This is a genomic window from Streptococcus mitis subsp. hohhotensis (assembly GCF_020089495.2).
GTDB lineage: Bacteria > Bacillota > Bacilli > Lactobacillales > Streptococcaceae > Streptococcus > Streptococcus hohhotensis.
On record NZ_JAIRCA020000006.1, the window covers coordinates 57672 to 110992 of the forward strand.

General features: G+C 41.3%; 48 protein-coding genes (1 of these 48 only partly in view). 34 read left to right on the plus strand and 14 right to left on the minus strand.

Going from position 1 to position 53321, the window contains the following annotated elements:
• Positions 1 to 1089: the final stretch of an SEC10/PgrA surface exclusion domain-containing protein gene (locus K4Z77_RS03805; protein ID WP_224218496.1), read on the plus strand. The gene continues 1629 nt to the left of window position 1, outside the view; the window shows 1089 of its 2718 coding nt (coding positions 1630–2718); its start codon lies off the left edge, out of view; the stop codon is at positions 1087 to 1089.
• Positions 1090 to 1448: 359 nt separating this feature from the next.
• Here K4Z77_RS03805 and rpmG read toward each other — a convergent pair whose 3' ends face one another.
• Both rpmG and rpmF read right to left on the minus strand, forming a co-directional pair.
• Positions 1449 to 1598 (minus strand): 50S ribosomal protein L33, encoded by a 150-nt coding sequence (gene rpmG / locus K4Z77_RS03810; protein ID WP_001265622.1) that lies wholly within the window; start codon positions 1596 to 1598, stop codon positions 1449 to 1451.
• Positions 1599 to 1613: 15 nt separating this feature from the next.
• Positions 1614 to 1796, minus strand: a complete 183-nt coding sequence (gene rpmF, locus K4Z77_RS03815; protein ID WP_000290417.1) for a 50S ribosomal protein L32 — start codon at positions 1794 to 1796, stop codon at positions 1614 to 1616.
• A 230-nt stretch (positions 1797 to 2026) separates the two neighbouring features.
• Between rpmF and ilvD the strand changes: the two genes are divergently transcribed.
• Positions 2027 to 3730: a dihydroxy-acid dehydratase gene (ilvD, locus tag K4Z77_RS03820; RefSeq protein ID WP_224218497.1), complete on the plus strand. Its 1704-nt coding sequence runs from the start codon at positions 2027 to 2029 to the stop codon at positions 3728 to 3730.
• Between the two features lie 212 nt (positions 3731 to 3942).
• On the opposite strand, the gene K4Z77_RS03825 is transcribed toward ilvD, so the two are convergent.
• The gene (locus K4Z77_RS03825; protein ID WP_001206380.1) at positions 3943 to 4284 is read right to left on the minus strand and encodes a metal-sulfur cluster assembly factor; all 342 of its coding nucleotides are present in this window, start codon (positions 4282 to 4284) and stop codon (positions 3943 to 3945) included.
• A 124-nt stretch (positions 4285 to 4408) separates the two neighbouring features.
• Here K4Z77_RS03825 and rgg point away from each other — a divergent pair, with 124 nt between their 5' ends.
• The 13 genes from rgg to K4Z77_RS03890 all read left to right on the plus strand — a co-directional run bounded on the left by rgg (position 4409) and on the right by K4Z77_RS03890 (position 15166).
• Positions 4409 to 5260 (plus strand): quorum-sensing system transcriptional regulator Rgg, encoded by an 852-nt coding sequence (rgg, locus tag K4Z77_RS03830; protein ID WP_224218498.1) that lies wholly within the window; start codon positions 4409 to 4411, stop codon positions 5258 to 5260.
• Between the two features lie 314 nt (positions 5261 to 5574).
• Positions 5575 to 6822 carry an MFS transporter gene (locus K4Z77_RS03835; RefSeq protein ID WP_224218499.1) on the plus strand — a complete coding sequence of 416 codons (1248 nt, stop codon included), beginning with the start codon at positions 5575 to 5577 and terminating at the stop codon, positions 6820 to 6822.
• A 181-nt stretch (positions 6823 to 7003) separates the two neighbouring features.
• A complete protein-coding gene (gene hisS, locus K4Z77_RS03840) occupies positions 7004 to 8284 on the plus strand; it encodes a histidine--tRNA ligase (protein WP_224218500.1) in 1281 nt (426 codons plus the stop codon).
• Complete coding sequence (locus tag K4Z77_RS03845) at positions 8284 to 8748, plus strand: hypothetical protein (RefSeq protein WP_224218501.1); 465 nt, start codon at positions 8284 to 8286, stop codon at positions 8746 to 8748. The genes hisS and K4Z77_RS03845 overlap by 1 nt, the downstream gene beginning before the upstream one ends.
• A gap of 9 nt (positions 8749 to 8757) precedes the next feature.
• Positions 8758 to 8964 (plus strand): helix-turn-helix transcriptional regulator, encoded by a 207-nt coding sequence (locus K4Z77_RS03850; protein WP_001176227.1) that lies wholly within the window; start codon positions 8758 to 8760, stop codon positions 8962 to 8964.
• The gene (locus K4Z77_RS03855; RefSeq protein ID WP_200832400.1) at positions 8964 to 9161 is read left to right on the plus strand and encodes a hypothetical protein; all 198 of its coding nucleotides are present in this window, start codon (positions 8964 to 8966) and stop codon (positions 9159 to 9161) included. Before K4Z77_RS03850 ends, K4Z77_RS03855 begins: the two co-directional genes overlap by 1 nt.
• A 2-nt stretch (positions 9162 to 9163) precedes the next feature.
• A complete protein-coding gene (locus tag K4Z77_RS03860) occupies positions 9164 to 9904 on the plus strand; it encodes a DUF3169 family protein (protein ID WP_224218502.1) in 741 nt (246 codons plus the stop codon).
• A 10-nt stretch (positions 9905 to 9914) separates the two neighbouring features.
• Positions 9915 to 10739 (plus strand): ABC transporter ATP-binding protein, encoded by an 825-nt coding sequence (locus K4Z77_RS03865; RefSeq protein ID WP_224218503.1) that lies wholly within the window; start codon positions 9915 to 9917, stop codon positions 10737 to 10739.
• Positions 10732 to 11430: an ABC transporter permease gene (locus K4Z77_RS03870; protein ID WP_224218504.1), complete on the plus strand. Its 699-nt coding sequence runs from the start codon at positions 10732 to 10734 to the stop codon at positions 11428 to 11430. Before K4Z77_RS03865 ends, K4Z77_RS03870 begins: the two co-directional genes overlap by 8 nt.
• A 9-nt stretch (positions 11431 to 11439) precedes the next feature.
• The gene (locus tag K4Z77_RS03875) at positions 11440 to 12081 is read left to right on the plus strand and encodes a CPBP family intramembrane glutamic endopeptidase (protein ID WP_224218505.1); all 642 of its coding nucleotides are present in this window, start codon (positions 11440 to 11442) and stop codon (positions 12079 to 12081) included.
• Between the two features lie 17 nt (positions 12082 to 12098).
• Complete coding sequence (locus tag K4Z77_RS03880) at positions 12099 to 12329, plus strand: hypothetical protein (protein WP_224218506.1); 231 nt, start codon at positions 12099 to 12101, stop codon at positions 12327 to 12329.
• Positions 12330 to 12483: 154 nt separating this feature from the next.
• Complete coding sequence (gene aspS, locus K4Z77_RS03885) at positions 12484 to 14247, plus strand: aspartate--tRNA ligase (protein ID WP_224218507.1); 1764 nt, start codon at positions 12484 to 12486, stop codon at positions 14245 to 14247.
• Positions 14225 to 15166 carry a YitT family protein gene (locus K4Z77_RS03890; RefSeq protein ID WP_101782283.1) on the plus strand — a complete coding sequence of 314 codons (942 nt, stop codon included), beginning with the start codon at positions 14225 to 14227 and terminating at the stop codon, positions 15164 to 15166. Before aspS ends, K4Z77_RS03890 begins: the two co-directional genes overlap by 23 nt.
• A 29-nt stretch (positions 15167 to 15195) precedes the next feature.
• Here K4Z77_RS03890 and K4Z77_RS03895 read toward each other — a convergent pair whose 3' ends face one another.
• The 5 genes from K4Z77_RS03895 to K4Z77_RS03915 all read right to left on the minus strand — a co-directional run bounded on the left by K4Z77_RS03895 (position 15196) and on the right by K4Z77_RS03915 (position 20771).
• A complete protein-coding gene (locus K4Z77_RS03895) occupies positions 15196 to 16182 on the minus strand; it encodes a LacI family DNA-binding transcriptional regulator (protein WP_224218508.1) in 987 nt (328 codons plus the stop codon).
• A 9-nt stretch (positions 16183 to 16191) separates the two neighbouring features.
• Positions 16192 to 16992 (minus strand): DUF1189 domain-containing protein, encoded by an 801-nt coding sequence (locus tag K4Z77_RS03900; RefSeq protein ID WP_166736740.1) that lies wholly within the window; start codon positions 16990 to 16992, stop codon positions 16192 to 16194.
• Positions 16993 to 17253: 261 nt separating this feature from the next.
• The gene (locus K4Z77_RS03905) at positions 17254 to 18096 is read right to left on the minus strand and encodes a sugar ABC transporter permease (protein ID WP_084891159.1); all 843 of its coding nucleotides are present in this window, start codon (positions 18094 to 18096) and stop codon (positions 17254 to 17256) included.
• 1 nt (position 18097) lies between these two features.
• Entirely contained in the window at positions 18098 to 19390 is a 1293-nt protein-coding gene (locus K4Z77_RS03910) for a carbohydrate ABC transporter permease (protein ID WP_224218509.1), read from the minus strand.
• A gap of 109 nt (positions 19391 to 19499) precedes the next feature.
• On the minus strand, positions 19500 to 20771 hold the full coding sequence (locus tag K4Z77_RS03915) for an extracellular solute-binding protein (RefSeq protein WP_224218510.1): 1272 nt from the start codon (positions 20769 to 20771) through the stop codon (positions 19500 to 19502).
• 485 nt (positions 20772 to 21256) lie between these two features.
• On the opposite strand from K4Z77_RS03915, the gene malQ reads away from it, so the two are divergent.
• From malQ to K4Z77_RS09735, 3 genes are all read left to right on the plus strand, one after another.
• Positions 21257 to 22774: a 4-alpha-glucanotransferase gene (gene malQ / locus K4Z77_RS03920; protein WP_101785808.1), complete on the plus strand. Its 1518-nt coding sequence runs from the start codon at positions 21257 to 21259 to the stop codon at positions 22772 to 22774.
• A gap of 25 nt (positions 22775 to 22799) precedes the next feature.
• Positions 22800 to 25058, plus strand: coding sequence for a glycogen/starch/alpha-glucan family phosphorylase (gene glgP / locus K4Z77_RS03925; protein WP_000950168.1), 2259 nt, complete (start codon positions 22800 to 22802; stop codon positions 25056 to 25058).
• A gap of 242 nt (positions 25059 to 25300) precedes the next feature.
• Positions 25301 to 25507, plus strand: a complete 207-nt coding sequence (locus K4Z77_RS09735) for a hypothetical protein (protein WP_049521349.1) — start codon at positions 25301 to 25303, stop codon at positions 25505 to 25507.
• A 341-nt stretch (positions 25508 to 25848) separates the two neighbouring features.
• Here the strand turns inward: K4Z77_RS09735 and K4Z77_RS03930 are convergent, their stop codons facing one another.
• Positions 25849 to 26697, minus strand: coding sequence for a putative RNA methyltransferase (locus K4Z77_RS03930; protein ID WP_224218511.1), 849 nt, complete (start codon positions 26695 to 26697; stop codon positions 25849 to 25851).
• A 151-nt stretch (positions 26698 to 26848) separates the two neighbouring features.
• Here K4Z77_RS03930 and K4Z77_RS03935 point away from each other — a divergent pair, with 151 nt between their 5' ends.
• Together K4Z77_RS03935 and K4Z77_RS03940 are read left to right on the plus strand one after the other, a co-directional pair.
• The gene (locus K4Z77_RS03935) at positions 26849 to 27127 is read left to right on the plus strand and encodes a DUF6110 family protein (RefSeq protein WP_000910903.1); all 279 of its coding nucleotides are present in this window, start codon (positions 26849 to 26851) and stop codon (positions 27125 to 27127) included.
• A 1-nt stretch (position 27128) separates the two neighbouring features.
• Positions 27129 to 29189, plus strand: a complete 2061-nt coding sequence (locus tag K4Z77_RS03940) for a heavy metal translocating P-type ATPase (protein ID WP_224218512.1) — start codon at positions 27129 to 27131, stop codon at positions 29187 to 29189.
• 76 nt (positions 29190 to 29265) lie between these two features.
• On the opposite strand, the gene tyrS is transcribed toward K4Z77_RS03940, so the two are convergent.
• A complete protein-coding gene (gene tyrS / locus K4Z77_RS03945) occupies positions 29266 to 30522 on the minus strand; it encodes a tyrosine--tRNA ligase (RefSeq protein WP_224218513.1) in 1257 nt (418 codons plus the stop codon).
• 140 nt (positions 30523 to 30662) lie between these two features.
• Here tyrS and pbp1b point away from each other — a divergent pair, with 140 nt between their 5' ends.
• The 6 genes from pbp1b (at position 30663) to K4Z77_RS03975 (ending at position 37455) form a co-directional block, all read left to right on the plus strand.
• Entirely contained in the window at positions 30663 to 33128 is a 2466-nt protein-coding gene (gene pbp1b, locus K4Z77_RS03950) for a penicillin-binding protein PBP1B (protein WP_224218514.1), read from the plus strand.
• A gap of 81 nt (positions 33129 to 33209) precedes the next feature.
• A complete protein-coding gene (locus K4Z77_RS03955) occupies positions 33210 to 34121 on the plus strand; it encodes a DMT family transporter (RefSeq protein ID WP_224218515.1) in 912 nt (303 codons plus the stop codon).
• A 228-nt stretch (positions 34122 to 34349) separates the two neighbouring features.
• Complete coding sequence (gene dapD, locus K4Z77_RS03960; RefSeq protein ID WP_224218516.1) at positions 34350 to 35048, plus strand: 2,3,4,5-tetrahydropyridine-2,6-dicarboxylate N-acetyltransferase; 699 nt, start codon at positions 34350 to 34352, stop codon at positions 35046 to 35048.
• A 67-nt stretch (positions 35049 to 35115) separates the two neighbouring features.
• Complete coding sequence (locus K4Z77_RS03965) at positions 35116 to 36246, plus strand: N-acetyldiaminopimelate deacetylase (protein ID WP_224218517.1); 1131 nt, start codon at positions 35116 to 35118, stop codon at positions 36244 to 36246.
• Positions 36247 to 36257: 11 nt separating this feature from the next.
• A complete protein-coding gene (locus tag K4Z77_RS03970) occupies positions 36258 to 36797 on the plus strand; it encodes a 5-formyltetrahydrofolate cyclo-ligase (protein WP_224218518.1) in 540 nt (179 codons plus the stop codon).
• Entirely contained in the window at positions 36781 to 37455 is a 675-nt protein-coding gene (locus K4Z77_RS03975; RefSeq protein ID WP_224218519.1) for a rhomboid family intramembrane serine protease, read from the plus strand. The genes K4Z77_RS03970 and K4Z77_RS03975 overlap by 17 nt, the downstream gene beginning before the upstream one ends.
• Positions 37456 to 37508: 53 nt before the next feature.
• On the opposite strand, the gene galU is transcribed toward K4Z77_RS03975, so the two are convergent.
• The 4 genes from galU to argS all read right to left on the minus strand — a co-directional run bounded on the left by galU (position 37509) and on the right by argS (position 41815).
• Positions 37509 to 38408 (minus strand): UTP--glucose-1-phosphate uridylyltransferase GalU, encoded by a 900-nt coding sequence (galU, locus tag K4Z77_RS03980; RefSeq protein ID WP_224218520.1) that lies wholly within the window; start codon positions 38406 to 38408, stop codon positions 37509 to 37511.
• Positions 38409 to 38429: 21 nt separating this feature from the next.
• Complete coding sequence (locus tag K4Z77_RS03985; RefSeq protein ID WP_224218521.1) at positions 38430 to 39446, minus strand: NAD(P)H-dependent glycerol-3-phosphate dehydrogenase; 1017 nt, start codon at positions 39444 to 39446, stop codon at positions 38430 to 38432.
• A gap of 168 nt (positions 39447 to 39614) precedes the next feature.
• On the minus strand, positions 39615 to 39860 hold the full coding sequence (locus K4Z77_RS03990; RefSeq protein ID WP_049532292.1) for a hypothetical protein: 246 nt from the start codon (positions 39858 to 39860) through the stop codon (positions 39615 to 39617).
• A gap of 263 nt (positions 39861 to 40123) precedes the next feature.
• Positions 40124 to 41815, minus strand: coding sequence for an arginine--tRNA ligase (argS, locus tag K4Z77_RS03995; RefSeq protein ID WP_224218522.1), 1692 nt, complete (start codon positions 41813 to 41815; stop codon positions 40124 to 40126).
• A 135-nt stretch (positions 41816 to 41950) separates the two neighbouring features.
• On the opposite strand from argS, the gene argR reads away from it, so the two are divergent.
• From argR to K4Z77_RS04035, 8 genes are all read left to right on the plus strand, one after another.
• Complete coding sequence (gene argR, locus K4Z77_RS04000) at positions 41951 to 42397, plus strand: arginine repressor (protein WP_001231476.1); 447 nt, start codon at positions 41951 to 41953, stop codon at positions 42395 to 42397.
• A gap of 50 nt (positions 42398 to 42447) precedes the next feature.
• On the plus strand, positions 42448 to 44982 hold the full coding sequence (gene mutS / locus K4Z77_RS04005; RefSeq protein WP_224218523.1) for a DNA mismatch repair protein MutS: 2535 nt from the start codon (positions 42448 to 42450) through the stop codon (positions 44980 to 44982).
• Positions 44983 to 45128: 146 nt separating this feature from the next.
• Positions 45129 to 46835: a multidrug efflux ABC transporter subunit PatA gene (gene patA / locus K4Z77_RS04010; protein ID WP_224218524.1), complete on the plus strand. Its 1707-nt coding sequence runs from the start codon at positions 45129 to 45131 to the stop codon at positions 46833 to 46835.
• Position 46836: 1 nt separating this feature from the next.
• Positions 46837 to 48603 (plus strand): multidrug efflux ABC transporter subunit PatB, encoded by a 1767-nt coding sequence (gene patB, locus K4Z77_RS04015; protein ID WP_224218525.1) that lies wholly within the window; start codon positions 46837 to 46839, stop codon positions 48601 to 48603.
• Positions 48604 to 48890: 287 nt separating this feature from the next.
• On the plus strand, positions 48891 to 49580 hold the full coding sequence (locus K4Z77_RS04020; RefSeq protein WP_224218526.1) for a gamma-glutamyl-gamma-aminobutyrate hydrolase family protein: 690 nt from the start codon (positions 48891 to 48893) through the stop codon (positions 49578 to 49580).
• Positions 49581 to 49749: 169 nt separating this feature from the next.
• The gene (locus K4Z77_RS04025) at positions 49750 to 51099 is read left to right on the plus strand and encodes a glucose-6-phosphate isomerase (RefSeq protein ID WP_000018268.1); all 1350 of its coding nucleotides are present in this window, start codon (positions 49750 to 49752) and stop codon (positions 51097 to 51099) included.
• Between the two features lie 127 nt (positions 51100 to 51226).
• Positions 51227 to 52687 carry a glutamate--tRNA ligase gene (gene gltX / locus K4Z77_RS04030; RefSeq protein ID WP_224218527.1) on the plus strand — a complete coding sequence of 487 codons (1461 nt, stop codon included), beginning with the start codon at positions 51227 to 51229 and terminating at the stop codon, positions 52685 to 52687.
• A 13-nt stretch (positions 52688 to 52700) separates the two neighbouring features.
• Complete coding sequence (locus K4Z77_RS04035) at positions 52701 to 53135, plus strand: cytidine deaminase family protein (protein ID WP_023943950.1); 435 nt, start codon at positions 52701 to 52703, stop codon at positions 53133 to 53135.
• The last annotated feature ends 186 nt before the right edge of the window (positions 53136 to 53321 follow it).

Below are 53321 nucleotides of genomic sequence, written 5' to 3' on the forward strand. Positions count from 1 at the left end.
CAAGCTTTAACAAAAGCTTCAAATGATTACGCAAGCGCACTCAGCTTGAAAACTGAAGCTGAAAAAGTCTTGGCTGACGCAATGGCTACACCACTTCAAGCCCAAGTTGCTGAAAACAACCTACGTTTGGCAGAAATTGCTCTTGAAAATGCTAAAGCTCGTGAAGCTAAAGCTACTGAAGCTGTTAACAACTTCTCAGCAAATCTAGCTGACAAGAAAGCTACTCTTGTAAAAGCTCAAGCAGAACTTGAAGGAGCTAAAGCTGTTCAAACAACTGCGTCACAAGCTCTTGCAGATGCTTCAGCTAAACTAAAAGCTCAAGAAGATAAAGTGAACACTTTGAACAAACAAAGTGCTAAACTTCTTAAAGAAAAAGACGAACTCGTCAAAGAAGCTACAAAATTGGCTGAACAATTGCAAGCATACTTGGACGCACCTGCTAAACTAGCAACTGCTCAAGATATGAAAGCAAAAGCTGAAGCTAAACTTGAAACAGCAAAAGCTGAACTCAAGACTGCACAGTCTACTCTTGAAAACTTGTTGTCTGCATACCGTACAGAACACGCTAAGTTGGTAGACTTGCAAACAGAATATGACGCACTCGTTGACCTTGCAGAAAAAGCTCAAGAAAACGTTGTTGCCAAATTGCCTGATGGAACAGTCATCGCTGTCCCTAAAGTTGCTCCAACTACTGAAGCACTTCCTGAGCTAAATCCTGAAGAACTTGCTAAAGAAGATGCAAAAGATAGCAACGTTAAAACACTTCCTGATGGAACAATCGTCGCTGTTCCTAAAGATGCACCAGTTGCTGAAGAACTTCCTGCTGTCAATATTGACGAATTGAAGAAAGCTCTTGCGACAGGAAAAGAAGTTACTGTCGATGCTCAAGGGAATGTTGTTGTGAAGGAAAAACGTGAAACATACTCAGCGCCTGCTGTTAAATCAGTAGAAAACGAAAAAATGAGTTACTCACGAGTAGAAAAAGCAAAAACTTTACCAAATACAGGAGAAACTTCAAGTGTTGCGATGTTGGTAATGGGTGCCATTCTTGGAACATTTGGACTTGTAACAGTACGTAGAAAAAATTAGAATAATAAAAAATCTTCTTATTATAAATAGGAAGATTTTTTGGATTCACAAAACTAGTTGAAAAGACTGCGCTATTTAAACTAGTTTTGTGAATGAATATATTTTAGATTGTATCGATGTCTTGGTATATCTGATACAAATAGTGTAGAGGTATTATTTGAAATATATACAGAAAAGGAACCCCATCTTATAATGGAGTTCCTTTTGCTTTTAATTGTCCGAATCAGTATTCTTATTTCAAAAAAGGTAGTGAAAAAGGTAGTGATTCGGTTGATTTTTATTGCAATGTAGTGAAATTTAAACTTTCAAGAATCGCTTAAAATCAAGGGCTCTCACATCTATTGACGTGTAGTGAATCCCTATTTCACCTCTGTAAACACAACGTGTTTGCGAAGTTTTGGTGAGTATTTCTTCAATTGAAGACGGTCTGGAGTGTTACGTTTGTTTTTAGAAGTAAGGTACAAGCGTTCACCAGATTCTTTGTGTTCAAGTGTAATATTTACGCGCATGGTATCTCCCTTCTATTATTCAGCTGATGCAGCCTTAGCGATTTTACGTCCTTTGTAGTATCCTTTAAGTGATACACGGTGAGAACGTGAGTAATCTCCAGTAGTTTCGTCAAAGTTTACAGATGGAGCTGTTACTTTGTAGTGTGTACGACGTTTGTTTTTCTTCGCTTTTGAAGTGCGACGTGCAGGTACTGCCATTTTGATTTCTCCTTTAGGTATTTATATTCGATTCAATCTACTGATTTTCATCAACCATACTAGGATAACACATTTTTTTTGTAAAGTAAAGTTACTTGACAAAAAAAGATGAAAAAATTAGAAGCTCATCAACCAAATTAATCGAAATTTTCTGAAAATTCAAGAATTTTCTTCTGTTCATTGCCTTTAAAATGTGCTATAATAGTAAAAACTGAAATGGGAGGGAACAAATGATTGAATTAGATAAACGTCACCGCAGTAGCATTTATGACAGCATGGTTAAATCACCAAACCGTGCCATGCTTCGTGCGACTGGTATGACAGATAAAGACTTTGAAACACCGATTGTAGGAGTGATTTCGACTTGGGCGGAAAATACACCATGTAACATCCACTTGCATGATTTTGGGAAATTAGCGAAAGAAGGTGTCAAATCTGCAGGTGCTTGGCCTGTACAGTTTGGAACCATTACCGTAGCGGACGGGATTGCCATGGGAACGCCTGGTATGCGTTTCTCTTTGACATCTCGTGATATCATTGCGGACTCTATCGAAGCTGCTATGGGGGGTCACAACGTCGATGCCTTTGTCGCTATCGGTGGCTGTGATAAGAACATGCCGGGTTCTATGATTGCCATTGCAAATATGGATATTCCAGCCATTTTCGCCTATGGTGGTACTATTGCACCGGGAAATCTTGATGGTAAAGACATCGACTTGGTTTCTGTCTTTGAAGGTATCGGAAAATGGAACCACGGTGATATGACGGCTGAGGACGTGAAACGTCTTGAATGTAATGCCTGCCCTGGCCCTGGTGGCTGTGGTGGTATGTACACAGCTAATACCATGGCGACTGCTATCGAAGTTCTAGGGATGAGTTTGCCAGGATCTTCATCTCACCCAGCTGAATCAGCTGACAAGAAAGAAGATATCGAAGCAGCAGGACGTGCTGTTGTCAAGATGCTGGAGCTTGGTCTTAAACCATCTGATATCTTGACTCGTGAAGCCTTTGAAGATGCCATCACTGTAACCATGGCTCTCGGTGGTTCTACCAATGCCACTCTTCACTTGCTTGCCATTGCCCATGCGGCCAATGTTGACTTGTCACTTGAGGACTTCAATACAATCCAAGAACGCGTTCCTCACTTGGCCGACTTGAAACCTTCTGGTCAGTATGTCTTCCAAGACCTCTACGAAGTTGGTGGTGTACCTGCGGTTATGAAATATCTCTTGGCAAATGGCTTCCTTCATGGCGACCGCATCACATGTACTGGTAAGACAGTTGCTGAGAACTTGGCTGACTTTGCAGACCTCACTCCAGGTCAAAAAGTCATCATGCCACTTGAAAATCCTAAACGTGCAGACGGTCCGCTTATCATCTTGAACGGGAACCTTGCCCCTGATGGTGCGGTTGCCAAAGTATCAGGTGTTAAAGTGCGTCGTCACGTTGGACCAGCTAAGGTCTTTGACTCAGAAGAAGATGCGATTCAGGCCGTTCTGACAGATGAAATCGTTGATGGTGATGTTGTCGTTGTTCGTTTCGTTGGGCCTAAGGGTGGTCCTGGTATGCCTGAGATGCTGTCACTTTCATCAATGATCGTTGGTAAAGGTCAAGGAGACAAGGTTGCCCTCTTGACAGATGGTCGTTTCTCTGGTGGTACTTATGGTCTGGTTGTCGGACATATTGCTCCTGAAGCTCAGGATGGTGGACCTATTGCCTACCTCCGTACAGGTGATATCGTTACGGTTGACCAAGATACTAAAGAAATTTCTATGGCCGTATCGGAAGAAGAACTTGAAAAACGTAAGGCAGAAACAACCTTGCCACCACTTTACAGCCGTGGTGTCCTCGGTAAATATGCCCATATCGTATCATCTGCTTCACGCGGAGCCGTGACAGACTTCTGGAATATGGACAAGTCAGGTAAAAAATAAACTCATACTCTTCGAAAATCTCTTCAAACCACGTCAACGTCGCCTTGCCGTAGGTATGGTTACTGACTTCGTCAGTTCTATCTACAACCTCAAAACATTGTTTTGAGCAACCTGCGGCTAGTTTCCTAGTTTGCTCTTTAATTTTCATTGAGTATCAAAAAGCAAGCCAACTTCGGCTTGCTTTTTTTCATCTTCAAAAGTGATTTGCCTGCTTAACGAGGTGGCAGTCCAAGGGCAATGCGGCCGTAGCGACTGATTCGTGTAATCTTCCAGGCAGGCGACCAGGTAACTTCAACCTTGACATCTTCGATACCCTCGATTTGTTTGAGACCTGCCACGATTTCGATAGGCAGGCTTTCGGCGCAATCGCAGGCAGTATCGGTGAAGGTCATGACAATCTTGCAGAGACCTGTCTCATCCAGATTGATTTCATAAATCAGTCCTAGATTGTAAACATCCAATTCCACATCTGTATCAAAAACCTTCTCTAGTTTTTCGATAATTTGGTCTTGTAAGGCCAAAGCACGGTCATTGATTTTGATATCCTCTCTCATTACAGTCCCTCCACGTGATAAATATCCTCTATTTTCTCATAATTCTGACAATTTGGCAAGTTTTTGATGAATTTTCTGAAAAAATATGATAATATAAAGAAAACTCTGAATCAAGGAGAAGCCTATGGAGCAGATTGGAAAAGTCTTTAGACAATTACGAGAGTCAAGAAATATCTCGCTGAGACAAGCAACTGGGGGACAATTTTCGCCGTCTATGTTATCTCGCTTTGAAACAGGTCAGAGTGAGCTTTCGGTGGAAAAGTTTCTATTTGCCCTAGAAAATATATCTGCCAGTGTGGAGGAAATCCTCTTTCTGGCGAGAGGGTTTCAGTATGATACAGATTCTGAGTTGAGAAAAGAAATCATAGATGTCTTGGATCCAAAGAATATAGCTCCACTTGAGGACTTGTATCGCAGGGAGTATCAAAAGCATGCCCATTCTCACAACAAACAGAAACATATTCTAAATGCCATTATTATCAAGTCTTATATGAAGGGCATGGATGATACGGTAGAGTTAACGGCAGAGGAAGGGAAAGTCCTTCATGATTATTTGTTTTCTACCGAGATCTGGGGAATCTATGAACTCAATTTATTTTCAGTCAGTTCTCCCTTTTTATCTGTTTCTCTTTTTACTAGATATGTACGAGAAATGGTACGTAAATCTGATTTCCTAATGGAAATGTCTGGCAATCGAAACCTTTTTCACACTATACTATTGAATGGCTTTTTAGCCAGCATTGAGTGTGAAGAATTTACTAATGCCTATTATTTTAAACGTGTTATCGAAGAGCATTTCTACAATGAAAATGAAACCTATTTCCGAATTGTCTATTTGTGGGCGGAAGGTCTCCTTGATAGCAAGCAAGGCAGAGTCAAGGAAGGCCAGAAAAAAATGGAAAATGCTGTCCGTATTTTTGAGATGCTTGGCTGTAATAAATCTGCCGAATACTATAGAAAAACGACCGATTGTTGAATATCTGCAAACCAAGAAAATAATTTGAAATTTGAAGTGATAGAATTGTTGAGCTTTCTCGTGTCACTGGAGAAATTTTATCGTTTCTTTTTGCTCATTTCATTTGTTGCATATATTCAAAAATTTTTCCTCTAAAATTTCTAAGTGCTATACTATAGTCATACTTCACATAAAACTTATACTCTTCGAAAATCTCTTCAAACCACGTCAGCTTTATCCCCAACCTCAAAGCTGTGCTTTGAGCAACCTGCGGCTAGCTTCCTAGTTTGCTCTTTGATTTTCATTGAGTATTCGAACAAGAAGGGAGATTATCTATGAAACTATTGTTTAGAAATCAAGCTTATCGTCTCTTGACTTTGTCACGCTTCTTCAATGCTTTTGGTGCTTCGATTTTTAATCTGGTCTTTATCGTCTATGCATCGACCTTGCCACAAGCATCTTTTGCTGTTGCTATGGCGAATATTGTCATGATTCTTCCGACTCTCTTTACAGTTTTTGTAGGGATTCGGGCAGATTACACGAGGGCCAAGGTCAAATGGATGGTCTATAGCGGTTTGTTTCAGGCAGTTTTATTTTTTCTAGCAGCCCTAGTTGTCCAGCAAGCTAGTCTCTTTGCCTTTTCTAGCCTGTGTTTGATCAATGTCATTAGTGATGTCATCAGTGATTTTGCAGGTGGCCTGCGTATGCCTCTTATTAAGGAAAAAGTAGCTGAAGATGATTTGATGGAGGCTTATTCTTTTTCCCAATTCATCACCTATATTTCAGCTATTGGTGGTCAAGCTTTTGGAGTCTGGCTCTTAGGTCTATCGGTCAACAATTTTTCCCTCGTTGCGGGAATCAATGCCTGTTTCTTTCTAGTATCAGCCGTCATCCTCTTTTTAGGAAAAAGCAAATTGAGCCTGTCAATGTCATCTGCTGATGGTGAAATTCTAAAAAATGAGAAGCTTCCGATCAAAGAGCAGTTCCTAACGATTTATCGAAATTTACGTCTCGTTTTTCTTAAAGGTGGACAGAAAAACTTTGGATTTATGATCTTTGCTGTCTTGCTTATCAATGCCTTGGGTGGCGCTTTAGGAAGCATCTATAACATCTTCTTTTTGAGCCATTCTCTTTTGGACTTTTCTTACACAGAGGCATTATTTATCAGTCAAGTCTGTGCTTTGTTAGCAATCATCATCAGTAGCCTTACGGGCAATGATTATTTTGGGAAGCAGTCCTTGCCTAGATTGATGATGTGGGTGACCGTAGGACTCAGTCTAGTTGGTCTAGCTAATTTATTCAATCAAGTCGTACTTGGTTTACTATTTCTCTGTTCAACTCTGTATGTGTCTGGTAAAGTTCAACCAAAGATTAGTGCCATGCTCCTGAAAAATCTAGCTCCAGAGGTTCTAGCTCGTACTAGTAATTTTTTAGGTTTATTGTTCACCTTATCCATACCTGTGGGAACAGCCTGTTTTTCACTTGTAGCTGTATGGAATATACAGTTGACTTGGATGCTATTTGTTGGTTTTTCCTTGCTGGCTATTCTTTTGACAGTTCTTAATCTCAAAAATGATATCTAATACTCTTCGAAAATCTCTTCAAACCACGTCAGCGTCGCCTTACCGTACTCAAGTACAGCTTGCGGCTAACTTCCTAGTTTGTTTTTTGATTTTCATTGAGTATAAATCCTAATTTTTTCTCACTGTTTTAATCCTTCTATTTATGGTAAAATAAGACTATTAAGTTTAAAGAGGACACCCTATGAAATTACAAAAACCAAAAGGAACGCAGGATATTTTACCTGCTGAATCTGCCAAATGGCAGTACGTTGAGGGCTTTGCCCGTGAGATTTTCAAGCGCTATAACTATGCAGAAGTGCGCACGCCTATTTTTGAACACTACGAGGTTATCAGTCGTTCTGTCGGAGATACAACGGATATCGTAACCAAGGAAATGTACGACTTTTACGATAAGGGAGACCGTCATATTACCCTCCGTCCAGAAGGAACAGCGCCCGTTGTCCGTTCCTATGTGGAAAATAAACTCTTCGCCCCAGAAGTGCAAAAGCCAAGTAAGTTCTACTACATGGGCCCTATGTTCCGCTATGAGCGTCCACAGGCAGGGCGTTTGCGCCAGTTCCACCAGATTGGTGTTGAGTGTTTTGGCTCTAGTAATCCAGCTACCGATGTGGAAACAATCGCGATGGCAGCCCATTTCTTGAAAGAAATCGGCATCCAAGGTGTCAAATTGCACCTTAACACTCTTGGCAATCCTGAGAGTCGTGCGGCCTACCGTCAAGCCTTAATTGACTATTTGACACCGCTCAAGGAGACCTTGTCTAAGGATAGCCAACGTCGTTTGGAGGAAAATCCTCTTCGTGTCTTGGACTCTAAGGAAAAAGAAGACAAGGTAGCAGTAGAGAATGCACCGTCTATCTTGGACTTCCTTGATGAAGAAAGCCAAGCTCATTTTGATGCTGTACGTCAGATGTTGGAAAATCTTGGAGTAGACTATATCATCGATACCAATATGGTGCGTGGTCTGGACTACTACAACCACACCATTTTCGAGTTCATCACAGAGATTGAGGGCAATGACTTGACAGTCTGTGCGGGTGGTCGTTACGATGGTTTGGTTTCTTATTTTGGAGGTCCTGAAACTGCTGGATTTGGTTTTGGACTTGGTGTAGAGCGCCTGCTTCTCATTCTTGAAAAGCAAGGTGTGTCCCTCCCTATCGAAAACGCCCTAGATGTCTATATCGCAGTCTTGGGCGAAGGGGCAAATGTCAAGGCCTTGGAGTTGGTACAAGCCCTTCGCCAACAAGGTTTCAAAGCAGAGCGTGATTACCTCAACCGTAAACTCAAAGCTCAGTTCAAGTCAGCCGATGTCTTTGCGGCTAAGACCCTCATCACTCTAGGAGAGAGTGAAGTCGAAAGCAGACAAGTGACGGTCAAGAATAACCAAACCCGAGAAGAAGTGCAAGTGTCGCTTGAGACAATCAGCCAAAATTTCTCAGAAATCTTTGAAAAACTAGGGTTTTAATGATAGATAAACTGGTCAGGATTTTATTCCTGACCTTTTTCTTTTGCAAAATGACAAAAATCATAAACTTTTTGACAAATATACTTGTCAAAAAGAAAAAGATGTGTTACAATATAATCAAGTTAAGAGAAAAGGAGAAAGGAACAATTATGTGGGCATTAGGATTTGTACCTCTTGTGATTATGTATTTTATCTACCATTCCCAAAAGGTCAAGAAACTAGAGAGTAAAATCAAAAGAATTGAGAAAAAACAGAAAGGAAATAAAGAAATGTCAAGAATTTTAAAAGAATTGATTGGGAAAACACCGACAATCGTTGGACAAGTTTTTGGAACAGATAACTGGGAAGTTGTAGATGTAGATGAGGAATGGGTCAAACTACGACGTGTTGATAAAAAGGGGAAAGAAAAATTTAAGTTGCAACGTATCGAGGATATCCTAACCGTTGAATTTGACGGAAAGTAGGTGTGTGACATGCAACTAAAAAATCGTCTAAAAGAGCTTCGGGCTCGCGATGGTCTCAATCAAACCGACCTAGCCAAGCTGGCAGGGGTTTCCAGACAGACTATTAGTCTATTAGAACGGGACGAATACACCCCGTCCATTATCATTGCCCTGAAAATATCTCAAATTTTCAACGAAACAGTCGAATCGGTATTTCGCTTGGAGGAGGACGAGTGATGAACAAGTATAAAGTGATTTATTATGTAGTTGCCATAGCTTTATTAGTCAGCGTGTGTCTACTAATTGGAACAAATCTAGGATGGTTTGATCTCTATTATAGCGACCAATTTATTTGGGCCTACTTTGCTCTCATCCCAGTAATTGAATGGATTGAAAAGAAATCCAAAAATCTAGCAAGTGAAAAAGGAGAATGAATATGAAAAAGAAAAATAAAGGTGGATTGTTATTTTTAATGTCTGTTGTCTTTGGAGGTTTCTTGGGCGGTTTTGTAGGGATGTTTAAGGCTGCTACCGAATCCCACGGAATCATTTTAGATGTGAAAGTCTTGATACCATGGATATCAGCTATTTGTTTACTGATAGGTTTCATTAGTATGCTTTTGACTTTCAATTTCTTAAAGAAAAGCAGAAAATTTCACTCCTTGTATCAAGAGGAAATGGATGATGATCTGAATGAAACCTATTATGTGCAAATGTATCGGAATCTCGAATTTGGAACCATTGCCTTTAATATTACAACTGTAGCGATTTTATTGGCTCTTTCCATCTCATTAAATGAAGTGATTGTACTCAATGGAAGCCATATAACCTTATCTCTTTCTTTTTTGGTATTTGCGTGGATTTTCAATGCTCAAAAATCTCTTTCTAAAACAATTGCAATCGTTCGTCAGTTTGATTTGCTTCCTTTCTCTACACCAAAGGATGTCTTGTGCTATATCAATTCTTATGATGAAGGGGAGCGTCAAGCTAATTTGGAACAGAGTTTTCAGATTTTATTCCAATTAAACCAATATGTCTTGCCAGCCTTGTACTTTCTAATTGTTCTCTTTTCCTTACTGACAGGAGAGATTCAGTTACTCGCCTTCTTGCTTGTCGGAGCAATCCATATTTATATCAATATAATGTTTATACCTATGGTAAAATGCTATTTCAAATAAAGGAGTTTCTATGATTCGTGTTGAAAATGTAAGCAAAAGTTTTGGGAGCAAAAAAGCTCTTCATCAGATTTCTTTTGAGATTAAGGAAGGTGAAATCTTTGGTTTTCTTGGCCCTTCTGGCTCAGGTAAAACAACCATGATCAACGTCTTGACGGGTCAGTTGGCTGCAGATCAAGGTAAGACAATTTTGTTAGGCAAGAATTCTCAAGATTTAACCTCAAATGATTTAGAACAAATCGGTATAGTTAGTGATGGCAGTGGTTTTTATGAAAAGATGAGTCTTTACAAAAATCTTCTCATCTATGCTAAGTTATATGGCCTCAAAGCAGAAAGAGTAAATCAGGTGCTCCAACAGGTTGGCTTGGCAGATGCTAAAGATATTATCGCAGAAAAACTATCTACTGGAATGAAACAACGAATGTTCTTGGCTCGTGCCCTTCTGAATGCTCCTAAGATTCTCTTTCTAGATGAGCCAACCAGTGGCTTAGACCCTACAACATCTAAGATGATTCATACCCTACTTCAAGAATTAAAGCAGGCGGGGACAACTATCTTTCTGACCACGCATGATATGCATGAAGCAACTCTGCTTTGTGATCGCTTATCTCTTTTAAATAAGGGTAATTTAATAGAGTATGGAAGTCCACAAGACATTATCCAGAAGTACCATGTGGATAAGAAAGTACGTGTGGTTTATAATGATGGACGAGAACAGATAGTCCCATTTGAAGAATTACCACATTTAGACACGACAGATTTGATGGTGGTTCACTCTTGTGAGCCAACTTTAGAAGAAATCTTTATCAGATTGACAGGAGAAAAGTTAGATGTTTAGAAAATTAAATGCCCTACTATGGTTAAGAGTGCAAGTTCTTATTAGCAATTCAACTTTGTTAGCGACTTTATTGATGCCTTTTGGTATTGCTGTTTTATATAATGAATTTTTAAATAAGAATGGACAATTAAGCCTATTTTTACTATCTGCTAGCTTGACGATGGTCTTGAGCATGGGAAGTGGTTATATGGTATCGATTATGATGGCAGAAGATAAGGAAAAACGAAATCTTAAATCACTCATTCTAAGTGGTGTGACAGCAACAGAATATACTTTTAGTATGCTTGTTCTCCCTATTCTGATAATGTTACTTGCTATGATTGTACTTCCCATCTATCTTAAAGTAGATCTATCAGGTTACTTATTTGCCTATGTTATCTATTTGCTCCTAGCAACTATTAGTATTATTTTTCTCAACCTTCTAATCGGTGCGGTTTCAGATACTCAATCTAAAGCGCAAGTTTATAGTATCTTCCCTATGTTAATTGTCTCTTTTTTACCTATAATTGCTCTTCAAAATGATACGGTTCAGAAAGTGTTGGATTACTCTTTTATTGGTCCAATTGTAAATCTTTTAAATAAAAAAGGTGGGGAAATATCTTTTTCTAATATTGGTATGTTACTTGCATGGGTACTTGTGTTAGGAATAGCAAACCTTTTTGTATTGAAAAACAGCTATAAAGCAAGATAGGAGATTTATATGAAACTACTTAAAAACCTTGGCTGGTTTCTTCTAGCCCTTCTATCCTTTTTATTCATCTATGGCTTCATTCAGGGGCTCGCGACTACTTCGCTTGCCTTAGGCGCTTCACCCTATGCTGTGACCTTGCTCTATGTGGCCTTGGCTGGAGTTTATGTGTACGGCATTTACAAATGGTATCAGAAAGGTCCTGTTCGTATTGAGAAGAGTGGCTTCAACCGATTTATTTGGCTTCCTGCCTTGGTTTGGTTCTTATCTCTGGTTGTCCAGTTTTTCTTGCCAAATGATCCTTCAGTAAATCAGCAAATGGCGATAGACTTGACCTTGTCTCAACCACTTTTCTCATTCTTTGCGGTCGTTATTTTTGCTCCTTTGACGGAAGAACTCATCTTTAGAGGAATGTTGGCACGTTACCTCTTTCCTAAACAGGACAACAGCAAACAAACTCTGCTTTTCCTTCTGGTATCGAGTGTTCTGTTTGCCTTGATTCATTCTCCAGGAACTTTGCAACAATTTTTTGTCTATTTTAGCCTTGGTTTTAGTTTGGGCTTGGCTTATATTAGCAGAAAAGGTCTGGTCTACAGTATTTCTCTCCACGCTTTGAATAATTTAGTCGGCTTTTTGATGATTCTCATGCTATAATAGAGTCAGGAGGTCACATGAAACGAGTAATTTTATTAGCAGTGATTCAAGCAGTTGTTCTATTTTTCATCATTGGGGGATTAGCTTATGCCTTCAAAGGTGATTTCTTCTATAGCCATCTCGCAGTGGTCTTTGCCCCTATTGCCGGTATCTGGCGTTTTGGGACAGCCTACACAACGGAAATCGTCCTGCCTCGAAAGGCAGCCGAAATCGCTGAAAAGCGTAAAGGAGGTAACAATTCAAAATAAAAGAGTCCGGTGAAGTTCATCGGATTTTTGTATTGGCATTAATTTTTAGAGCCTTCACTTGATTTTTAAAGTCAGGCAAACTTTTCTGATGATTTTCATGAAGAGCCTGCGCTTTTATGGTAAAATAGTAACAGAATAAAAGAGGAGAGAAAACATGAAACGTAGTATGTATGCTGGTCGTGTTCGTGAGGAACACATCGGACAAGAAATGACCTTGAAAGGATGGGTAGGCCGTCGTCGTGACCTTGGTGGTTTGATCTTTATCGATCTTCGTGACCGTGAAGGGATCATGCAGTTGGTTATCAACCCTGAAAAAGTCTCTGCAGAGGTTATGGAAACAGCTGAAAGCCTTCGTAGCGAATTTGTTATCGAGGTGACTGGACAGGTCGCTGCGCGTGAGCAAGCCAATGATAAGTTACCAACTGGTGCAGTTGAGTTAAACGTGACGGCTTTGACAGTGCTTAATACAGCTAAGACAACACCCTTTGAGATTAAGGATGGTATTGAGGCCAATGACGATACGCGTTTGCGTTACCGTTACCTTGACCTTCGTCGTCCAGAAATGTTGGAAAATCTCAAACTTCGTGCCAAGGTGACCCACTCTATCCGCAACTACTTGGATGAGTTGGAGTTTATCGACGTGGAAACACCATTCCTTTCTAAGTCAACACCAGAAGGGGCGCGTGACTATTTGGTACCATCTCGTGTTAATAGAGGGCATTTTTACGCGCTTCCTCAAAGTCCACAAATCACGAAACAGCTCTTGATGAATGCTGGTTTTGACCGCTACTACCAAATCGTTAAATGTTTCCGTGACGAGGACTTACGTGGAGACCGCCAGCCTGAGTTTACTCAGGTCGACTTGGAAACATCTTTCCTTACTGAGCAAGAAATCCAAGATATTACAGAAGGCTTGATTGCGCGCGTCATGAAGGAAACAAAAGGCATCGAAGTGACGCTTCCATTCCCACGTATGAAGTATGATGACGCTATGGCTCTTTACGGTTCTGACAAGCCTGATACTCGTTTTGACATGTTGCTTCAGGACCTGACAGCAGTAGTCAAAGGTGTAGACTTTAAAGTCTTTTCAGAAGCACCTGCTGTAAAAGCAATTGTGGTCAAAGGCGCTGCGGACAACTATTCACGTAAAGACATTGACAAGATGACGGAAGTAGCCAAACAATATGGTGCCAAAGGTCTTGCTTGGGTCAAGGTGGTTGATGGAGAATTAAACGGACCAGTTGCTAAGTTCTTGACTAGCATCCAAGCAGAATTGACAGCAGCACTTGCGCTTGAAGATAAGGATTTGGTTCTCTTTGTGGCAGATGCGCTTGAAGTGGCCAATGCAACGCTCGGTGCCCTTCGTGGACGTATTGCCAAAGAGCTTGGTTTGATTGATGGCGATAAATTCAACTTCCTTTGGGTGGTTGACTGGCCAATGTTTGAATGGTCTGAAGAAGAAGGCCGCTACATGAGCGCTCACCATCCATTCACACTTCCACAGGAAGAGACTGCTCACGAATTAGAAGGTGATTTGGCTAAGGTTCGTGCCATTGCTTACGATATCGTCTTGAACGGTTATGAGCTTGGTGGTGGTAGCCTTCGTATCAACCAAAAAGACCTTCAAGAACGCATGTTCAAGGCTCTTGGTTTCTCAGCTGAAGAAGCAAATGACCAGTTTGGCTTCCTTCTTGAAGCCATGGACTATGGTTTCCCACCACACGGTGGTTTGGCTATCGGGCTTGACCGTTTTGTTATGTTGCTTGCTGGAGAAGAAAATATCCGTGAAGTCATTGCCTTTCCTAAGAACAATAAGGCAAGTGACCCAATGACACAAGCTCCTTCAACAGTAGCTCTCAAACAACTAGAGGAACTCAGCTTACAAGTAGAAGAAGATGAAACAAGCAAAACGAATTAAGCGGTGGCGCTATTATCTGCGCCGCTTTGCTCATCAGATAAAAATTTTACGTGTCTTACAAAGCATCTCTCGTGAAAAATACGATGAGAAGATTTCGGCTTCTCTGGTCTATGGTTTTTTATCAGCAGTAGCGGTCAATTTCTTTTTCCAACCAGGGCATGTGTATTCGAGTGGTGCAACAGGTCTGGCACAGATTATCTCTGCCTTGAGTAATCACTGGTTTGGTTTTCACATTCCGATTTCACTGACCTTTTACGCCATTAATTTTCCTTTGATGGTCTTGGCTTGGTATCAGATTGGCCATAAGTTCACCGTCTTTACCTTTATCACGGTATCTATGAGTTCCTTCTTTATCCAGTTTGTCCCTGTGGCGACCTTGACAGAGGATCCTATTATCAATGCCCTTTTTGGGGGTGTTGTCATGGGCTTGGGGATTGGTTTTGCTCTTCGAAACAATATCTCCAGTGGTGGGACGGATATCGTCAGCCTGACTATTCGCAAGAAAACAGGTAAGAATGTCGGTAGTATTTCTTTCTTGGTCAATGGGACCATCATGCTGATAGCAGGTTTGACCTTTGGATGGAAATACGCTCTCTATTCTATGATTACCATCTTTGTCTCTAGCCGTGTGACAGATGCGGTCTTTACCAAGCAAAAACGCATGCAGGCCATGATTGTGACCAATCATCCAGATAAAGTAATTGAGAAAATCCATAAAAAATTGCACCGCGGAGCAACCATGATCCACGATGCAGAAGGAACCTATAATCACGAGAGAAAGGCAGTTTTAATCACTGTCATTACACGTGCAGAGTTTAATGAATTTAAACTCATTATGAAACAGGTGGATCCAGGTGCCTTTGTCTCTGTATCTGAGAATGTCCATATTCTGGGACGATTCGTTGAAACAGAAAATTAGTGACTAAAAAAACCAGCGCGAGCTGGTTTTTATTTTTCGATAATTTTGTGGGCGATTAATTGACGGTAACAAATTTGTTTATTGCTCTTAGCATCGTTGATAATCTGAAGAATCGTTTCAAATGATGTTTGACCAAGTTCTAGGCTATTGATATCGACATAGGCCGCCAAGTTGAGCTTGGGATTGACTGAGTCGAAGCTGAGAACAGGGACATCCAGTTGGTGCTTAGCGATGTAGTCACAGACCCCTTCAGCTAGGAGGCTATCAGTTGTGATGATAGCGTCAATCATAGGATCCTGTTTAAACAAACGCTTACTAAATTGATATCCTTTTTCCTCTAGAAATTCATTTGCAAAGTAGGTCAGATTGTCATCAAGAGGCAGTTTGTATTGCTTGAGCGCGGATTCGTAACCAGTTAGACGGTCTTGTGTAACGAAGAGTTTCTTAGAACCTCCGATAAAGGCAATTCGTTTGCATCCTTTTTTAATGAAATATTCGGTTGCATCAAAACCAGCTTGGGCATTGTCATTATCGACAAGAGGGATAAAGGGGGAAATGGATTTTCCTAGAATGAGGAAGGGGAACTGCTCTTCAGCCACCAATTTGACCAAGGGATCTTCCTCTTCAGCATAAAGGAAAATCAAACCATCCACACGTTTACCGTAAACCATCTGTGAAATAGCTTTAAGGCGTTCTTTTTCATCTTTACCTGTTGCTATCTGAATGGCATAGTGGTTTTCAGATGCGACTTGAGAGATGCCACGTAGGACTGATGGGAAGAAAGGATTTTGATAGAAGGCATCTGAGTCGTCAGGAAGCACCAAGCCGATAACTTGGGTATAACTGCTTACCAAACTACGAGCATTAAGGTTAGGGTGGTAATTGAGCTCCTTCATAGCCTTACGAACGCGTTTTTTTGTTTCGTCGCTAATGGTTGATTTATTTTGAATAACACGGGTTACGGTTGAAGGTGAAACACCAGCAGCCTTGGCCACATCTTTAATCGTAACGGGCATAAAAATCTCCTATTTATGGTAATCTGGATCACGGAAATGCGTTTTATAAAAGATAGTGACCAGATAAAGGACAAAAAGAATGTTTTGTACAGTGATGAGGTTTGACATATTTTGGCCAAATAATCCCAAAATAAGCGTAATCAGAGTTGGCAATCCTAAACAGTTCAAGATAAAATGGTAGCACTCTTTAAAGGTTCTAAATGAAAAGAGGCGGGATTTCTTAGTGATATAAAGGAGAAGACTAGCCCCTAGAGAGACGATAAAGAAATTCAAACCAAAGAGGAAGCTTGCACCGAGAACTAGGAAGAGACTGATATAGACACGATTTTGTTGGTACCAGTCTTTAGAAATGGCTTGGGTCAAGCTGTCTTTGTTTTTGAAACTCTCAGTCTGAATCGCTCGGTAAGAGACACGGGTCAGTTCCTTACTTTCCTTGCTGATGACGAGCTCATTCGTATCGAAATGCAGTTGCAAGTCCTTAGGTAATTCCTTGCTTTGACTTGGACCGATTAAAAGAGAAGGGGCTTGACTAGCTGTTCCTGTATAAGTAAATTTACCATCAACAATTGTAGCATGTTCAGAGAGATCCTGGACAACCTCATCTGTCAATGGTTCATAGACATTATCGATAAAGGTTTCTAGCGGATAAGTATCCTGTGAGCTGTTTTGGATGGCAATGGGTACCATAGACAAGCTAATAAGGAAGACACTGGTAAAGAGAAGTTGGAACCAGTTGAGTCCGAAACGTTTGGACAGGGGCTTACGAAATCCCCAAATACTTGAAAAATAAGAAAATGGATATGGAAGCATAGGTATCTTTCTAAAAGGTGTTTTCTATATGAGTATTATTATATAGAGAAATGCGCTTTATTTCAAGTCTAGGAGAAAAATTGCTTGTTGCAAGAATATTATTTACAGTAGCAATCGCTAATACTCAATGAAAATCAAAGAGCAAACTAGGAAACTAGCCGCAGGCTGCTCAAAACACTGTTTTGAGGTTGCAGATGGAAGCAGACGTGGTTTGAAGAGATTTTCGAAGAGTATAAAATGAAAAAGGGTGGCGGGGATATATTATCCCTTGTCGCCACCACTTGTAAGTCCTGAAACAAAGTTCTTTTGTAGGAAGAAGAAGAGAATACAGATTGGAAGGGCGATGAGGATAGCACCTGCTGAGAAGTAGGCAATCTTCATGTTTTTCGCATTGTTAACGAAGGTTTGGAGACCAACGGCAACAGTAAAGTATTCTTTCTCACGAAGCAAGAAACTAGAGAGGATGTAGTCCCCGAAAGGTCCCATGAAGGCCCAGAGAGCTTGTACAGCAACCATTGGGCGAACAAGTGGAAGAACAATTTGCCAGAAGCGGCGGAAGTGTCCTGCACCGTCTAGTTTTGCAGATTCGTCTAGAGACATTGGCACTGTATCGAAGTAGCCTTTCATGAGCCAAGCATTCATCGGGATACCACCACCAACGTAGAGGAAGATGAGGAACCAGCTGTGGTTAAGGGCGTTCAACATAAGCGCCATAACGAAGAAGGCTGTCAAAGCGGCCATAGTTGGCACCATTTGGATGATCAAGAAGAAGACCAAACTTTGTTTACGAGCCAAGAAGTTGTAACGGCTGTAAGCATAACCAGCAAGTACGATAATACTTGTTTGAACAGCCATGGTAATTAAGGCGATAATCAAAGTGTTGAGGTACCAAGTACCGTACAAGGTTTCAGAGAAGAGCCCTTGGAAGTTAGCAAAACTAAAGTCGACGTTGCTGTCTAGTTTAAAGGCTACTACGTTACCTGTCTTGAAGGCTGACATAATGGTAATCAACAGTGGATAGATAATCACGATTGAGAGACCAATCAAGTAAAGATAAGTAAGGGTTTGAGTCAGTCTACGTTTGAGTTTAATTGAGTTATTCATCTTAGACGTCCTCCATATCAAATGCGTGTAGTTTCTTGAATGCGATCATAGAGATTGAGATGACAATGATAGAGATAATCAAGGTAACAGCTGCCGCCATAGAGTATTGAGGAGATGTACCTGTTGTCAAACGGTAGATCCATGAGATCAAGATATCGGTTGAACCAGCTCCACCACCGACACTACCAGGTCCTCCAGCATTAAAGAGGTACATGATAGAGAAGTTGTTAAAGTTGAAGGTGTATTGGCTAATCAAAGTAGGTGCCGCAACAGCCAAGATCATTGGGAAAGTGATGTTGCGGAATTTTTGCCAAGCATTGGCACCGTCAATATAAGCTGCTTCGTAAAGGTCGTTAGGAATAGATTGCAAGATACCCAAAGTCAAAACATAGATGTATGGGAATCCAAGCCAACCCTGCATCATAATCAAGGCAATCTTAGTCCAAGTTGGGTCTGTTTTCCAAGGAATAAGAGCCCCGTCAAGGAAAGGAAGGAATTTAGCCAAGATTGGCAATACTTGAGTGTTGATAGCTCCGACACTATCGTTAAACATGTTTGAGAATGTCAAGATAGTGATGAAGGCTGGGACAGCCCAAGGAAGAAGGAAAATAACACCAAAGATACGTTTTCCTTTGATAAATGGTTGGTTAGCAATGATAGCTGTGAAGATACCAATTACGATTTGTAAAGTAGAAGCTGCCAAAGCCCAGATGATAGTCCAAGAAAGAACGGCACCGAAGGCAGAACGGAAGGTACTCAAACTCCAGATGTTCGTAAAGTTCGTCAAACCAACCCAGTCCAACAATTTGTTTGGTGGTAAGTGTTGGAAGTCATAGTTAGTAAAGGCGATCATCAAGGTTACGATAACTGGGAAGATAATCGCGAAGGTCATGGCAACATAAGATGGAATGATCAAGAGGTAAGGGAAGCCATTTTCATAAATCCCTTTGATCATGTCTTTGAGGGTACGTGGAACTGGAATTCCATTGTTAATGCGTTTTGCAATTGTATGTGCATCTTTGATATTTGAGAAATAAAAGAGTACATAAACGACTACAAAGATTAAATGGAAGGCACCACGAATCAGCATAAAGAGGGAATTGTCACGACCTGGTTTGTCACCAAGAGTGATGAGATTGCTCAATTCAGGGGCTGCAAGTGCTAGGAAGTAAAGGACAAATACAAGGGTTACACCAAGGAAGATAAAACCTTTTGCTTTTTGTTTATTGTAAATCTGTCCTAACCCAGGAATGATAGACAGCAGAGCTGCTTTACTAGGTTGTTGCTTTTCCATAATAACTCCTTTCATAGAATACTGGTTTTTAGATAAAACCTAAACTATTTATGTTTCTATTGATAAATTCAAAGGGGGATTTGATTTCCACCCCCCTTGAACAAATTTTTTATTCACCGAATTTTTGTTTGATTGTTTCTTTGATCAATGTTACAGCATCGTTAGCAGCTGTTTTAGCATCTTTCTTACCGCTTACAGAGTCAAAGAGCATGTTAGCAGCTGGTTCCCAAACTGCAGACATTTGAGAGATGTTTGGCATTGGTTGAGCGTTCTTGAACTGTTTGATAACAGCTGTTGTCAACTCATCGTTTTTACCTTCTGCATAAGTACGAGCTTCAGTGTTAGCTGGGATTTCGTTAGTTGCATCGTAGAAGGCTTTTTGTTGTTCAGTTGAAACAAGGAAGTCTACAAATTTTTGTGCGCCTTCAAGGTTCTTAGTGCTTGATGGGATAATCCAAGCTTTACCACCACCGAATGCTGCGTAATCTTTTCCGTTTGGAAGAGTTGGGATAGTTGCAACACCGTAGTTTACTTTAGCGTCTTTGAAGGCTTTAGCTTTCCAAGGTCCATCGATGATAGCAGCTGTTTTACCTTCTTGGAATTGAGTTTGGATTAAGTTTCCAGCAGCTGTACCATCTTGCATACCTTTAGGCCATTTTTCATACCAAGATTTAGCGTAGTTGATACCTGCGATAGAACCGTCGTTTGCAAGACCGATATCTTTAGCATCTTTACCGTTTTGTCCGAATACGTAAGCACCGTTACCAGCAAGAAGTCCGTATGCGTAGTAGAAGTTTGTCCAGTCAGCTAGGAAAGCAGAAGTTTTTCCATCTTCTCCAGCGAAGGCATATTTGCTATCTTTAGCAAGGTTTTCTAAGTCAGCAAAAGTTTTTGGAGCTTCTTTTACCAAGTCTTTGTTGTAGTACATAACAAGTGACTCGATAACGGCAGGAGCACCGTAAACTTTACCGTCAGCAGCTGTTACAAGAGATTTAGTTTTATCATCTGTTTTAGCGCCGTCGCTCAATTTAACTTCTGAAAGTTGTCCGTCAGTACCAAGGCTACCTACACGGTCGTATGGAGCCATCATAACGTCAGCAGCTTGACCTGATTGGTTGTCAAGAGAAAGTTTGTCAAGACCACCAAGTTGGTCACCAGATTTGATGTTAACTTTTGTTCCTGATTCTTTTTCATAAGCTTTAGCAACTGTTTCAGCATAAGCTTTGTATTGGTCTTCGACGTAAAGAGTGATTTCTTTCGCTTCAGATGAACCAGAATCAGCAGGTTTATCAGCAGTTTTGCTTCCGCAAGCTACCAAAAGCAAGCTAGCAAGTGTAGCAGTTCCAAGCACAGCAGCGCTCTTCATGAATTTAGATGACATAGTGTATTCCTCCTAAAGAATAACAAATTTTATAATGAGGAAACGCAAACGTTTTCCTTTATGGGACTAGTATAGCACAAATAGAAAACGGTTGCAAGTGTTTTTTGTAAAAATTTTAAAAAAATTTCACGAAAAAGGTAAGCGTTTTATTTGTTTATAATAGAAGAAAAGTCAGAAAATATATTTTCATGCTTTTACTGAAATTATTTAGGGAAACGATTGCCTAAATTTTGAACAAAAAATAAATTGCTCTAGACCAAAAGTAGGCTAAGTTGAGCCTTCTATTTATAGTTGAAGAAGATTTTGTAAATAGAAAAGAAAAATGTATATGTATACATAAAGAAGGACAAGTTTTTTTAAAAAAATAATCAAAAAGTTTTTTAAAAACGCTTGCAATTATTCCAAAAATAAAGTATACTTATCTTAACGCAAACGTTTGCGCCCAAAAATGAAAATTTAAACTACAAATACACGAGGTGTTGTTTATGAAAAAACGTCAAAGTGGTGTGTTGATGCACATCTCTTCTCTCCCAGGAGCCTACGGAATCGGATCGTTTGGTCAAAGTGCTTACGACTTCGTTGATTTCTTGGTTCGCACAAAACAACGTTACTGGCAAATCCTTCCATTAGGAACAACTAGTTACGGGGATTCTCCTTACCAGTCTTTCTCAGCCTTCGCAGGGAACACTCATTTTATCGATTTGGATATCTTGGTGGAGCAAGGTTTGTTGGAAGCAAGTGACCTTGAAGGAGTTGACTTTGGTAGCGATCCGTCTGAAGTTGACTATGCTAAGATTTACTATGCACGTCGTCCTCTTTTAGAAAAAGCGGTGAAACGTTTCTTTGAAGTTGGAGATGTTAAAGATTTTGAGAAATTTGCTCAAGACAACCAATCATGGCTTGAGCTCTTTGCTGAGTATATGGCTATCAAAGAGCATTTTGAAAATCTTGCTTGGACTGAATGGCCAGATGCAGATGCTCGCGTTCGTAAAGCTTCAGCACTTGAAAGCTACCGTGAGCAATTGGCAGACAAGTTGGTTTACCACCGTGTGACTCAGTACTTCTTCTTCCAACAATGGTTGAAATTGAAAGCTTACGCTAACGACAACCACATCGAAATCGTTGGAGACATGCCAATTTACGTAGCGGAAGATTCAAGCGATATGTGGGCAAATTCACATCTCTTCAAGACAGATGTCAACGGTAAGGCGACTTGCATCGCAGGATGCCCACCAGATGAGTTTTCTGCAACTGGTCAGCTTTGGGGTAACCCAATCTATGATTGGGAAGCAATGGACAAAGACGGCTACAAATGGTGGATTGAACGCTTGCGTGAAAGCTTCAAAATCTACGATATCGTTCGTATCGACCACTTCCGTGGTTTCGAATCTTACTGGGAAATCCCTGCTGGTTCCGATACAGCAGCACCTGGTGAGTGGGTGAAAGGTCCGGGCTACAAGCTTTTTGCAGCCGTTAAGGAAGAACTTGGTGAGCTAAACATCATCGCAGAAGACCTTGGCTTCATGACTGATGAAGTTATTGAGTTGCGTGAACGTACTGGCTTCCCAGGAATGAAGATTCTTCAATTTGCTTTCAACCCAGAAGATGAAAGTATCGATAGCCCACACTTGGCACCTGCTAACTCAGTTATGTACACAGGAACACACGATAACAACACGGTCCTTGGTTGGTACCGTAACGAGATCGATGATGCGACTCGTGAGTACATGGCTCGCTATACTAACCGTAAAGAATACGAAACAGTGCCACACGCTATGCTTCGTACAGTCTTTTCATCAGTTAGCTTCATGGCAATTGCAACTATGCAAGATTTGCTAGAATTGGATGAGACAGCTCGTATGAACTTCCCATCTACCCTTGGTGGAAACTGGTCTTGGCGTATGACTGAAGATCAATTGACACCAGCTGTCGAGGAAGGTTTGCTTGACTTGACAACAATCTATCGACGAATTAATGAAAATTTGGTAGAATTAAAGAAATAATACAATATCAGGAGACACCTTAAACATGTTATCACTACAAGAATTTGTACAAAATCGTTACAATAAAACCATTGCAGAATGTAGCAATGAAGAGCTTTACCTTGCTCTTCTTAACTACAGCAAGCTTGCAAGTAGCCAAAAACCAGTCAACACTGGTAAAAAGAAAGTTTACTATATCTCAGCTGAGTTCTTGATTGGTAAACTCTTGTCAAACAACTTGATCAATCTTGGTCTTTACGACGATGTCAAAAAAGAACTTGCAGCTGCAGGTAAAGACTTGATTGAAGTTGAAGAAGTTGAATTGGAACCATCTCTTGGTAATGGTGGTTTGGGACGTTTGGCTGCCTGCTTTATCGACTCAATTGCGACTCTTGGTTTGAACGGTGACGGTGTTGGTCTTAACTACCACTTTGGTCTTTTCCAACAAGTTCTTAAAAACAACCAACAAGAAACAATTCCAAATGCATGGTTGACAGAGCAAAACTGGTTGGTTCGCTCAAGCCGTAGCTACCAAGTACCATTTGCAGACTTTACTTTGACATCAACTCTTTACGATATTGATGTTACTGGTTATGAAACAGCAACTAAAAACCGCTTGCGTTTGTTTGACTTGGATTCAGTTGATTCTTCTATTATTAAAGATGGTATCAACTTTGACAAGACAGATATCGCTCGCAACTTGACTCTTTTCCTTTACCCAGATGATAGTGACCGTCAAGGTGAATTGCTCCGTATCTTCCAACAATACTTCATGGTTTCAAACGGTGCGCAATTGATCATCGACGAAGCAATCGAAAAAGGAAGCAACTTGCATGACCTTGCTGATTACGCAGTTGTACAAATCAACGATACTCACCCATCAATGGTTATCCCTGAATTGATCCGTCTTTTGACTGCACGTGGTATCGAGCTTGACGAAGCAATCTCAATCGTTCGTAGCATGACTGCCTACACTAACCACACAATCCTTGCTGAAGCCCTTGAAAAATGGCCTCTTGAATTCTTGCAAGAAGTGGTTCCTCACTTGGTACCAATCATCGAAGAATTGGACCGTCGCGTGAAAGCAGAATACAAAGATCCAGCTGTTCAAATCATCGATGAGAGCGGACGTGTTCACATGGCTCACATGGATATCCACTACGGATACAGCGTTAACGGGGTAGCAGCACTTCACACTGAAATCTTGAAGAACTCTGAGTTGAAAGCTTTCTACGACCTTTACCCAGAAAAATTCAACAACAAAACAAATGGTATCACTTTCCGTCGTTGGCTCATGCATGCTAACCCAAGACTATCTCACTACTTGGATGAGATTCTTGGAGAAGGTTGGCACCATGAAGCAGATGAACTTGAAAAACTTTTGTCTTATGAAGACAAAGCAGCTGTCAAAGAAAAATTGGAAAGCATCAAGGCTCACAACAAACGTAAATTGGCTCGCCACTTGAAAGAACACCAAGGTGTGGAAATCAATCCAAACTCTATCTTTGATATCCAAATCAAACGTCTTCACGAGTACAAACGCCAACAAATGAACGCCTTGTACGTGATCCACAAATATCTTGACATCAAAGCTGGTAACATTCCTGCTCGTCCAATCACAATCTTATTTGGTGGTAAAGCAGCTCCAGCCTACACAATCGCTCAAGACATTATCCACTTGATCCTTTGCATGTCAGAAGTTATTGCTAACGATCCAGCAGTTGCTCCACACTTGCAAGTTGTTATGGTTGAAAACTACAACGTTACTGCAGCAAGCTTCCTTATCCCAGCATGTGATATCTCAGAACAAATCTCACTTGCTTCTAAAGAAGCTTCAGGTACTGGTAACATGAAATTCATGTTGAACGGAGCTTTGACTCTTGGTACTATGGACGGTGCTAACGTGGAAATCGCTGAGTTGGTTGGCGACGAAAACATCTACATCTTTGGTGAAGATTCAGAAACTGTTATCGACCTTTACGCAAAAGCAGCTTACAAATCAAGCGAATTCTACGCTCGTGAAGCTATCAAACCATTGGTTGACTTCATCGTTAGCGATGCAGTTCTTGCAGCTGGAAACAAAGAGCGCTTGGAACGTCTTTACAATGAATTGATCAACAAAGATTGGTTCATGACTCTTCTTGACTTAGAAGATTACATCAAGGTTAAAGAACAAATGTTGGCTGACTACGAAGACCGTGACGCATGGTTGGATAAAGTTATCGTTAACATTTCTAAAGCAGGATTCTTCTCATCTGACCGTACAATCGCTCAGTATAACGAAGATATCTGGCACTTGAACTAAGATACAAGTTTATACTAATACATTTTGTAAAAAAGCGAGTTTCGATTGAAATTCGCTTTTTTAAATGCTGTGGATTTGGGTCAATATGTCTAAAAATAGGGAAATCCTAGATACAGTGAAGGCTTTAAATGCTGGTTTTTACGGTCTTCAGCCTTATATTTCTTCGTAGTTGATTACCTCATATCCTTTGTATTCGTTTACATAAAGTATTATAATATGATTGTAGGAAAGAAGGTGTTTTTATGTGGAAAAAATATTTTTCAAAATATAGATGGACTGATTTATTTTGGATTTTATTTATCATTTTGACCTGCCTCTATATAGGTAATCACGATTTGTTTCCTCTCAATCATCAAGAAATCTCTTTTCGTGGTAGCATTTGGGGTTTGGTACTGGCCTTATATCACTTACTGTTTATTGATAAGTTTGTTATCTCGAATCGAAAATAAAGTTTAGGGCTATGCTTAGCTGTGTACCTTTAGGATTGATTTTTGGGGGAAGATTTTGTCTCTATTATTTATTATTTTAAATTTGTTTATCTTGTACAAGATCTATTCTTTGAGACGGGAGAAATCGAAATACTTGATTTATACGACCTATATCATATTTGGGGCAAATGTAATATATGGTATTCAATGGCTATTAAGAGAACTGATTTCAACTATTTCCCCTTAATGTGTAGGGAAACTATAACAAAACGCATAAGATTAAGGTTTTTGAGAACCTGCTCTTATGCGTTTTTGTAATATTGAAGATTCTCAGTAAGTTTTCTACTTTTGCGAAGTCTAGTTTACAATGCTTTCCCAACCAGAATCTCAGCCTCAATGGTAATCTCTGTCAGTTGGCTCCAGTCAATCTTAGACTGGTCGATGTGAAAGAGTAGGGGCGTCATGCTGAGTAGGGCTTGGAGCTGCTCTGCTGTGATAGGCTTGGTTAGTGAGGTAGTTTTACTGGATAAGATAGTGAAGTTGTTTTGGAAATGATTTTTGATATCTTGGTTGGAATAGTCCTTGTTTGTCAGCTGGTCTTGTACCTTCTGACGGATTTCCTTGAGGTGATTTTCAGTTGGGATGACCTTTATCAAGATACCGTCTTTGGATAAAACGCGACGAAATTCTCCATAGTTGGCAGGTGAAAAAATATCAAGCAGAATATCCATGCTGGCGTCTTTTATAGGAAGACGAGCCAGGTCGCCAACGAACCAATTGACTGCCCAGTTAGGTTCGCTCTTGGCAGCAATTTGGACGGAATCTTTGGAGATGTCAAAGGCATAGAAGGTTTTGTCAGGATGATTTTCCTGGAGTTTTCGAGAATAGAAGCCTTCGCCACATCCAATATCCAAAATTGTTTCGGTATTTTCTGAACTTGCAAGTAAATCAGAAATTGCATCTAAAATAGCCTGATAAAAGCCAGCTTCTAGGATTTGCTGACGGTTTTGAAAGTTTTCCTTGTCGTAGTTGGCAGATTGCTTGATTTGAGGAGCCAGATTGACATAGCCGAATTTTGCTAGGTCAAAAGAATGGCGATTGTTACATTTGAGACTACCCTCTACCAGAGTTAGATTTTCTTGGCAGATAGGGCAGGCAAAGGCAGTCGCAGAAGCGAAGCGCTGAAGTTTGGGTTTGAGATTTGTATTCATAGTTTAAGTGTATCAAAAGAGGCAAATGAAAGCAACTTTAGGAATAAGTAGATGGGAGATTCAGTAGAAATAAAACTAATTCTCCAATTTATAGAATGAAATTGCTTTTATATCTAAATTGCTATATAATAATGATAAGGAGGAAATAAGTATGTTAAAAGAAGTATTAAGCGTCGCAAAAGTTGCGAAAAAATCTTCATTATTTTTGGGTGGTGTCGCATTTGGTACCCTTGGTTTGAAAATCTTAGCAAGTAAGGAAGCTAAAAAAGGTTATTCTAAAGCTTTGGCTAAGGCTTACAAGTTGAAAGACGAGCTAGATGCATCTGTTTCTGTTGTGAAGCAACATGGAGACGATGTTTTGCAAGATGCCAAATATTTGTACGAGCAAGAGAAAAAAGAAGAGCAATTAGATAGCCTTATAGGGGAATAACATGTCTTTTAAAGTGCTATATAGAGGATATCAACATATCCGACTATCGTCTTCTTTTTCACTCACCTTGGATATTCAAGACTATCTTCGTTCCTTGGCGAGAGATGAGAAGGGAATTGAGTCTATCCAGTTTTACATGGATCAACAGCACTTTACTCTACGCATAAAAGAAGGCTTTTCTGTATTAGATAATGCAGAAGTCTTTTTAAAAAGAATTGATAAGGGGAAAGTTTCTGAGTTGATGACTCTTCCTGTTCGTAGAGAAGAGAGTGCCTATTCTATCGTTTCAGGTGCAGCGATTAAGCGTGTGCTTTTTCGTAGTCTTGTGCCGTATCCTATTCGCTATATATGGACTTGTTATCAGGCTTTTGGCTATATTAGAGAAGCCTATCAAACACTAGCGCGTAAGGAACTAACGATGGAGGTCTTGGACTGTTCGGCTATTTTATTGTCTTTGTTCATGAACCAATCCAAGACTGCTAGCAACATCATGTTTATGCTTGAATTGGGGAATCATTTAGATCAGTGGTCCTTGAAAAAAACTGCAACAGATTTAGAACAAAGCCTTCTTGCAAAAGAGAGCGATGTATTCCTAGTACAGGGCGATACGGTTGTTAGTATCAAGAGTTCCGATGTTCAAATAGGAGATGTTTTGGTCCTATCTCAAGGAAATGAAATTCTGTTTGATGGACAAGTAGTTTCAGGTTTAGGTATGGTCAACGAAAGTTCCTTGACGGGAGAGAGTTTTCCAGTTGAAAAAAGAGAGTCTGATTTGGTTTGTGCAAATACAGTATTAGAAACTGGAGAGTTACGCATTCGTGTAACCGATAATCAGATGAACAGCCGGATTTTACAACTGATTGAGTTGATGAAGAAATCTGAAGAAAACAAGAAAACGAAACAACGCTATTTCATCAAGATGGCGGATAAGGTCGTCAAATATAATTTCTTGGGGGCTGGTCTGACTTACCTATTGACAGGTTCTTTTTCTAAGGCTATTTCTTTCCTATTGGTCGATTTCTCCTGTGCTTTGAAAATCTCTACTCCTGTAGCTTATTTGACAGCTATTAAGGAGGGGTTGAACCGTGAAATGGTGATTAAGGATGGGGATGTTCTGGAGAAATACCTGGAAGTTGATACTTTCTTGTTTGATAAGACGGGAACAATCACAACTAGCTATCCGATAGTTGAAAAGGTGTTACCTTTTGGGGACTATAGTGAGGAAGATATTCTCAGAATCAGTGCCTGTCTTGAGGAACACATTTATCATCCTATTGCTAATGCCATCGTCAAGCAAGCTGAGATAGAGGGGATTGAACATGAGGAAATGCATGGAAAACTCCAATATATTGCAAGCAAGGGGATCAAATCTCATATAGATGGGGAACCAGTTCTTATTGGAAATTATGTCTTGATGCAGGATGAGCAGATTCATATCAGTTCGGAGCAACATGCTTTAATTGAAGAGTACAAGAGTCACTACAATCTCTTATTCTTGGCTTATCAGAATGAATTGATTGGAATGTTCTGCATCCATACTCCTTTGAGAAAAGAAGCAAAAGCAGCCTTGGAGAAACTTAAGGCGCAAGGGAAAAAATTGATTCTGGCAACAGGGGACACCTTGGTTAGGACAGAGGAATTAGTCAAAGATTTGCCCTTTGATCAGGTCTATACAGACTTGAAACCTGATGGAAAATTTGAGTTAGTAGAGGAACTACAGAAAGCAGGTCACACTATTTTGATGGTTGGGGATGGGTTGAATGACTCAGCTGCTCTAACTCTATCAGATATCGGTGTGGTGATGAATGAGAGTGCAGATATTTCTAAGCAGATGAGTGATATCTTATTATTAGCTAATCGTTTGGATTTCTTCCAAGAGTTGGATTCGCTATCATCATCTTTGCAAACACTCATCAAGAAGAATATTCAAGATACCGTTGTCGTAAATAGTAGTTTGATTGGCTTTGGCTTATTTAATTGGCTCAGTCCTTCAAATCTCTCTATCTTACATAATCTAACAACCTTACGTATAGTCCTGCGTAGCCTGTCTATTAAGGGATAGGTGGGGACTATTAACAGCAAAAAGGAGTCACCTCTCTCGAGGTTAACTCCTTTTTTATAGGTAAATGTTTATCAATTTAGTAAGTCAATACAAAGTATTTTTTCTTACCACGACGGATAACAGTCAGTTCGTTCTCTAACTTATCAGTGTCACTTAAGACATAGTCAAGGTCTTGGATGCGGTCGCCGTTGACGTAGATAGCTCCATTTTGGACGTCTTCACGGGCTTGGCGTTTTGAGTTAACTACACCAGCTGACACGAGCAGTTCCACAATATTGTGGTTTTCGTCTACTTGTACTTGGTAGTTTGGCACTCCACGAAGTCCTTGTTTGAGCTCTTTAACAGAAAGGTTTTTGATGTTTCCTGCAAAGAGTTGCTCAGTGATGTTGAGGGCTTCTTTGTAGGCTTCTTCGCCGTGAACAAGTGTAACGACTTCACGAGCCAAGACTTTTTGAGCCAAGCGTTCGTGTGGAGCCGCTTCAAATTGTTTGCGGATGTCTTCAATTTCATCAAGTGACAAGAAGGTAAAGATTTTCAAGAAGCGAACAGCGTCAGCGTCCATAACGTTCATCCAGAATTGGTACATTTCGTATGGGGAAGTCTTTTCAGGATTGAGCCAAACTGCATTTCCTTCTGATTTACCAAATTTCTTACCAGTTGCATCGGTAATCAGTGGAACAGTGATAACGTGACCAGTCTTGTCAGCCTTACGACGAAGCAATTCAGTACCAGCTGTCATATTTCCCCACTGGTCAGAACCACCGATTTGAAGAGTGACATTGTGGTCTTGGTTAAGAACGAAGAAGTCGTAACCTTGCATGATTTGGTAAGCAAACTCAGTGTATGAAATTCCTGTTTCGATCCGTTTTTTCACAGATTCCTTGCTCATCATATAGTTGACAGTGAAGTATTTTCCGATATCACGGAGGAAGTCAATGAAGCTGATGCTGCCAAACCAGTTGTAGTTGTTGACCATGACAGCCTTGTTTTCGCCATTTTCAAAGTCAAGAAAACGAGAAAGTTGTCCTTGGATAGACTTGACCCAGCCATCTACTGTGTCTTTTGTTTGGAGACTACGTTCAGCATCTTTGAAGGACGGATCTCCGATGAGACCTGTAGCACCGCCAACGAGCGCATAAGGTTTGTGACCTGCTAGTTGCAAGCGACGACTTGTTAAGATTGCGACAAGGTGGCCTAGGTGAAGGCTGTCAGCAGTTGGATCGTAGCCAGTATAATAAGAAACTTGACCTTCTTCTAGGGCTTTACGCAAAGCTTCTTCATCAGTCGTTTGAAAAATCAAACCACGCTCTTTTAGCTCATCAAAAATGTGCATGTGTCTTTTCTCCTTTATAAAATATTGTTTCTACCTATTGTATCACAAACTCGAGCAATAGCCTAGTAGAATAGGGAAGAAAGTGGCTATTTTATTGAAAGTTTCCCTTTTGTGGTATAATAGATAGAGTGAGGAAATCCATGCAAAATCAATTAAATGAATTAAAACGAAAAATGCTGGAATTTTTCCAGCAAAAACAAAAAAATAAAAAATCAGCTAGCCATGGCAAGAAAGGCTCAAGTGTCCAAAAATCTAAATCCTTAGATAAGCCAGCCATTTTTCCAGCTATTTTACTGAGTATAAAAGCCCTATTTAACTTACTCTTTGTGCTCGGTTTTCTAGGAGGAATGTTGGGAGCTGGGATTGCTTTGGGGTACGGAGTGGCCTTATTTGACAAGGTTCGGGTGCCTCAGACAGAAGAATTGGTACATCAGGTCAAGGACATTTCTTCTATTTCAGAGATTACCTATGCGGATGGGACGGTGATTGCTTCCATAGAGAGTGATTTGTTGCGCACTTCTATCTCATCTGAGCAAATTTCGGAAAATCTGAAGAAAGCTATCATTGCGACGGAAGACGAACACTTTAAAGAACATAAAGGTGTAGTGCCCAAGGCGGTGATTCGTGCGACCTTGGGGAAATTTGTAGGTTTGGGTTCTTCTAGTGGGGGTTCAACCTTGACCCAGCAACTAATTAAGCAGCAGGTGGTTGGGGATGCGCCGACCTTGGCTCGTAAGGCGACAGAGATTGTGGATGCTCTTGCCTTGGAACGCGCCATGAATAAAGATGAGATTTTAACGACCTATCTCAATGTGGCTCCCTTTGGCCGAAATAATAAGGGGCAGAATATTGCAGGGGCTCAGCAGGCAGCTGAGGGAATTTTCGGTGTAGATGCCAGTCAGTTGACGGTTCCTCAAGCAGCATTTTTAGCAGGACTTCCACAGAGTCCCATTACCTATTCTCCTTATGAAAATACTGGGGAGTTGAAGAGTGATGAAGACCTAGAAATTGGCTTGAGACGGGCTAAGGCAGTTCTTTACAGTATGTATCGTACAGGTGCCTTAAGCAAAGACGAGTATTCTCAGTACAAGGATTATGACCTTAAACAGGACTTTTTACCATCGGGCACGGTCACAGGAATTTCACGAGACTATTTATACTTTACAACTTTGGCAGAAGCTCAAGAACGTATGTATGACTATCTAGCTCAGAGAGACAATGTCTCCGCTAAGGAGTTGAAAAATGAGGCAACTCAGAAGTTTTATCGTGATTTGGCAGCCAAGGAAATTGAAAATGGTGGTTATAAGATTACTACTACCATAGATCAGAAAATTCATTCTGCCATGCAAAATGCGGTTGCTGACTATGGCTATCTTTTAGACGATGGAACAGGTCGTGTAGAAGTAGGAAATGTCTTGATGGACAACCAAACAGGTGCTATTCTAGGCTTTGTAGGTGGTCGTAATTATCAAGAAAATCAAAATAATCATGCCTTTGATACCAAACGTTCGCCAGCTTCTACTACCAAGCCCTTGCTGGCCTACGGTATTGCTATTGACCAGGGCTTGATGGGAAGTGAAACGATTCTCTCTAACTATCCAACAAACTTTGCTAATGGCAATCCGATTATGTATGCTAATAGTAAGGGAACAGGAATGATGACCTTGGGAGAAGCTCTGAACTATTCATGGAATATCCCTGCTTACTGGACCTATCGCATGCTTCGTGAAAAGGGTGTTGATGTCAAGGGTTATATGGAAAAGATGGGCTACGAGATTCCTGAGTACGGTATTGAGAGCTTGCCAATGGGTGGTGGTATTGAAGTCACAGTCGCCCAGCATACTAATGGCTATCAGACCCTAGCAAATAATGGTCTATATCATAAAAAACATGTGATTTCTAAAATTGAAGCCGCAGATGGTAGAGTGGTGTATGAGCATCAGGATAAACCGGTTCAAGTCTATTCAAAAGCTACTGCGACAATTATGCAGGGCTTGCTGCGAGAAGTTCTATCCTCTCGTGTGACAACAACCTTCAAGACGAATCTGACTTCTTTAAATCCTACTCTGGCTAATGCAGATTGGATTGGGAAGACTGGTACAACCAACCAAGACGAAAATATGTGGCTCATGCTTTCGACACCTAGATTAACCCTAGGTGGCTGGATTGGGCATGATGATAATCATTCATTGTCACGTAGAGCAGGTTATTCCAATAACTCTAATTACATGGCTCATCTGGTAAATGCGATTCAGCAAGCCTCCCCAAGCATTTGGGGGAACGAGCGCTTCGCTTTAGATCCTAGTGTCGTAAAATCCGAAGTCTTGAAATCAACAGGTCAAAAACCAGGGAAGGTTTCTGTTGAAGGAAAAGAAGTAGAGGTCACAGGTTCGACTGTTACCAGCTATTGGGCTAATAAGATAGGAGCTCCTACGACCAGCTATCATTTTGCTATTGGCGGAAGTGATGCGGATTATCAGAATGCTTGGTCTAGCATCGTGGGGAGTCTACCAACTTCATCAAGCTCCAGCAGTTCAAGTAGTAGTTCTAGCGATAGCAGTAACTCAAGTACTACACGACCTTCTTCTTCAAGGGCGAGACGATAATTCTATAAACTGTGCTAAATGAAGTGGCTAATCAATGGATTGCCACTTTTTTCTTTTTCCCTTTCGTGTTACAATAAAGGTATGAATCAGTATCAGAAAAAGATTGTTAAAGGAACCATTTATTCGCTCCTATCCGGCTTAATCTGGGGAATCTGTGGAATTTTAGGAGAGTATTTCTTTACTCATTATCAGGTGTCTTCGGGCTGGATTACCTCTATGCGTTTGACACTGGCAGGGAGTTTTGTGCTCATTTGGTCTGCAGTGCAATTAAAATCGCAAGTGCTAGATATTTGGCGAGATAAGAAAAATTACCTGCCCTTTTTAGCCTATGCTATTTTGGGGATTTTTTCAGTCCAGTATTTTTTCTACCTCTGCGTAGAATACTCAAATGCAGCGACAGCGACTATTTTACAGTTTATCAGTCCTGTCTTTATCCTCTTTTACAATCGCTTGGTTTATCAAAAACGAGCGTCAAAAAGCGCTATTTTCTATGTTTTGGTTGCCATGCTGGGTGTTTGCTTGATGGCGACAAAAGGCGATCTCTCTCAGCTATCCATGACGCCACTAGCCCTTATAACAGGTTTGCTGAGTGCCATGGGGGTCATGTTTAATGTTATCTTGCCCCAACCTTTTGCGAAACGCTATGGTTTTGTACCTACGGTTGGGTGGGGGATGATTTTGGCCGGTTTATTTAGCAATGTCCTCTCGCCGGTTTATCAGCTTTCCTTTATTCTTGATATTTGGAGTATCTTGATTTGCCTCATTATCGCTTTCTTTGGAACGGCTTTTGCCTTTTTCATTTCCATGAAGGCGGTGTCCTTGGTTTCTCCCTTGGTGGTTTCCGTTATCAGTGCCAGTGAACCCCTGTCGTCTGCCCTTTTGAGCGTTTTATTTTTAGGCTTGGTAGTGGATTGGTCCCTCCTTCTAGCTATGGCCTTGATTATTTTGCCTATGATTTTCCTATCGGTAGAAGAAGCGAAAGAAAGTAAATAAAAAGTCTTTTCTTAATTCTAAAAGTGTGCTATACTAGAATAGTCAATAAAACACGGGGAGATAGTTGTGAAGAGTGTTTTTAGGTTGTATCGGTAGGGGCTTGCTTTTACCGACAGCACGTTTTATCTCACATCCCTAAAAATCATACCTAAAAACAAACAAAAAGGCTTCAAATTTGAGGCCTTTTTTGGTAGAATAGGTATCATTAAAATGAACTAGGAGGCGCCTATGACTGCTATAAAAATGAACGCTCAAGAAATTATCCAATTTATCGCCAACGCTGAAAAGAAAACCAGTGTTAAAGTAACCTTTGAAGGACAACTTGCAACTGCTGTACCTGGATCTGTTGTCAAACTAGGGAATGTCCTATTCGGAGACTGGAAGGACGTGGCTCCGCTTCTAGATGGTTTGGTAGAAAATCAAGACTATGTTGTTGAGCAAGATGCTCGTAATTCTGCAGTTCCTTTGCTAGATAAACGTGCTATCAATGCTCGTATCGAGCCAGGTGCTATTATCCGTGATCAGGTTGAAATTGGTGACAATGCTGTTATCATGATGGGAGCCGTTATCAATATCGGTGCTGAAATTGGTGCAGGAACCATGATTGACATGGGTGCTATCCTTGGTGGCCGTGCTATCGTTGGGAAAAACAGTCACGTTGGTGCAGGTGCGGTTCTTGCAGGTGTGATTGAGCCAGCTAGCGCAGAACCAGTCCGTGTTGGAGACAATGTTCTTATCGGCGCTAATGCAGTGGTTATCGAAGGGGTCCAAATCGGTAGTGGTTCAGTTGTCGCAGCAGGAGCTATTGTTACCCAAGATGTCCCAGAAAACGTGGTGGTAGCAGGTGTTCCAGCTCGTATCATCAAAGAGATTGATGCCCAAACCCAACAAAAAACAGCGCTAGAGGATGCGCTTCGTACCTTATAATTGTAAAAGTAATAAAGAGGCGGAACCCTTCTTCCAGCCTCTTTCTGCTATATAGGAGGATAGATAGATGTTAGATTTGATTCAGATTAGACGAGATTTGCACCAGATTCCAGAGATTGGCTTGGAGGAGTTCAAGACTCATGCTTATTTGCTGGATGTGATTGAGAAATTGACTGCGGGCAAGGAGTTTGTTCAAGTTCGTACTTGGCGGACAGGTATTTTGGTCTATTTGCAGGGAAGTCAGTCAGAGCGGACCATTGGTTGGCGGACAGATATTGATGGTCTTCCTATCGTCGAACAAACAGGCCTTCCTTTCGCTTCCCAACACCAAGGTCGCATGCATGCTTGTGGCCATGATTTTCATATGACTATTGCTTTGGGCTGTCTTGAGCGAGCCCTTGAAGAGCAACCAAAGAATAACCTGCTCTTTCTGTTTCAGCCTGCTGAAGAAAATGAAGCTGGTGGTATGCTCATGTATGAGGATGGTGCTTTTGGAGACTGGTTGCCAGACCAGTTTTATGGCCTCCATGTTCGACCAGATCTGAAGGTTGGACAGATTGCGACCAATACTCATACACTCTTTGCAGGAACTTGCGAGGTGAAGATCCGTTTCAAAGGAAAAGGCGGACACGCAGCCTTTCCACATGAAGCCAATGACGCCTTGGTGGCTGCTAGTTACTTTGTGACCCAAGTACAGTCAGTGGTTAGCCGCAATGTCAATCCAATCGAGGGAGCAGTGGTGACCTTTGGAGTTTTTCAAGCAGGGACAACCAACAATGTCATCACAGACACAGCCTTTTTGCATGGAACTATTCGGGCCTTGACACAGGACATGAGTCTCTTGGTGCAAAAAAGGGTCAAAACAGTTGCAGAAGGAGTTGCAGCAGCCTTTGATATGGAAGTCGAAGTGGAACTCAAACAAGGTGGATACCTACCTGTTGAGAACAATCCAGCCTTGGCGCGTGAACTGATGAACTTCTTTGAAGAGAAAGACGGAATCGAGTTGATTGATATCGAGCCTGCTATGACAGGTGAAGACTTTGGTTATCTCCTTTCAAAAGTTGATGGCGTTATGTTCTGGCTTGGTATAGATAGTCCCTATGCCCTTCATCACCCTCAGATGAATCCTAAGGAAGAAGCATTAGCTATTGGGGTGGATGCGGTCTCTAGTTTCCTGAAAAAGAAGGCAGCAGAGTAGAGGGCTTGTCTATGAAATCGGAATTACGCAAGCAAGTCTTGCACGAAATGAAGGCTTTAACTCGAGAGCAAAAACAGTTTATAGACCAAACTTTAACTGAACGACTTTTACAACACCCCTTTTACCAAGAAGCCAAGGTTATTGCAACCTATCTCTCTTTTCCTCATGAGTTTCAAACGCAGGAATTGATTGAGCAGGCGCTGAAGGATGGCAAGAAGGTTCTGATACCAAAAACCTATCCCAAGGGGCGCATGGACTTTGTGGTCTATGATCCGCAACAACTGGTCAAAACTTCCTTTGGCTTACTGGAACCACAGGGAAATTTGGAAGTGGTGGATGCCTCTCAGATTGATTTGATTCATGTTCCGGGGTTAGCTTTTACGATGGAAGGCTATCGGATTGGCTATGGTGGAGGTTATTATGACCGCTATCTGAAACATTTTACTAGTCATACTTTGAGTACGGTTTATCCTTGTCAAATTCGGGACTTTAGCCCTGAAAATCATGATATTCCTGTTCAGGAGGTACTGATTGATGAAAGAAATCTTTGATAGGCGTTACCCTGTGACGAGTTTCTTTCTCTTAGTGACGGCCTTGGTATTTCTACTAATGTTGGTGACCACAGGGGGAAACTTTTACAGGGCAGATACCCTATTTCGATTTGGAGCCATGTACGGGCCTGCCATTCGCCTCTTTCCTGAGCAGATTTGGCGTCTCTTCTCTGCCATTTTTGTTCATATTGGGTGGGAGCATTTCATTGTTAATATGCTTTCGCTCTATTATCTTGGTAGGCAAGTAGAGGAGATTTTCGGATCCAAGAAGTTTTGCTTTCTCTATCTCTTATCTGGAATGATGGGCAATCTCTTTGTTTTTGTATTTAGTCCCAAATCCTTAGCAGCAGGAGCCTCGACTTCTCTCTATGGGCTATTTGCCGCGATTATTGTTCTTCGCTATGCTACGCGTAATCCTTATATCCAGCAGTTGGGCCAATCTTATCTGACACTTTTTGTGATTAATATTATTGGAAGTGTTTTGATTCCCGGCATCAGCCTGGCAGGCCATATCGGAGGAGCAGTTGGTGGTGCATTTCTAGCAGTTATCTTTCCAGTTCGAGGAGAAAGACGGATGTATAATACCATCCAGAGGTTAGGAGCGGTAGTCTTGTTCGTAGGGTTCGCAGTCTTGCTTTTCTACAAGGGAATGGGATGAAAATTTATGTAATGAAAAAAGATAAGGCATTTTTTAAACCTTATCTTTTTATTTTATTCCTTCTCAGCCAATTCTTTTCCCAGTTGGATGATGTAATCTTTCAAGTCATCTTTGACTTGTGGGTGCTTGAGGGCATAATCAATAGAGGTTTTTATAAAACCAAACTTATCCCCAACGTCGTAACGAGCTCCTGTAAATTCACGGGCGAAAACACGTTGTGTTTTATTGAGAGTATCGATTGCATCGGTAAGTTGGATCTCATTTCCAGCACCAGGGGCTTGATTTTCTAAGATATCAAAAATCTCAGGTGTGAGCAGATAGCGGCCGATAATTGCCAAATCACTTGGAGCATCTTCTGGAGCTGGTTTTTCAACGAAAGTTTCGACGCTATAGAGTCCATTGATTCCTTCTCCTTGAGGAGATATAACCCCGTATGATGAAACGTCTTCATGAGGGACAGGCATAACAGCAATGGTTGATGCGTGAGTCGTCTCGTAATCGTTCATCAATTGTTTTGTCAAAGGAACAGCATGGTCATCTGTAATGTCCATAAGGTCGTCACCCAGCATGACAACGAAGGGCTCATTCCCTACAAAAGCTTTTGCTTGTAAGACAGCATCGCCAAGACCACGAGGATGGCTTTGACGGATAAAGTGAAGGCGAATGCCAGTTGTTTCGTCTACCAATTTTAGCAAGTCATGTTTGCTTTTTTCTTTGAGGTTGTACTCAAGCTCAAAGTTTGAGTCAAAGTGGTCTTCAATAGAACGTTTTGATTTACCAGTGACAACCAGAATATCTTCAATACCTGATTTGAGAGCTTCTTCCACGATAAATTGGATAGTTGGTTTGTCTACAATTGGCAACATTTCTTTGGCAAGGGCCTTGGTTGCTGGTAAAAATCGAGTTCCGAGTCCAGCGGCAGGGATGACTGCTTTTCTAACTTTTGATGTCATAAGAATCCTTTCTTTAGAGGGTTAAGACCACTCATTTTCTGCTTTAAATTCATTGTTCATGATGTCATAAATGGCATCTTTGATATTGGTTCCGTGGTAGATAACTTGGTAAATGGCCTGTGTAATGGGCATATAGACTCCAAGCTCTTGAGCTAGTTCATAGGCTGCTCGGGTCGTTGAAATTCCTTCGATTACCATGCCCATATTGGCTTCGATATCTGCTAGGGATTCTCCACGACCAAGGGCATCTCCAGCTCTCCAGTTACGAGAGTGGATGGAGGTTCCCGTTACGATCAAATCTCCCACACCAGATAAGCCACTATAGGTTAGTGGACTGGCTCCGAGTGCTACCCCTAGGCGGGTAATTTCTGCCAAGCCTCGAGCGATGATGGCTGCCTTAGCATTGTCGCCAAATCCCAGACCGTGTAAAGCTCCGGCACCGACAGCAATAATATTTTTAAGAGCACCAGCAGTTTCGACCCCGATAACATCCGTATTGGTATAAAGTCGGAAGTAGTGATTACTAAAGAGCTCCTGAACGTACTGAGCTGTTTGTAAATCTTTAGAAGCAGCAGTGATTAAAGTTAGGTCACGCACAATGGTCTCTTCTGCATGACTAGGACCTGAAACAACGACAATATCACTGCGGAGATGTTCAGGAATTTCTTCTTCAAGGATGGTTGATAATCGTTTATGGCTGTCAGGTTCTAATCCCTTTGATGCGTGCATGATAATTGCCTTATGGTCTAAGGTTTTGGCAACTTGTTGGGCAACAAGTCGTGTCACTTTTGTTGGGACAACAAACAAAATCGCATCTACATCTTTCAATGCCTCTGCTAAATCAGTATAGGCATGGATATTTTCATCTAGAACGACATCTTTAAAGTAGTGCTTATTAGTATGATAGGTATTAATTTCATTGATTTGTTCGGGAATGTTTCCCCAAATACGTACCTCGTGTCCATTGTCATTTAAGACTTGTGAAAGGGCAGTTCCCCAAGAACCAGGCCCCAAGACGGCGATGGTTTGTTTTTCCATGATTTCCTCCTTAATAGAGTCCTTTCCATTATTCTATCATATTCTAGAGGATTTTGCACTTGCATTGCTGGGGTGTGGTGACTTTGTGACTTCAAAAATATACAAAAACCGAGCCTAAGTAATAAACTCTCAGTCTCGGTTTTGATATTCCTTAAAGAATAGCTAGGTTTATTTCAATTGATCCGTAATGTCTTTTGATAGCAACATTCCCAGATGATAAGTTTTATTGATGTAAGCAATGACATCATTGATATTTTCAGTCGTGTGAATTTTCTCTTTGATGTCAGTTCTAAATGTTTCATCCTTCAACAGTTGTTCTTGGTAGAGTCTTTGAAGTCTTTCCTTCTCGTACTTATTAAGCAGAAAAAGGAATACCAAGCTAATCACAACGAGGATATAAGCATATTGGCTCATAGGAAATCTCCCTGTATGATAAAGAAGTAGTAGTGAGTAAATCGAATTAGTGGACCTAAAATAGCAGAACAAGCCAGCAAAACTTGATAAGATTTTTGATAGACTGTCAGTGAAGCGTTTAGGCAATTCGTATTGGTTACGACGTAAAGAAACATAAATCGATAATATTTATGTTTCTTTACTAGTGAAGCAGTTAGCTAGTCCGCCTATAAGCGGCTAGCGTCTAACAATTGGGAACTTTAGTTCCAATTGTTAGTACTGAATCACATCTTCTCAGGCGCTTCCACTCCAAGCAAGCGAAGGGCTTCTTTGAGAACGACTGCGGTTGCGTAGCTGAGGGCTAGACGGCTGTCGCGTTCTGGGCTTTCATCCAAGATACGTGTATGTGCATAGTACTTGTTGAAGGCTTGAGCCAGACTAATTGCAAATTTAGCAATGATAGAAGGTTCAAAGTTATCCGCCGCACGGTTGATAATACGTGGGAAGTCTTGGATGAGTTTGATGATTTCCCAACTTTCAGCATCATTCAAGCTATAGTTGCCAGCTGTTTCTGGTTTGAAATCCGCTTTGCGCAAGATAGATTGGATACGAGCGTAGGCGTATTGAACATAAGGTCCAGTTTCACCTTCGAAGGATACCATAGCCTCTAGGTCGAAGTCGTATCCATTTGTACGGTCGGTCTTGAGGTCATAGAATTTAATGGCTCCAACCCCAACAGCATGTGCTACCTGATCTTTATTTTCCAATTCAGGATTTTTTGCTTCAATTTGGGCTTTGGCACGACTAACAGCCTCTGCAACTGTAGGCTCTAGCAAGATGACATTCCCTTTACGAGTAGAGAGTTTTTTTCCTTCTTTTGTAACCAAACCAAAAGGAACGTGGGTAATGTCGTCACTCCAATCGTAGCCCATCTCTTGCAAAACAGCTTTGAGTTGTTTAAAGTGGGCAGATTGCTCTTGACCAACTACGTAGATAGATTTAGCAAATTGGTATTCGTTTTTACGGTAAAGAGCTGCAGCCAAGTCACGTGTGATGTAGAGAGTTGCACCATCAGATTTTTTGATAAGGGCTGGATGTTCAATTCCATATTTCTCAAGATTGACAACTTGGGCACCTTCTGATTCAACAAGAAGGCCTTTTTCAGAAAGAATGTCTACAACTGCATCCATCTTATCGTTGTAGAAAGCTTCTCCGTTGTAGCTGTCAAATTCAACCTTCAGTTCATTGTAAAGGCGGTTAAATTCCACTAAACTTTCATCGCGGAACCATTGCCAAAGAGAGAGAGCTTCCTCGTCTCCATTTTCAAGTTTACGGAACCATTCGCGTGCTTCTTCATCCAAGCTAGGGTCATTTTCAGCTTCAGCGTTGATGCGAACATAGAGTTTAAGAAGTTCATCGATTGGATGAGCTTTTACAGCTTCTTCGTTGCCCCATTTTTTGTAGGCAACAATCAACATCCCAAACTGTTTACCCCAGTCTCCCAAATGGTTGACTTTGACCGTTTGATAACCGATTTTTTGGAAAATATGTGATAAGCTATCTCCAATAACAGTTGAACGTAGGTGACCGATAGAAAATGGTTTAGCGATATTGGGACTAGACATGTCAATCACAACATTTTCTTGTTTGCCAATATGTTGGTCAGCATAGTGTTCTTTTTCAGTGATAACAGCTTGCAATACTTGAGCAGAAATGGTGGATTTATCAAGGAAAAAGTTAACGTAAGGTCCCGTTGCAACAACCTTTTCAAAGGCTTGGCTGTTAATTTTTTCAGCCAGTTCAGCCGCAATCATTTGAGGTGCTTTACGTTCGACTTTTGCAAGAGAAAAAGCAGGGAAAGCAATGTCCCCCATTTCTGAGTTTTTAGGGGTTTCCAGTAAATTTAAAATAGCCTCTTGGTCCAGGCTATCAATGATGCTAGCCAACTCGCTAGCAATCAATTCTTTTGTATTCATTAAGAGCTCCTTTTTGGACTTTTCTACTATTTTATCACAATTTTAAAGAAAGAAGAAAAAATTTTTGAAATCTCCTATTTTTTTGGTATAATATAGTTATAAAAATAGTTATAAATATTCATATAAGAGGATTTTATGAGAAAAAGAGATCGTCATCAGTTAATAAAAAAAATGATTACTGAGGAGAAATTAAGTACACAAAAAGAAATTCAAGATCGGTTGGAGGCGCATAATGTCTTTGTGACGCAGACAACCTTGTCTCGTGATTTGCGCGAAATCGGCTTGACCAAGGTCAAGAAAAATGATATGGTGTATTATGTACTAGCAAATGAGACAGAAAAGATTGATTTGGTGGAATTTTTGTCTCATCATTTAGAAGGTGTTGCAAGAGCAGAGTTTACCTTGGTGCTTCATACCAAATTGGGCGAAGCCTCTGTTTTGGCAAATATTGTAGATGCAAACAAGGATGAATGGATTTTAGGAACAGTTGCTGGTGCCAATACCTTATTGGTCATTTGTCGAGACCAGCACGTTGCCAAACTCATGGAAGATCGTTTGCTAGATTTGATGAAAGATAAGTAAGGTCTTGGGAGTTACTCTCAAGACTTATTTTTGACAAGGAGAGACGGAAAATGGCGACAGAAAAGCTATCACCCGGCATGCAACAGTATGTGGATATTAAAAAGCAATATCCAGATGCGTTTTTGCTCTTTCGGATGGGTGATTTTTATGAATTATTTTATGAGGATGCGGTCAATGCTGCGCAGATTCTGGAAATTTCCTTAACGAGTCGCAACAAGAATGCCGACAATCCGATTCCTATGGCGGGTGTTCCCTACCATTCTGCCCAACAGTATATCGATGTCTTGATTGATCAGGGTTATAAGGTGGCTATCGCAGAGCAGATGGAAGATCCTAAACAAGCAGTTGGGGTTGTGAAACGAGAGGTTGTTCAGGTCATTACGCCAGGGACAGTGGTCGATAGCAGTAAGCTGGACAGTCAGAATAACTTCTTGGTTGCTATAGACCGTGAGGGCAATCAGTTTGGTCTAGCTTATATGGACCTGGTGACGGGTGACTTTTATGTGACAGGTCTTTTGGATTTCACGCTGGTTTGTGGAGAAATTCGCAATCTCAAGGCTCGAGAAGTGGTGCTGGGTTATGACTTGTCTGAGGAAGAGGAACAAATCCTCAGTCGTCAGATGAATCTGGTGCTTTCCTATGAAAAAGAAGGCTTTGAAGACCTTCATTTACTGGATTCACGATTGGCAGCGGTGGAGCAAGCGGCATCTAGTAAACTGCTTCAGTATGTTCATCGGACTCAGATGAGGGAATTGAACCACCTCAAGCCTGTTATCCGCTATGAAATCAAGGATTTCTTGCAGATGGATTATGCGACCAAGGCCAGTCTGGATTTGGTTGAGAATGCTCGTTCAGGAAAGAAGCAAGGCAGTCTTTTCTGGCTTTTGGATGAAACCAAGACGGCTATGGGAATGCGTCTCTTGCGGTCTTGGATTCATCGCCCCTTGATTGATAAGGAACGAATTGTCCAACGTCAGGAAGTGGTGCAGGTCTTTCTCGACCATTTCTTTGAGCGTAGTGATTTGACAGACAGTCTCAAGGGTGTTTATGACATTGAGCGCTTGGCTAGTCGTGTTTCTTTTGGCAAAACCAATCCCAAGGATCTCTTGCAGTTGATGACTACCTTGTCTAGTGTGCCACGGATTCGTGCGATTTTAGAAGGGATGGAGCAACCTGCTCTAGCCTATCTCATCGCACAACTGGATGCAATCCCTGAGTTGGAGAGTTTGATTAGCGCAGCGATTGCTCCTGAAGCTCCTCATGTGATTACAGATGGGGGTATTATCCGGACTGGATTTGATGAGACTTTAGACAAGTACCGTCGTGTGCTCAGAGAAGGGACTGGTTGGATTGCTGAGATTGAGGCTAAGGAGCGAGAAAACTCTGGCATCAGCACGCTTAAGATTGACTACAATAAAAAGGATGGCTACTATTTCCATGTGACCAATTCGCAACTGGGGAATGTGCCAGCTCACTTTTTCCGCAAGGCAACGCTGAAAAACTCAGAACGCTTTGGAACTGAAGAATTAGCCCGTATCGAGGGAGATATGCTGGAGGCGCGTGAGAAGTCTGCTAACCTAGAGTACGAAATTTTTATGCGTATTCGTGAAGAGGTCAGCAAGTACATCCAGCGTTTGCAGGCTCTAGCCCAAGGAATTGCGACAGTTGATGTCTTACAGAGTCTGGCGGTTGTGGCTGAAACCCAGCATTTGATTCGACCAGAGTTCGGAGATGATTCGCGAATTGATATCCAGAAAGGGCGCCATGCTGTCGTTGAAAAGGTTATGGGGGCTCAGACCTATATTCCCAATACGATTCAGATGGCAGAAGATACCAGTATCCAACTGATTACAGGGCCCAACATGAGCGGAAAGTCTACCTACATGCGTCAGTTAGCCATGACGGCGGTTATGGCCCAGATGGGTTCTTATGTGCCAGCAGAAAGTGCCCATTTGCCGATTTTTGATGCAATCTTTACTCGTATTGGAGCAGCAGATGATTTGGTTTCGGGTCAGTCAACCTTCATGGTGGAGATGATGGAGGCCAATAATGCCATTTCGCATGCGACCAAAAATTCCTTGATTCTTTTTGATGAATTGGGACGGGGAACTGCAACTTATGACGGGATGGCTCTTGCTCAGTCCATCATCGAATACATCCATGAGCACATCGGAGCCAAGACCCTCTTTGCGACCCACTACCATGAGTTGACTAGTCTGGAGTCTAGTTTACAACACTTGGTTAATGTTCACGTGGCAACCTTGGAGCAGGATGGGCAGGTCACCTTCCTTCACAAGATTGAACCAGGTCCAGCTGATAAATCCTACGGTATCCATGTTGCCAAGATTGCTGGCTTGCCAGCAGACCTTTTAGCAAGGGCGGATAAGATTTTGACTCAACTGGAGAGTCAAGGGGGAGAAAGTCCAAGTCTGATGAGGCAAACAAGTGATGTCACTGAACAGATTTCACTCTTTGATACGGCAGAAGAGCATCCTGTCCTAGCAGAATTGTCTAAGCTTGATGTTTACAACATGACACCTATGCAGGCTATGAATGTCTTGGTTGAGTTAAAACAGAAACTATAAAACCAAGACTCACTAGTTAATCTAGCTGTATCAAGGAGACTTCTTTGACAATCCTCCACTTTTTTGCTAGAATAACATCACACAAACAGAATGAAAAGGAGCTGACGCATTGTCGCTCCCTTTTGTCTATTTTTTAAGGAGAAAGTATGCTGATTCAGAAAATAAAAACCTACAAGTGGCAGGCCTTAGCTTCGCTCCTGATGACAGGCTTGATGGTTGCTAGTTCACTTTTGCAACCGCGTTACCTGCAGGAAGTGTTAGACGCCCTCCTTGCTGGAAAATATGAAGCTATTTATAGTATCGGGGCTTGGTTGATTGGTGTGGCCCTGGTCGGTCTGGTTGCTGGTGGGCTCAATGTTGTCCTTGCAGCCTATATTGCCCAAGGAGTTTCATCTGACCTTCGGGAGGATGCCTTCCGTAAAATCCAAACCTTTTCTTATGCTAATATTGAACAATTTAATGCGGGAAATCTAGTCGTTCGCATGACAAATGACATCAACCAGATTCAGAACGTGGTCATGATGACCTTCCAGATTCTTTTCAGACTTCCCCTCTTGTTCATCGGTTCCTTTATCCTGGCGGTTCAAACCCTACCTTCTCTGTGGTGGGTAATTGTTCTCATGGTAGTCTTGATTTTTGGTTTGACTGCCGTCATGATGGGAATGATGGGGCCTCGTTTTGCCAAGTTTCAAACCCTTCTTGAACGCATCAATGCCATTGCCAAGGAAAATCTGCGTGGCGTTCGTGTGGTCAAGTCCTTTGTCCAAGAAAAAGAGCAGTTTGCTAAGTTTACGGAAGTTTCAGACGAGCTTCTCGGTCAAAATCTTTACATCGGTTATGCTTTTTCAGTAGTGGAACCTTTCATGATGTTGGTCGGTTATGGGGCGGTATTCCTCTCTATTTGGCTAGTTGCAGGGATGGTTCAGTCGGATCCATCAGTTGTTGGCTCTATTGCTTCCTTTGTTAATTACCTGAGCCAGATTATCTTTACCATTGTTATGGTTGGATTTTTAGGGAATTCTGTCAGCCGTGCCATGATTTCTATGCGTCGTATTCGAGAAATTCTTGACGCAGAGCCAGCTATGACCTTCAAGGATGTGCCAGATGAAGAGTTGGTCGGAAGTCTTAGCTTTGAAAATGTAACCTTTACCTATCCAATGGATAAGGAACCGATGCTGAAAGATGTGAGCTTTACTATTGAATCTGGTCAAATGGTTGGTGTCGTTGGAGCGACTGGTGCAGGGAAGTCAACCTTGGCTCAATTGATTCCACGTCTCTTTGATCCGCAAGAAGGCTCTATTAAAATCGGTGGCAAGGATATTCGAGAAGTGAGTGAAGGAACCCTGCGTAAAACAGTGTCTATCGTTCTCCAACGTGCCATTCTCTTCAGTGGAACGATTGCAGATAACTTGAGACAGGGTAAGGGAGATGCTACTCTATTTGAAATGGAGCGTGCAGCCACTATTGCCCAAGCCAGTGAATTCATTCATCGTATGGAGAAAACCTTTGAAAGTCCAGTTGAGGAACGAGGAACCAACTTCTCAGGTGGGCAAAAGCAAAGGATGTCGATTGCGCGTGGAATTGTCAGCAATCCACGTATTCTGATTTTTGACGATTCGACCTCGGCCTTGGATGCTAAGTCAGAGCGCCTAGTGCAAGAAGCCTTGGATAAGGACCTGAAGGGGACGACAACCATTATTATTGCTCAAAAAATTAGCTCGGTTGTCCATGCAGACAAGATCTTGGTTCTAGATCAAGGACGATTGATTGGTCAAGGCAGGCATGCAGACTTAGTTGCCAATAATGCCGTTTACCGTGAAATCTATGAAACACAGAAAGGAAAGGAGGAATAAAATGAAGACAGTTCAATTTTTCTGGCATTACTTTAAGGTCTATAAGTTCTCATTTGTGGTTGTTATTTTGATGCTGGTTCTATCAACTCTTGCCCAAGCCCTCTTTCCGGTCTTTTCTGGACAAGCGGTAACAGAGCTAGCCAATTTAGTTCAAGCTTATCAAGATGGCAATCCAGAACTTGTTTGGCAAAGCCTATCAGGAATCATGGTCAATCTTGGCCTGCTAGTTTTGGTTTTATTTATCTCCAGTGTCATATACATGTGTCTTATGACGCGTGTGATTGCAGAATCGACCAACGAGATGCGCAAAGGCCTCTTCGGTAAGCTTGCTCGGTTGACGGTTTCTTTCTTTGACCGCCGACAAGATGGCGATATCCTGTCTCGTTTTACTAGTGATTTGGATAATATCCTCCAAGCCTTTAATGAAAGTCTGGTTCAGGTCATGAGCAATATTGTTTTATACATTGGTCTGATTTTTGTCATGTTTTCGAGAAATGTGACACTGGCGCTCATCACCACTGCCAGCACACCAGTGGCCTTCCTCATGATAATTTTCATCGTGAAAATGGCACGCAAATACACCAACCTCCAGCAGAAAGAGGTAGGGAAGCTCAACGCCTATATGGATGAGAGTATCTCAGGCCAAAAAGCCGTGATTGTGCAAGGTATTCAAGAGAATATGATGACAGGATTTCTTGAACAAAATGAGCGCGTGCGCAAGGCAACCTTTAAAGGAAGAATGTTCTCAGGAATTCTGTTCCCTGTCATGAATGGGATGAGTCTGGTTAATACAGCCATCGTCATCTTTGCTGGTTCAGCTGTACTTTTGAATGATAAGTCTATCGAAACAAGTACAGCCCTAGGTTTGATTGTTATGTTTGCCCAATTTTCACAGCAGTACTACCAGCCTATTATCCAAGTTGCAGCTAGTTGGGGAAGCCTCCAGTTAGCCTTTACAGGTGCTGAACGGATTCAGGAAATGTTCGATGCAGAGGAAGAAATCCGACCTGAAAAGGCTTCAATCCTCACTAAGTTGCAAGAAGGTGTTGAAATCAGTCATATTGATTTTTCATACCTGCCTGATAAACCTATTTTGAAAGATGTCAGTATTTCCGCTCCGAAAGGCCAGATGACAGCGGTTGTTGGTCCGACAGGTTCAGGGAAAACGACTATTATGAACCTCATCAATCGCTTTTATGATGTTGATGCTGGTGGTATTTATTTTGACGGCAAAGACATCCGTGACTATGATTTAGATAGTCTCAGAAGCAAGGTGGGAATTGTTTTGCAGGATTCGGTCTTATTTAGCGGAACGATTCGAGACAATATCCGTTTCGGTGTGCCAGATGCTAGTCAAGAAATGGTTGAGGTAGCAGCCAAGGCAACCCACATTCACGACTATATCGAAAGCTTGCCTGATAAGTACGATACTCTTATCGATGATGATCAAAGCATCTTCTCGACAGGGCAGAAACAATTGATTTCTATCGCTCGAACCCTGATGACAGATCCAGAAGTTCTCATTCTCGATGAAGCAACTTCAAACGTAGATACGGTGACAGAAAGCAAGATTCAGCATGCCATGGAGGCAGTTGTAGCAGGCAGAACCAGTTTTGTCATTGCCCATCGTTTGAAGACCATCCTCAATGCAGACCAGATTATTGTCCTCAAAGATGGAGAAGTCATTGAACGTGGTAATCACTATGAACTCTTAAAACTAGGTGGATTCTACTCAGAACTCTATTACAATCAATTTGTCTTTGAATAAGAAAAAAGTTGTCCTATGTGGACAGCTTTTTCTTGTCCATAAAAAAATTTATCACAGCCTTAAAAAAACATATTAGACGAAAGGCATTTTGAGTGATATGATAGGACTATCATATCACTCAATGAAAATCAAAGAGCAAACTAGGAAGCTAGCCGTAGGTTGCTCAAAGCACTGCTTTGAGGTTGTAGATAGAACTGACGAAGTCAGTAACATATATACGATAAGGCGACGCTGAAGTGGTTTGAAGAGATTTTCGAAGAGTATTAACATTCGAAAGGAGAGACATCATGCCTAGAACGGTTGTAGGAGTTGCTGCAAATCTATGTCCCGTAGACGCAGAGGGCAAAAACATTCATTCATCTGTATCTTGTAGATTCGCAGAGAGCATTCGTCAAGTCGGTGGTCTCCCTTTAGTCATTCCTGTTGGTGATGAGTCAGTTGTACGCGATTATGTGGAAATGATAGATAAACTTATCTTGACAGGCGGTCAAAATGTCCACCCTCAGTTTTATGGAGAGAAAAAGACCATCGAGAGCGATGATTACAATCTGGTCCGTGACGAATTTGAATTGGCACTCTTGAAAGAAGCGCTTCGTCAGAATAAACCAATTATGGCAATCTGTCGCGGTGTCCAACTTGTCAATGTTGCCTTTGGCGGCACCCTCAATCAAGAAATCGAAGGTCACTGGCAAGGACTACCTTTCGGAACATCTCACTCTATTGAGACAGTAGAAGGAAGCGTGGTGGCCAAGCTATTTGGGAAAGAAAGTCAGGTCAACTCCGTCCATCGTCAAAGTATTAAAGATTTGGCACCTAATTTCCGTGTAACTGCTATTGATCCAAGAGACCAAACTATTGAAGCGATTGAGTCTATCGACGAGCACCGCATTATCGGTTTGCAGTGGCATCCAGAGTTTCTGGTTAATGAAGAGAATGGTAATTTAGAATTATTTGAGTATTTATTGAATGAACTGTAACGACTGGAACATCTAGTCGTTCTTTCTTTTATTTTTTCAAAATTTTTGGAATGTGGGATTTTTACGCAAACGTTTGAATTCTGATAAAAATTGGAGAAATTCGACAAAAAACTTGAAAAAAACGAAGGTAAGCGTTATGATAGAAAAGAAGAAATATTGGAGGAATAACATGTCACATATTAAATTTGATTATTCAAAAGTTTTAGACAAATTTGTTGCACCACATGAAGTGGAATACATGCAATCACAAGTAACAGCAGCAGATGAATTGATCCGTAAAGGAACTGGTGCTGGTAGCGACTTCTTGGGATGGTTGGACCTTCCTGAAAACTACGACCGTGAAGAATTTGACCGCATCTTGAAAGCTGCTGAGCAAATCAAGTCAGACAGCGATGTCTTGGTTGTAATCGGTATCGGTGGATCTTACCTTGGTGCCAAAGCAGCAATCGACTTCTTGAACCACCACTTTGCTAACTTGCAAACAAAAGAAGAACGCAAAGCTCCACAAATCCTTTACGCAGGAAACTCAATCTCATCTACTTACCTTGCTGACTTGGTAGAATACGTAGCTGATAAAGACTTCTCAGTAAACGTGATTTCTAAATCAGGTACAACAACTGAACCAGCTATCGCTTTCCGTGTCTTCAAAGAACTCTTGGTTAAGAAATACGGTCAAGAAGAAGCCAACAAACGTATCTATGCAACAACTGACCGCCAAAAAGGTGCTGTTAAGGTTGAGGCAGACGCTAACGGTTGGGAAACATTTGTTGTTCCAGATGATATCGGTGGACGCTTCTCAGTATTGACAGCCGTTGGTTTGCTTCCAATCGCAGCATCAGGAGCTGACATCAAAGCCCTTATGGAAGGTGCGAATGCAGCTCGCAAAGACTACACTTCAGATAAAATCTCTGAAAACGAAGCTTACCAATACGCAGCAGTTCGTAACATCCTTTACCGTAAGGGCTATGCAACTGAGATCTTGGTAAACTACGAGCCATCACTTCAATACTTCTCAGAGTGGTGGAAACAATTGGCTGGTGAATCAGAAGGAAAAGACCAAAAAGGTATCTACCCAACTTCAGCCAACTTCTCAACTGACTTGCACTCACTTGGTCAATTTATCCAAGAAGGAACTCGTATCATGTTTGAAACAGTTGTTCGTGTTGACAAACCTCGTAAAAACGTAATTATCCCTAGCTTGGAAGAAGACCTTGATGGACTTGGTTACCTTCAAGGAAAAGACGTTGACTTTGTAAACAAAAAAGCAACTGACGGTGTTCTTCTTGCCCACACAGACGGTGATGTACCAAACATGTACGTGACTCTTCCAGAGCAAGACGCTTTCACTCTTGGTTATACAATCTACTTCTTCGAATTGGCTATCGCTCTTTCAGGTTACTTGAATGCTATCAACCCATTTGACCAACCAGGTGTTGAAGCCTACAAACGTAACATGTTCGCCCTTCTTGGAAAACCAGGATTTGAAGAATTGAGTAAAGAACTTAACGCACGTCTATAATAGAAGAAAAGAGTGGTTTGTCCACTCTTTTTACTCTCTTTATTCATAGAAATTGGACTCAGCCAAGACTTGTGATATAATATAGAGAGCAAAAAGGCAGACGCCTAGAGACTTTATAGGAGAAACTATGTCAAAAGATATCCGCGTACGTTACGCACCAAGTCCAACAGGACTACTACACATCGGAAATGCCCGTACAGCATTGTTCAACTACCTTTATGCACGTCATCACGATGGAACTTTTATTATCCGTATCGAAGATACTGACCGTAAACGTCATGTCGAGGATGGGGAACGTTCACAGCTTGAAAACCTTCGTTGGTTAGGTATGGATTGGGATGAAAGCCCAGAAACACATGAAAATTACCGCCAGTCTGAACGTTTGAACTTGTATCAAAAATATATCGACCAATTGCTAGCTGAAGGAAAAGCCTACAAATCTTACGTTACAGAAGAAGAGTTGGCAGCTGAACGCGAACGCCAAGAAGCAGCTGGCGAAACACCACGCTACATCAATGAATACCTTGGTATGAGTGAAGAAGAAAAAGCAGCTTACATCGCAGAACGTGAAGCAGCAGGGATCATCCCAACGGTTCGTTTGGCGGTCAATGAGTCAGGTATCTACAAGTGGCATGATATGGTCAAAGGTGATATCGAATTTGAAGGTGGCAATATCGGTGGTGACTGGGTTATCCAAAAGAAAGACGGTTACCCAACTTACAACTTTGCTGTTGTTATCGATGACCACGATATGCAAATCTCTCACGTAATCCGTGGAGATGACCATATTGCTAATACACCAAAACAGCTCATGGTTTATGAAGCACTTGGTTGGGAAGCTCCAGAGTTCGGTCACATGACCTTGATTATCAACTCTGAGACTGGTAAGAAGTTATCTAAACGTGATACTAATACACTTCAATTTATCGAAGATTACCGAAAGAAAGGTTACCTTCCAGAAGCAGTCTTTAACTTTATCGCCCTTCTTGGTTGGAACCCAGGTGGCGAAGATGAGATTTTCTCTCGTGAAGAATTGATTAAACTTTTCGATGAAAATCGCCTCAGCAAGTCTCCAGCAGCCTTTGACCAGAAAAAACTAGACTGGATGAGCAATGATTATATCAAGAATGCAGACCTAGAAACTATCTTTGAAATGGCAAAACCATTCCTAGAAGAAGCAGGCCGTTTAACAGACAAGGCTGAAAAATTAGTTGAGCTCTATAAACCACAAATGAAATCAGTAGATGAGATTATCCCATTGACAGATCTCTTCTTCTCAGATTTCCCAGAATTGACCGAAGCAGAGCGCGAAGTCATGGCAGGTGAAACAGTCCCAACAGTTCTTGAAACCTTCAAAGCAAAACTTGAAGCAATGACAGATGATGAATTTGTGACAGAAAATATCTTCCCACAAATTAAAGTAGTCCAAAAAGAAACAGGTATCAAAGGGAAAAATCTCTTCATGCCAATTCGTATTGCTGTTTCAGGTGAAATGCATGGTCCAGAGTTACCAGATACGATCTTTTTGTTAGGCCGTGAAAAATCAATCCAGCATATCGAAAATATGTTGAAGGAAATCTCTAAGTAAGAAGGGTACAATAATGGACATCTGGGAAAAGATGTACGAAGAAGCACAGAAGCTATACGATCCACATGAAGTATCTGATTTTGTTTACGCTAACCATGTTGTGGCCGCAGTAGAAGCAGAAGATGGACAAATATTTACAGGTTTCTGTATGGAGGGAACCTGTGGTGTTTTCCATCTCTGCGCAGAACGGGCAGCTCTCTTCAATATGTACCAATTTTCAGGACAAACTAAGGTTAAAAAAGTATTAGCCTTTCGAGACAAACCACCTTATGGTGGAAGTTCAGGAATGCCCTGTGGAGCTTGCAGAGAATTCCTATTAGAGTTGAACGCTGAAAATAAAGATGCAGAATTCATGATGGACTATAATATAAGAAAAACAGTTAAAGTCGCAGAACTAATGCCCTATTGGTGGGGAGAAGAACGTGCTTCTAAGTTTAATGAACAATAGAAGAGTCAGTACAATTCTGGCTCTTTTTACTATAATTTGAAAAACTGTACTTGAAAAGAATTGAAAAATTTGTAAAAAGTTTAAAAAAGGTGTTGACAAAGTTTGAAAAGTCGGTATAATAGTAAGAGTTGAAAATAACAACTCTGGTCCGTTGGTCAAGGGGTTAAGACACCGCCTTTTCACGGC

Coding starts and splice junctions, on each gene's coding strand:
- rpmG (WP_001265622.1), bottom strand. CDS start 1,598: ATGCGCGTAAATATTACACTTGAACACAAAGAATCTGGTGAACGCTTG.
- rpmF (WP_000290417.1), bottom strand. CDS start 1,796: ATGGCAGTACCTGCACGTCGCACTTCAAAAGCGAAGAAAAACAAACGT.
- ilvD (WP_224218497.1), top strand. CDS start 2,027: ATGATTGAATTAGATAAACGTCACCGCAGTAGCATTTATGACAGCATG.
- K4Z77_RS03825 (WP_001206380.1), bottom strand. CDS start 4,284: ATGAGAGAGGATATCAAAATCAATGACCGTGCTTTGGCCTTACAAGAC.
- rgg (WP_224218498.1), top strand. CDS start 4,409: ATGGAGCAGATTGGAAAAGTCTTTAGACAATTACGAGAGTCAAGAAAT.
- K4Z77_RS03835 (WP_224218499.1), top strand. CDS start 5,575: ATGAAACTATTGTTTAGAAATCAAGCTTATCGTCTCTTGACTTTGTCA.
- hisS (WP_224218500.1), top strand. CDS start 7,004: ATGAAATTACAAAAACCAAAAGGAACGCAGGATATTTTACCTGCTGAA.
- K4Z77_RS03845 (WP_224218501.1), top strand. CDS start 8,284: ATGATAGATAAACTGGTCAGGATTTTATTCCTGACCTTTTTCTTTTGC.
- K4Z77_RS03850 (WP_001176227.1), top strand. CDS start 8,758: ATGCAACTAAAAAATCGTCTAAAAGAGCTTCGGGCTCGCGATGGTCTC.
- K4Z77_RS03855 (WP_200832400.1), top strand. CDS start 8,964: ATGAACAAGTATAAAGTGATTTATTATGTAGTTGCCATAGCTTTATTA.
- K4Z77_RS03860 (WP_224218502.1), top strand. CDS start 9,164: ATGAAAAAGAAAAATAAAGGTGGATTGTTATTTTTAATGTCTGTTGTC.
- K4Z77_RS03865 (WP_224218503.1), top strand. CDS start 9,915: ATGATTCGTGTTGAAAATGTAAGCAAAAGTTTTGGGAGCAAAAAAGCT.
- K4Z77_RS03870 (WP_224218504.1), top strand. CDS start 10,732: ATGTTTAGAAAATTAAATGCCCTACTATGGTTAAGAGTGCAAGTTCTT.
- K4Z77_RS03875 (WP_224218505.1), top strand. CDS start 11,440: ATGAAACTACTTAAAAACCTTGGCTGGTTTCTTCTAGCCCTTCTATCC.
- K4Z77_RS03880 (WP_224218506.1), top strand. CDS start 12,099: ATGAAACGAGTAATTTTATTAGCAGTGATTCAAGCAGTTGTTCTATTT.
- aspS (WP_224218507.1), top strand. CDS start 12,484: ATGAAACGTAGTATGTATGCTGGTCGTGTTCGTGAGGAACACATCGGA.
- K4Z77_RS03890 (WP_101782283.1), top strand. CDS start 14,225: ATGAAACAAGCAAAACGAATTAAGCGGTGGCGCTATTATCTGCGCCGC.
- K4Z77_RS03895 (WP_224218508.1), bottom strand. CDS start 16,182: ATGCCCGTTACGATTAAAGATGTGGCCAAGGCTGCTGGTGTTTCACCT.
- K4Z77_RS03900 (WP_166736740.1), bottom strand. CDS start 16,992: ATGCTTCCATATCCATTTTCTTATTTTTCAAGTATTTGGGGATTTCGT.
- K4Z77_RS03905 (WP_084891159.1), bottom strand. CDS start 18,096: ATGAATAACTCAATTAAACTCAAACGTAGACTGACTCAAACCCTTACT.
- K4Z77_RS03910 (WP_224218509.1), bottom strand. CDS start 19,390: ATGGAAAAGCAACAACCTAGTAAAGCAGCTCTGCTGTCTATCATTCCT.
- K4Z77_RS03915 (WP_224218510.1), bottom strand. CDS start 20,771: ATGTCATCTAAATTCATGAAGAGCGCTGCTGTGCTTGGAACTGCTACA.
- malQ (WP_101785808.1), top strand. CDS start 21,257: ATGAAAAAACGTCAAAGTGGTGTGTTGATGCACATCTCTTCTCTCCCA.
- glgP (WP_000950168.1), top strand. CDS start 22,800: ATGTTATCACTACAAGAATTTGTACAAAATCGTTACAATAAAACCATT.
- K4Z77_RS09735 (WP_049521349.1), top strand. CDS start 25,301: ATGTGGAAAAAATATTTTTCAAAATATAGATGGACTGATTTATTTTGG.
- K4Z77_RS03930 (WP_224218511.1), bottom strand. CDS start 26,697: ATGAATACAAATCTCAAACCCAAACTTCAGCGCTTCGCTTCTGCGACT.
- K4Z77_RS03935 (WP_000910903.1), top strand. CDS start 26,849: ATGTTAAAAGAAGTATTAAGCGTCGCAAAAGTTGCGAAAAAATCTTCA.
- K4Z77_RS03940 (WP_224218512.1), top strand. CDS start 27,129: ATGTCTTTTAAAGTGCTATATAGAGGATATCAACATATCCGACTATCG.
- tyrS (WP_224218513.1), bottom strand. CDS start 30,522: ATGCACATTTTTGATGAGCTAAAAGAGCGTGGTTTGATTTTTCAAACG.
- pbp1b (WP_224218514.1), top strand. CDS start 30,663: ATGCAAAATCAATTAAATGAATTAAAACGAAAAATGCTGGAATTTTTC.
- K4Z77_RS03955 (WP_224218515.1), top strand. CDS start 33,210: ATGAATCAGTATCAGAAAAAGATTGTTAAAGGAACCATTTATTCGCTC.
- dapD (WP_224218516.1), top strand. CDS start 34,350: ATGACTGCTATAAAAATGAACGCTCAAGAAATTATCCAATTTATCGCC.
- K4Z77_RS03965 (WP_224218517.1), top strand. CDS start 35,116: ATGTTAGATTTGATTCAGATTAGACGAGATTTGCACCAGATTCCAGAG.
- K4Z77_RS03970 (WP_224218518.1), top strand. CDS start 36,258: ATGAAATCGGAATTACGCAAGCAAGTCTTGCACGAAATGAAGGCTTTA.
- K4Z77_RS03975 (WP_224218519.1), top strand. CDS start 36,781: ATGAAAGAAATCTTTGATAGGCGTTACCCTGTGACGAGTTTCTTTCTC.
- galU (WP_224218520.1), bottom strand. CDS start 38,408: ATGACATCAAAAGTTAGAAAAGCAGTCATCCCTGCCGCTGGACTCGGA.
- K4Z77_RS03985 (WP_224218521.1), bottom strand. CDS start 39,446: ATGGAAAAACAAACCATCGCCGTCTTGGGGCCTGGTTCTTGGGGAACT.
- K4Z77_RS03990 (WP_049532292.1), bottom strand. CDS start 39,860: ATGAGCCAATATGCTTATATCCTCGTTGTGATTAGCTTGGTATTCCTT.
- argS (WP_224218522.1), bottom strand. CDS start 41,815: ATGAATACAAAAGAATTGATTGCTAGCGAGTTGGCTAGCATCATTGAT.
- argR (WP_001231476.1), top strand. CDS start 41,951: ATGAGAAAAAGAGATCGTCATCAGTTAATAAAAAAAATGATTACTGAG.
- mutS (WP_224218523.1), top strand. CDS start 42,448: ATGGCGACAGAAAAGCTATCACCCGGCATGCAACAGTATGTGGATATT.
- patA (WP_224218524.1), top strand. CDS start 45,129: ATGCTGATTCAGAAAATAAAAACCTACAAGTGGCAGGCCTTAGCTTCG.
- patB (WP_224218525.1), top strand. CDS start 46,837: ATGAAGACAGTTCAATTTTTCTGGCATTACTTTAAGGTCTATAAGTTC.
- K4Z77_RS04020 (WP_224218526.1), top strand. CDS start 48,891: ATGCCTAGAACGGTTGTAGGAGTTGCTGCAAATCTATGTCCCGTAGAC.
- K4Z77_RS04025 (WP_000018268.1), top strand. CDS start 49,750: ATGTCACATATTAAATTTGATTATTCAAAAGTTTTAGACAAATTTGTT.
- gltX (WP_224218527.1), top strand. CDS start 51,227: ATGTCAAAAGATATCCGCGTACGTTACGCACCAAGTCCAACAGGACTA.
- K4Z77_RS04035 (WP_023943950.1), top strand. CDS start 52,701: ATGGACATCTGGGAAAAGATGTACGAAGAAGCACAGAAGCTATACGAT.